Below are 43789 nucleotides of genomic sequence, written 5' to 3'. Positions count from 1 at the left end.
GAGTTTCGTCGTGAATAGTGGACGAAGCATAGTCAGTGTGCACCGGTTCCAGTCGGCTCCAGCCGACGACCGAGCACGATGTGGCGCCGCGGCGCCGCCGGTGTGGGCTCGGCGGGGGCCGGGCGCGAGCCGGTTCGGATGATCCGCAGTGGCCGCTTGTGATCGATCGGGGTAATGCGGTGGCGGTCCAGGTCCGCGACGACTTTGCCCGCGCTGTCGTAGGGCACTCCGGCCCAGATCATCGCGCGGGGGCCGGTGCCGCGCTCGATGAGCGTCTGCGCCAACTGTTCACATTTCGCGAAGACCGGGCAGCTCTCGCAGATTCGCATCGCCGCACGCCAGGAGTCCGGAGTGCCGACGTCCAGGTCCCAGTCGTCGGGCCCGTCCGCACAGGGTGGCCGATGGGCCGACCCGCTGGGAAGCGTCGAAACCTTTGCTGTCACAACGGTTTCGATGACAAGGGAAGAATGCGTAATGCTCATAGCCGTCTCCGGGGATGCCGAGGGCACGCCAACTCCGTTGTGCGGGCCCATTGGTCGGGCGGTCATCAGGGCTGCTCAACAGTCCCCGGAAGCCCAGCGATGATTGCTGGTCTACGCACGTTAACCCACCGTTGGCCAACTCGGCAATCGCTTCTGCCGCTACTTAACGGCACGTTGACCTATATGTTATTCTGACGTATCGTTGGTTAACGGTACACTTATTCGCGGGCCATCCGCTAAAGGGCGAATTGTGGTTTCCTATGGATATGGCTGTTGAGTCCGAGTACACGATCGACGAACTGGCGCGGGCGGCCGATACCACCGTGCGAAGCGTCCGCGTGTACCACGAACGAGGACTCCTCCCCTCCCCCGACGTCCGGGGGCGCATCGGTTATTACGGGTCGGATCACCTCAACAGACTGCAGACGATCAGCCGTCTGCTCAGTCGGGGCATGAAGTTGAACGGGATTCGGGAACTGCTCGAGGCCTGGGATCGTGGCGACGGATTGGCGGAGGTGCTCGGTGTCAACGACCAGCCCGTCTCCGAGCCGACGACGGTCGCCGCGCCCGGCTCCCCCCGCACACAGCGCAGGCACGCACCCCCGGAACTCCCGGAGTACGTGCAGCAGGCGCTCGCCGCCAGCGGCGATCCGCACGATGCCTACCGAGTGACCAATCCGCGCTGCGCCGATCTGACCACCCGACTCGTCGATGCGGGCATCTCGGCGCGCGACGCCTTCGAGCTGGTCGAGCGGCTCAGAGCCGATTGCAATCAGATCGCCGATCAGCATGCGACACAGCTGTTCTATTTCCTGGCGGGTCAGGCCTACGAACAGTCCGGGCGCACACGGAGGAACCGCGCCATACTCGAATCGGAGTTGGCCATCGCCCGGCTGATCGCAACGCGTGCGACATCGGAACTGATCGATCAGGCCTTCGCCAGGTATTCCGAACTGCCGCCGAGCTGATATCGAATTCTGCCCAAAGAATTCGATGTGTTGCCGGTAACAGCCGCGCGGATTGCCATAAGAATTCTATGCGAATCATCCTGAGCTCAACGAGTTTTCGGTGTCCGGCCACCAATTATGTAGCCGAACATACCGAGCTGTACTGCGCACGTTGTCACCCCGCGATTCGTGCGCGGTACGGAACAAGGCGGGTGAGGCCGCAGCCTCTCGCTGTTACCAGCGCGCGGCACGCAGTCCACGATTACTACAAAAAGCCGTGCTGGACAGGAGGGGTTCCGGTCCAGCACGGCCTTTTATCGACGCTGTTCTCAGCCGACCTCGAACAACTGTGCCGCCATGCGACGACTGGGCTTTCCATTCGACAATTGGGGTAGTCGACTCACGAGGCGGAGCTGGCCCGGAATCTGGTGCTCGGCCAAATGCGCGTGGCAGTGGCGCATGATGTCGCGTTTGGTGGTCTGCGAACCTTCGCGCAAATGGACGACAGCCGCGACGTCATCGCCGAGATGCGGATGGGGCACGCGTGTCGCGAGCGAGGAGATGACGTCCGGATGTTCGTCCAGCGCGGCCTCCACATCGACCGGTGCCACCGCAGTGTCGCCGCGGTGCGCGATTTCGCTGAGCCGCCCCAGGATTCGCAGGCGTCCATCCTTTTCCCGGCGCGCCACGTCACGGGTGCGCAGCCAGCCGTCCGCGGTGAAGGCCGCCGCGGTGCCCGAGGGATTGCCGACATACCTGCTGAACAGCGCCGTGCCACGGACCTCGAGTTCGCGGCCGCCAGCGATTTCGTCACCGGCCAGACGGAATTCGACACCCGTCGGGGTGCCGACGGTGCCGGGCACCCGCTCCCACGACGGCGGATCGGCGGCCGCCTGGTGACTGGTTTCGGCGAGCTCCAAAGCTTCCACGACCGGACAGCCGAGCAGCCGTTCCGCGCGCTCGGCCGCCAGACGGGACAGCGGGGCCGAGGCGGTGCGCAGAAAACGCATGCCGTGCGCCCGCGTTCGCGATGCCACCAGTCCCGCGGTGATTCCGGCCAACTGCATCGGCATCACGGTGAGCCAGGTCGGCGCGGCGGCATCCAGCAGTCGGTGTGTTCGGCGCGCCTCGCCTGCAGCGGGCAGCACCATGGTGCACTGGCTGCGCAGTGTCGCCATCAGGTTCGCGAACAGCCCGTGGCTCTGCGCCCATGGCAGCAGTGCGACGGTGCGGTCATCGGGTGTGAGTGCGAAATGGTCTGCGACAGCGGCGATTCCGGCCGCGATATTGGCCTCGGACAGTGCCACCGCCTTCGGCGCTCCGGTGGAGCCGGAGGTGAACAGGATCAGCCGGTCGCTCTCGTCTACCGCGGGTGCGGGCACTGTGGGTACCCAGCCACCGCTGCGCACGGGCGGGGCCGGAATCCATTCGAGCTGGGCCGGAGCCTCGAACGGATTGCGCCACAATAGCGTTGGCGAATCAATCGACGCGACCGTCGGTGCGACGACCACGCGCGGCCCGGCCAGTCCGAAAATCTGGTGTTTCTCCCGCGCGCTCAGCCGCGGATCCACCGGCGCGAATACCGCACCGATATTCCAGACAGCCGACATTACGACCGCGAAGGCAGGAGAATTCGGCAGTTCGGCGACCACCACGTCACCCGCGCCGACGCCATTCTTCGTCAAACACCGAGCAACGGTCTCGGCCCACGCGTCGAGCTGACCGAATGACAAGAGCGGATCCGCGTCGGCGGAAACAAGAAACGGCCGATCGCGGGCATCCATCAAATTGTCCTTCCGATGGCGCGGATGGTGTCCCACTCTCGATTGCGGAATTCGAGATTCCGCAATCGAGAGTGAGGTCACGAACGGCACCCATCGCAGGTCGCGGCAGTTATCCCCGACACCTCCCGGCAAGGGGAAACAAGAGGTGAGCAATGGAACCCGAAGGGCCGCGCGACCAACGCCTTTCCGCATCGTGACATCCAGCACCACATCGAGGTCCAATTCTCAGTGGTGCCAGGTGCAGAACAATACCGCCACAACACGGCCGCTCGCACAATCCGCGTTCCCATTTTTGGGAAAGCGACTTCCGGTACGCTGTCGGGGATCAACCGGAGGATGTATGTCTGAGCAGTACGATCCCGTCGGCGGCAAGAGGGATGCGACCGCGACGCAGCTCGCGATATTAGTGGCCGCACAACAACTGTTCGCCGAACGCGGTTTTAGATGGTGTCGAAATCCCTGCCGGTGAACCAGTATTCGTCAATACCTAGGCCGCCAATCGGGACGAGACCGTCTTCGATGCTCCGAGGAGCTGGAGCAGACCCGAGAACGCAACCCGCACATGGCCTTCGGACACGGCACACATCACTGCCTCCGCGCCCCCACTGGCCAGGGTGGAACTGCACGTGGCGCTCGGATCGCTGCTGCGACGCTTCCCCACCCTGTACCTCGCCGAATCCGTCGACGAGGTGCCGTAGAAGACCGGTCTGCTGGTGCTCGGACCGAAAGCCTTGCCGGTGGCCTGGAAGCTCGCGTTACCGGAGGGCGACCGCGACTTCGTGGCACGACTCCCGCAGGATGTCGAAGTAGTCGTCGAGATCCGGGACGATATCGGGATCGCATCCCACCGATACGGTGAAGGTGTCGCCCGCGCCGATAAACGAATGCGCCAATCCGATTTCCGGATACATTGGCGGCAGCCCGCCCGTGAAACGAAATGGCTTGCCCGACAGTGACCATTCGACGGTCGGGTCACATCGGACGCTGGTGAGGATGGTGTGACCGTACGCCGGGGCGTCCGGGTCGGCGGGCGCGAGCGTGCCGAATCGCGTCCGATAGGTGCGGCTGGGCAGCAAGTCGATGAGTGTGAGTCGATTGAGTTCCCGGCGGGCCGACGGCGAATGGCGGTTTACCCGCAGTGTGGCGTCGACCGTCCGCGCCCGAGCGGCGAGGTCGGGTTCCGTGGCAGCCAGCGCGACCGCGGCGCCACCCACGAAATTAACGCCCAGCATCGGAGAGGCGGGTAGCGCGACAGTCACCAGTGCCGCGAGATCCTCGGGACACGACCCGTCCCGCGTTTCGAGATAGCGCTGCATGGCGCGGGAAATCGCCGTCAGTCCGACGGCCGTCACCGAGACTCCCGACGCGCGGACAACGCTCAGTTCCAACGGAATCGTCCGTATAACGCGTCCCGGCCCGATTCGGCGATTGAGCCGGGTTGCGGTGACCGGTGGCATATTCGGCCCGCCGTTGTCGTTTTCGCGGGCGATCCGGCGCATCTCACGCCGGACACGGACGTTGAAACGCAGCGCCTGCAACGGCCAGCGCAGCACACCGGCCACGGCGGCGAGCGCGGGATGCGGGCGCTGGGTGGCGGGACCTTGCCCCTCGATCCGCAACGGCATCGCGGCGAACAACGCCTCCGACAGCGATGTCATGGCCGGACCCGCCATCAGGGCATGGCTGAGATGCATCAGCACTACGGTGCCGAATCCGCTCGGCGTCGGGATACCGGCGACGTTCGGAAATACGTGCAATTGCCAGGCACTGACCCGAGCGTCCAGCGGCTGCGCCAGAATGTGCCCGATCTCGTCCTGGCACTGCGCCCAATCCAGTTGCGCCGCAGCATGAGTGACGAGGTGGGTGTCGATCGGACGGTCGTCGACCACCCAGAACGGGTGTCCGAGCCCGCCGGGCACCTCCTGGACTCGACGCCGCAGTGGTTCGAGCAGTTCGGCCCGTGCACCGAAGTGGTCGGCGACGTCGGCCGCGGTCAGCGGTGTGTCGCCATTGTCGAACACCCACCACACCGGCCAATCGGTAACCCGGCCCGAGCGGGCCAAGTAGTAATAGGCGGCGTCATTGGCCACCATCTGTGCTTCAAACATCGTGCTGCTCTCGTAGATCCGATTGCTGCACTATGCCATCCGTCACGGGCCATCACACGGCAATCCACATCGGGTGTCGGCCGCGACCGATCCGATCCCACCCCCGGGTCCCCGGCCGCATCCCGGGGACCCATCGCTTCCTCAGCCGCGCGACACCTTCGGCAGCAGGGAACGCCAACCGCGGGCACCACCCGATGCGGGGGTGCTCACCGCGGACAGGGCTGCGAATTCGTCGTCGGTGAGCGTGATGGTGGCGGCGGCGGTGTTCTCCTCGAGATGCGCCACGCTGGAGGTGCCGGGAATGGGCAGGATGACCGGCGAACGGCGCAGCAGCCAGGCCAGCGCGAGCTGGGACGGGCTGGCGTCCTCGCGCACGAGTGCGTCCAGCGGACCACCCGGACGGGCGAGATCGCCGGTGGCCATGGGGAACCACGGGATGAAGGCGATATTGTTCGCCTCGGCGTATTCGAGTACATCCTCGGCACTGCGGTTGGCGAGGTTGTACTGGTTCTGGACCGAGACGATATCGGCGATCTTGCGGGCCTTGTCCAGCTGCGCGACGCTCACCTCGGACAGGCCGATATGGCGGATCTTGCCCTCCTGCTGCAGGGCCACGAGCTCCCCGAGTTGGTCGGCGAGTGGCACCTGCGGGTCGATCCGGTGCAGCTGAAACAGGTCGATGCGCTCGACGCCCAGATGGCGCAGGCTCAATTCCAGCTGCTGGCGCAGATATTCGGGGCGGCCGATAGGAATCCACTCACCCGCGCGGGGCCGGGCCAGCCCGGCTTTGGTCGCGATGACCAGGTCGTCCGGATACGGGTGCAGGGCCCGGCGGATGAGGGTTTCGCTGACGAACGGACCATAGGAATCCGCGGTATCGATGAGGTTGATACCGAGTTCGACGGCGCGACGCAGCACCCGCACGGCCTCGTCCGGATCCTTCGGATCACCCCACACCCCGGCACCGGTCAGCTGCATCGCGCCATAGCCAAGGCGCCGGACCGGTAAGTCACCACCGAGGGCGAAGGTGCCCGAGGCGGCGGCGGGAGGGGACTGGGCGTCGGCGGTCATACTTTCCTCTCTACAGTTGGATATCGCTCGGGGCGGGGAAGAAACCCGCATCGATGAAGGATCTCACATAGGCGTCCAATGCCTCGGCGTCGATCGGCGGGCAGTGGATTCCGTACCGTGCCAACTCGATTCGGGTATCGGAGTCCTCGACGGCGGCCGCGGCCCCGCCATAGTTGCCGCTGACCAGGGCGGCGCGCACCAGAGAATCGTCGCCGGTCGCATCGCGCGCCGCCGCTTCCTCGGCCAGTTTGGTCGCGATCTGCTCGATCGAGGCGATCTCGACCGGAATCCCGTGCCTGCGCAGGGCTTCGAAGATATCGGCGATCGCCACCGGCGTGGTGTTCACCAGGTGATACGCCGCACCGACCGGCGGCTGATCCGCCAGCGCGACGATGGCGCCCACCACGTAATTCACCGGCACCAGCGACATGGTGGCATCGCCGACCTCCGGGGCGAGTCCGAGGATGGCGGCCGCTCGGATCATGTTCCAGAACGAGTCGTCGACGCTGTTCACCCCGACACGCGGATCACCGCATACCGTTCCGGGCCGGTAGATACTCACCGGCACACCACGGGCACCGGCCTGGCGGATCAGTTGTTCGGCCACCCACTTACTTGCCACATAACCATTCGCGGATACCTCGTCGACACGCAGTTGCCCATCCTCGCGGCCGACGAAATCCGGTGCGGGCGCATTCGGAATCACGGCATTGACCGTGGAGACGAAGTGCACTGGTTTGATCCGACCGGTGGTCGCCAGCCGCAGCACCTCACGGGTGCCCGACACATTGGCGGCACGCAACCGCGCGTAGGGCTCGATGTGATTGACCCGAGCTCCGTTGTGATAGATCGTGTCGACCTGCTCGGCGAGCCGGGCATAGTCGGACCGGTCGAGTCCGAGTCCGGGTGCGGCCAGATCACCCGCGACCGCGACGATCCGACCCTGATAAGCGTCGTCCCAGATCCGGTACAGCTGCATGGCGTCGCGAATCCGCTTGTAGGCGCGCTCGTTGTCGTCACCACGCACCAGGCACCAGACCGTTGCCTCGGTAGTGGACAGCAGTTCCCGGAGCAGATGCACGCCGACGAATCCGGTTGCGCCGGTGAGTAGTACGTCACGCGGGGCCTCGGCGTGGGCCGGTGTGAGACCGGCACCATCGATCTCCGGTTCGAGTACGGCATCGGTGGTGATCGTCGCGATGTCGGTACCGGGGACCGCGGCCACGGGTTCGTCCGGATTGTCGAGGCGGGTGGCCAGGCCGCGCACGGTGGGCGCGGTGAACAGTGCCGCCATCGGCACATCGATACCGAGCCGGGCGGCCAGGGCGCGCTGCAAGGTGAACGCGAGCAGCGAGGTACCGCCGAGATCGAAGAAATCGTCCTCGGCTCCGGCCCGGGCGACACCGAGTACTTCGGCGAACACCTCGGCGACGGCGTGCTCGGTATCGGTCACCGGTGCCACGAACTCACGGGCGCGCAGGATCGGCCGCGGCAGCGCCTTGCGATCCAGCTTGCCGCTGCTGTTCACCGGGAAGGCTTCGAGCACCATGATGGCCGCGGGCACCATATAGCCCGGCAGCACGTGTGACAGCGATTCGCGCAGGGTATCTGCCGCGAGCTCGGTTACCGGCACCACGTAGGCGACCAGCTGATCGCCGGTCTCCGATTTCGCCACCACGACGACGGCTTGGGCCACGGACGGATCCGCGAGCAGCGCGGCCTCGATCTCGCCCAGCTCGACCCGGTGACCACGGATCTTCGCCTGGAAGTCCGTGCGCCCCAGGTATTCCAGTACCCCATCGGCGCGGCGGCGCACCAGGTCACCGGTGCGGTACATCCGGGCACCGGGCGGGCCGTACGGGTCGGCGACGAACCGATCCGAGGTCAGATCGGGACGGCCGAGGTAACCGCGCGCCAATTGGGTTCCCGCCAAATACAATTCGCCGACAACACCGGCGGGCACCAGATGCAGCCGGGAATCCAGCACGTAGGTGCGGGTATTCCACAGCGCAACACCGATCGGCACCGTCAACCGGTCGTCGATGGTCGCGGGGCGATAGGTCACCGACACCGCCGCTTCGGTGGGGCCGTACAGGTTGTGCAGCCCGGCATCCGACAGCGCGGCGAAATCGGCGACGGTGGTGGGCGGCAAGGCCTCACCGATGACGAAAACCGTACGCAGCGAGGCCAATTGCGAGGCCTGGGCGGCGGCCAGGAAGACCTGGAGTACCGACGGAACGAAGTCGGTGACCGTCACCTGGTGGCCGGCGATCAGCTCGGCGATATAGCCCGGATCGCGCTGTCCGTGCGGTGCGGCGAGCACCAGCCGCGCGCCGACCCACAGCGGGGCGAAGTAACCCCACAGCGATACGTCGAAGGTCGTCGCCGTCTTCTGCAGATAGACATCCTCGGGACCGAATCCGTACTCCGCCACCATCCATTCGATCTGGTTGGTGATCGCGCCGTGCGAGACCATGACGCCCTTGGGGCGACCGGTCGAGCCAGAGGTGAACAGCACATACGCCGGATGATCGGCGTGCAGCGGAGCACGCAGCTCACCGAATTCGACCGGCTCGCCGGAGTATTCCGACAGCTCGAGGGTATCGATATCGATGACGGGAACGCCGGTGACGGGTACCGAATCGCCACTGACCGTCAGCACGCAGGCCGGCTCGGCCGTCGCCACCATGTACCCGATCCGGTCGGCCGGATGGTCGAGATCCAGCGGCAGATACGCGCCGCCCGCGGTCAGCACCGCGTACATCGCGGCGACCAGCTGCGGTGAACGCGGTATCCCCAGCGCCACCACGGATTCGGGACCAACGCCCTGCGCGATCAGATACCTGGCGAGTCGGTTGACGCGTTCATCGAATTCCCGATAGGTCCAGGCGATCTCGTCGTGGACGACGGCCACCGCATCCGGTGTCGTCGCCACGGCACGGCGGTAGCCGGTCAGCAGGTAATCCGCCGAAACCGGGTGTGCGGTAGTGGCGGCATCCGACAGCAGCTCGGCGCGCTCGGTCGGATCGGTCAGCTCGATCTCGCCGAGCACCACATCGGGATCGGCGGCGATGGCGGTGAGCAGGCGCGCGAACCGGTCCACGAAAACCTGCACGGTGGCGGGCTCGAACATATCGGCGGCGTAGGTGACCATACCGCCGATACCCAACGGCGTGCCCGACTCGTCGTAGGCGTCGCCGATATACCAATGCAGGTCGAACTGCGATACCTCGATGCCGATATCCAGGCTCGCGACGGTCAGCCCGGGCAGTTCCAGTGCGACGCGGTCCAGATTCTGATACGACAGCCCAACCTGGTACAGCGGGTGCCGCGAGGGCGAGCGCACCGGGTTCAGCACAGTGACCAAACGCTCGAATGGCACATCCGAGTTCGCGAACGCCTGCAGATCGGTTTCGCGCTGTCGAGCGAGCAGCTCGGTGAAACGCGCACCGCCGTCGTATCGGGTCCGGAACACCAGGGTGTTGATGAACATGCCGATCAGGTCGTCGAGTGCGGCGTCGCCACGCCCGGCGGTCGGCGTACCGATGGCGATATCGCTGGTCCCGGACAACCGCGCCAGCAGCACAGCGAGTGCGGTGTGTACGACCATGAACACCGTCGCCCCTTGGGCGCGCGCCAATTCGGCCAGCGCACTGTGGGTTTCGGCATCGATCCGCACCGACACCTGGCCACCGGCAAAGGACCTCTGCAGCGGCCGCGGCCGATCCGAGGGCAGGTCCAGTTGCTCGGGCAATCCGGCCAATACCTGCTGCCAATAGCCGATTTGCTTGGCCACCAGGGATTCCGGATCGTCCTCCGAACCGAGCAGTTGGCGCTGCCAGATGCTGTAGTCAGCGTATTGCACCGGCAGCGGCGCCCAATTCGGCGCCTGGCCGGCACAGCGTGCCACATACGCTGTCATCAGATCGCGGGCCAGCGGGCCGACCGATGAACCGTCGCCCGCGATGTGGTGCACGACCAGCGCCAGCACGTATTCGCGCCCGCTCGCGCCCTCGCCGAGGTCGAACAGGCTCACCCGGACCGGCACCTCGATGGTGAGGTCGAAGACGGTCTTGGCCAACGCGGCCAACGCATCCACGAGTTCGGCCGGGTCGATGGTCTGCACCGGCATCGGCGCAATCGCCTGTGCCGCGGGCAGGATCACCTGTACCGGACCGTCATCGACGAGCGGGTAGACCGTGCGCAGGATCTCGTGGCGGGTCACCACATCCCCGATCGCCGCCCGCAGTGCCTGCGCATCGATAGCACCGCTCAAGCGCACGGCCATCGGTACGTTGTAGGCCACTGAGGCGGAATCCAGGCGGTTGAGCAACCACATGGCCTGCTGTGCCGCCGACAGCGGAATCCGCTCCGGCCGCGGACCGGCGATCAGCTCGGGGCGGTCGGTTCCGGCCTCATGCTCACCCAGCTTGGCGGCGAGCGCGGATACCGTCGACGCCTCGAACAGCAGGCGCACCGGCACTCGGATGTCGGATGCGGCACCCAGCCGCGCCATGAGCCGAGCCGCGATCAGCGAGTTGCCGCCCAATTCGAAGAAATCGTCGTCGGCGCCGACCGGTGCCGCGGGCGCGAGCAATTCGGTGAATACGCTCGCGACCAACTCCTCCCAGCGCCCGGACGGCGCGCGGTAGGCCTTGGTGTGCAGCACCGGCGCGGGCAGGGCGGCCCGGTCGAGTTTGCCGACCGGGGTCAGCGGAATCTGGTCGAGCACCATGACGGTGGTCGGCACCATGTGCGCGGGCAGACGCTGCGCGGCGAATGCGGTGAGCTCGCCGGAATCGGCGACCGCACCGGCGGCGGCATGCACATAGGAGGCGAGAATGGTTGCACCGCTGGCGATTTCATGTCCAACGGTAACCGCGAAGTCGACCGTGTCGTGCGCCGCGAGGACGGCGTCGATTTCGCCGAGTTCGATGCGGAAGCCACGCACCTTGACCTGGAAGTCGTTGCGGCCCAGATATTCCAGCGCGCCCTCGTAGGTCCGGCGGACCAGGTCGCCGGTCCGGTACAGCCTGCCGCCGCGATCGAACGGATTCGCTACGAACCGGGCGGCGGTCAGCGCGGGGCGCTCATGATAGCCGCGGGCCAGCTGCGCGCCGGTGATGTAGAGCTCGCCGACGGCGCGGTCGGGCACCGGTGACAGCCGATCGTCCAGTACATACTCGGTGACGGCGCGAATCGGCCCGCCGATGGTGACAGTCTCCCCCGGCACCAGCGGCGCGCTGACATTGGTCATGACCGTGGCTTCGGTCGGCCCGTACGCGTTGTAGAACTCGCGGCTACGTCGCCCGGCGATCGGAATCATCCAGCGCCGCACCAGCTCCGGTGAGCAGGCCTCACCGCCGGCGATGACGACGCGGAGTTTGTCCAGCCCAACCGGGTCCACCGAAGCCAGCACCGCCGGCGTGATGAGCGCATGCGTCACCCGCTCCCGGAGCAGCAAGGCGGCCAGATCCTCGCCGCCGTAGACCGACGGTGCGGCCACCACCATGGTCGCGGCGCCACCGATGGCCAACAGCAGTTCCAGCACCGACGCGTCGAATGACGGCGATGCGAAATGCAGGGTGCGCGAACTGCTGGTCACCCGATAACGCTCGCGCTGTTCATCGCAGAAACTCGACAGACCGGAATGCGTGACGACCACGCCCTTGGGCGTACCGGTTGATCCGGAGGTGTAGATGACATAGGCCGGATGCGCGGCGCGCAACGGCCGCGACCGATCAGCATCCGTGACCGGATCGGGGCGGTAGTCGTCGAGTCGCCGATCGATATCGTCTGCATCGATGCTCAGCCACGGCACCTCGTCGGGCAGTTCGGCACCGACCTCGGCCACCGTAAGTCCCAGTACCGCATGCGAATCCACGATCATGTGCCGGACCCGTTCGGCGGGATAGTTGGGATCCACCGGGACGAAACCGGCACCGGTCTTGGCGATCGCCCACACCGCGAGCACGGACTCCGGCGAGCGCGGAATTCCGATCGCGACCAGATCCTCCGGGCCGATGCCCCGGTCGATCAGCAGTCGGGCGAGTCTGCTCGAGCGCTCGTCGAGGTCGACATATTCCCATTCGGCCAGCTGCTCGGTGGCATCGGCGAAGACCACCGCGACACCGTCGGGATTGTTGTCCACCGCATCGGCCATCAGCTGCGGCAGCAGCGTGACCTGTTCGGTCGGGCTCGGTTCGGCGATCCGTGCGGGTGCGGCCAGTGCCCGGTCCCGTTCGGCCTCGTCGAGGATGTCGATGGCACCGAGGGTTACCTCGGCATCGGCAGCGACCGCGGCGAGGATCCGCTCGAATCGACGCCCGAGGCCCGCGATGGTGGCTTCCTCGAAAACGTCCGTCGCATAGGCGAAGCCGATGACCAGCTCGTCTGGCGTGCCATCCGCGCGCAGGCGCGGCTCGACGATCACCTGCAGGTCGAATTTCGCGACGATTTCACCGGTATCGACGGCCGAGACCGTTAGGCCGGGCAGCTCCAGTGTCGGCTGCTCGATGTTCTGGAACGACAATATCACCTGGAACAGCGGATTGGCCGAGACGGCACGGGCGGGCAACACCTCCTCGACCACCCGCTCGAACGGTATTTCCGCATTGGCGAAGGCGGACAGATCGGTTTCGCGAACCTGTTCGACGAATGCCGCGAACGACGCGCCGCGATCGACATCGGTGCGCAGGGTCAGGGTATTGACGAACATGCCGACCAGATCGTCGAGTTCGGCCGAACCGCGACCCGCGACCGGTGTGCCGATCGCGATATCCGAGCCGCCGGACAGCCGCGCGAGCAGCGCCGCCAGTGCGGCGTGCACGACCATGAACAGCGATGAATTGTGCTGACGCGCGAGGTCGGCCAGGGCCGCGTGCACCTGCGCGGGCACAGCGATGTCGAGCGAGCCACCGCGCAGCGATGGCTGCGCCGGACGCGGTCGGTCCAGCGGCAGCCGCGCGGTTTCGCTCACATCGGCCAGCTGTCGCCGCCAATACGCCAATTGCTGTGCGGCAATGGAGTTCTCGTCGTCCTCGGTACCGATGACCGCGCGCTGCCAGAGCGCGAAGTCGGCGTACTGCACCGGTAACGGTGCCCAACCCGGGACGGACCCGGCGCTGCGCGCGAGATAGGCGGTCGCCAGATCCCGGGCCAGCGGTGCCAGCGAGACGCCGTCCGCCGAAATGTGATGGGTGACCAGGACAAGCAGATGCTCGTCGCGGGCCGGATCGGAGAACAACCGGATGCGCACGGGCGGGTGTTCGGTGACATCGAATCCGGTGGACAAGAGCGCGGCAACCCGCTCCCGATCGGCGGTCGTCTCGACCTCGAGGCCGTTCGGCAGCGTTTCGGCCACGGACAAGATCTCCTGGCGCGGCATCGCATCCGGGCCGCCGACCGGGAACCTCGTGCGCAGCGCCTCGTGCCGCTGCAGCACATCGGTGACAGCGGCACGCAGTGCGGGCACGTCCAAGGTGCCCGCGAGCCGGATGGCGAACGGCAGGTTATAGGACGGAGATTCGGTATCGACCTGGTTGAGCACCCACATCCGATGCTGTGCCAGCGACAGCGGGATGAACTCCGGTCGCACGGCCCGCGTCAATGGCGGCCGATCCGGGTGCGCGGCATCCGGCACGATACGCAGCGCCAGCTCGGCGACCACCGGTGCGTCGAACAGCGTGCGCACCGGCACCCGGGCGCCCAATGCCGCTCCCAGCCGGGCCACGACCTGGGTGGCGACCAGTGAGTTGCCGCCCAGCACGAAGAAGTCGTCGTCGGCACCCACCCGGTCCACACCGAGCACCTCGGCGAATACGCCGGCCACGATCTCCTCGAACGGGGTGGACGGCGCGCGGAATTCCCGCCCGGCCAGGGTCGGTCGCGGCAGGGCCTTGCGGTCCAGCTTGCCGGCGGTGCTGAGCGGGAATTCGGCCAGCTCCACGATCGCGGCCGGCACCATGTACGCGGGCAGCGTGCCCGCCAGCGCGGCACGCAGCGACTCCACCTCGAGCTGCGCGCCGGGCACCGGGACGGCGTAGGCCACCAGCTGGTCGCCGAGCTCGGTGGGCACCACCAGGACAGCCGCCTGGCTCACCGCCGGCTGCGCCAGCAGCGCCGCCTCGATATCGCCGAGTTCGATGCGCTGTCCGCGAAGTTTCACCTGGAAGTCGGTGCGGCCCAGGTATTTCAGGACACTCGGCGCGCTCCAGGCCACCAGGTCACCGGTCCGGTACATCCGTTCGCCCGTGCCGAATGGGTTGGCCACGAACCGTTCGGCGGTCAGATCCGCGCGCCCCAGATAGCTGCGGGCCAGCTGATCACCGGCGAGGTAGAGCTCACCGGTGACTCCGGCCGGTACCGGCCGCAGGCGCGCGTCCAGCACGTACAGGCGGCTGTTCCAGATCGGCGAGCCGATCGGCAGACCGCCCTGCTCGTCGCCGGTCGCGAGCCAGGTGGTGACGGCGACCGCGGTCTCGGTCGGCCCGTACACGTTGAGCACGGACGCGTCGCAGACCGCGCGCACCGCAGCCACCGTCTCCGCGGGCAACAGCTCGCCGCCGACGATGATGTGCCGCAGCGTCGCGATAGCACCGGGGGGCGTATGGGCGGCGAATACCGCGAGCATCGACGGCACGAAGTCGGTGACGGTGACCTGCTGCGCCGCAATGGTTTCCGCGATGTAGGCGGCGTCGCGATGGCCGTCAGGGGTGGCCATCAGCAGCTTGGCGCCGAGCCGCAGCGGAATGAAGTAGCCCCACATCGAGGCGTCGAAGGTGAAGGCGGCCTTCTGCAGGTACACGTCGTCGGCATACAGCGGGTACCGAGACTGTATCCAGGCCAGATGATTGCCGATGGCCCGGTGCGAGACCGCGACACCCTTGGGCCGTCCGGTGGAGCCGGAGGTGAACAGCACATACGCCAGGCTCTCCGAGCGCACCGGCCGCAGCAGCTCTCCCGCCGCCAGCGGGGCAGCGGCGAATCCGTCCAGATCCGCGGTGTCGATGTGCAGCAACGGAATTCCGTCCGGCACCGGCACGGCGTCCGCGGTCGTGGTGAGCACGCAGACCGGCCGCGCCGCGGTCAGCACGTGCTCGACGCGATCGGCCGGATGATCCGGGTCAACGGGCACGTACGCACCGCCCGCGGTGAGGATCGCGTACATGCCGACCACCAGATCCAGCGACCGCCGGATCGCGAGGCCGACCAGCGATTCGGCGCCGACACCCTGCGAGATCAGCAGGCGGGCAAGGCGATTCACCCGGTCGTCGAGTTCCCCGTAGGTGAGCTCGGCGCCCTCGTAGGCCACCGCGACCCGATCCGGATGCGCCGCGACCGCGCGGCGATAGCCGTCCAGCAGCAGCTCGGGTTCGACCGCATGACCGGTCTCGTTCCACTCCAGCAGGACGCGATCGCGCTCGGCGTCGGCCAGCATGATGTCGATATCGCCGACCGGCACGGCGGCATCGCCGAGTAGTGCCTCCAGCACCCGGTTCAGCCGTGCGGCAAAGGATTCCACCTCATCGGCGCGGAACCGTTCGCCCTGATACTTGTACGTCAGCTCGATCGTCGAGGTCGCGGTCACCAGCACCGTCAACGGGTAGTGCGTATCATCGCTGGTGCCGACACCGGTTACCGACATGCCGTCGATGGCACTGGCCGCGGTGATCGCGTCCCGGTCGATCGGGTACGACTCGAAAACCAGCAGGGTGTCGAATTGTGCTCCGGCACCGGCGATCCGCTGGATATCGGTGAGACCCAGATAGTGGTGGTCGAGCAGCTCGGCCTGCTCACGCTGCAGCGACTGCAAGAACTCGCCCACCGCCAGCCCGCCGTCGATCCGCACACGCACCGGCAGCGTATTGATGAACAAGCCCACCATCGACTCGACACCCGGCAGCTCGGCCGGACGGCCGGACACGGTGGTGCCGAACACCACATCATCGCGACCGGTGAGCCGCCCGAGCAGGATGCCGAGGGCCGCCTGCACCAGGGTGTTCACGGTGACGCCGAATTCAGCGGCCCGCTCGGTGATCCGGCGGGTGCGATCGGCGTCGATCTCGGTGACCACCTTGCCGATCTCGTGACGTTCGACCGTGCGCGGTTGGGGCGCGAACTGGGTCGGCTCGTCCACACCGGACAACGCCTGCGCCCATGCCCGCTCCGAATCCGCCCGATCCCGGCCCGCCAGCCAGCTCAGGAAGGTGCGGTAGGAGGGCACCCGCGCCAGTGCGGACCGATCGCCCCGAGTCGCGTAGAGCACCAGCACATCTCGCATCAGCAGCGGCATCGACCAGCCGTCGAGCAGGATGTGGTGGGAGGTGACCACCAGATGCCACTGCTGTCGCTCGGTGCGGTACAGGGTAAATCGAATCAGCGGCGCCACCGACATGTCGAAGCGGGTTTCGCGCTCCAACGCGACCTGCCGTTTCAATTCCGTCAACCGCTCGGGCTCGGACAGCTCCGTCAGATCCACCGAACGCCATGGCATTTCGGCCCGGTCCAGGACAACCTGCACGGCGCGGCCGTCGGCGCTGGCGACGAACGCGGTCCGCAAGTTCGGGTAGCGGTCCAGAATGGCCTGCGCCGCTGCTCGCAGTCGCTCGACCTCCACATCGCCGGTCAGGTCCACCACAGTTTGGGTGGTGTAGACATCGACGCTCGACTCGGTGAGCAACGCGTGGAACAGCAGCCCGGACTGCAATGGCGCGAGCGGCCACACATCCGACAGCGCCGGGTAATTCCGTTCCCACACCTCGATATCCGACTGGGTGGCCGTGACCAGCGGCAGATCCGACGGCGTCAGCCCACCGGCATCCGGGCGCCGAGCGTGCTCGGCCAGTGCGCGCAGCGCCCCGACCCACAGATCGGCGAACTCCTGCGCCCGCTCCCGCGACAACAACCCGCGCGTGAAGGCGAACGACGCACCCAGCTGCGGTCCGTCGGCACCGTCGGTGACGATCGCATTGATGTCGATCACGCCGTTGGCGGGCATATCCGGATCCAGCTCGGCATCCAGCTGTCCCAGATCCCCGACCGGCACCCACCCCACCGCACCGAGCTGCGCGGGAATCTCCCCCGTCGACATCCGGCCCAGGTAGTTGAAGCTGATCTGGCAGGCACCGCCCGATTCCGCGGCGGTGCTCAGCTGTCCGGCGGTCTCGGGATTCAGGTACCGCAGCAGACCATAGCCGAGGCCCTTGTCGGGGACCGCGAGCAACTGCTCCTTCACTGATTTCACGATGTCGCCCAGGGCTTTTCCGCCCGCGAAGGCATCGGCGAGATCGGCGCCCGCGAGATCGAGCCGGAGCGGGAACGCACTGGTGAACCAGCCGACGGTCCTGGACAGATCCGCGCCGGGGACGAGCCCCTCTTCGCGGCCATGGCCTTCCAGCTTGACCAGCGCGGCGCCGCCCGTGCTCTCGCCGCGCCACTTGCTCACGGCCAGCGCCAAAGCCGACAGCAGGCCGTCGTTGACACCACCGCGATACCGGCCCGGGATCGCGGTCAGCAGCGCATCGGTCACCTCGGCGGACACCGTCACCTCGACGCGATCGACGGTGGCGAAGGTATCCACCGCCGGATCGAACGCACGAGTACCGAGCAGCGGGTCGTCGGTACTCGAAACCTGTTGCCAGAAAGGCAGTTCCGCGATCCGCACCGGATCGTGCGCCGCGTCGCGCAGCGCGTGCGCCCAGCGCCGCATCGAGGTTCCGTTGGCGGGCAATGCCACCGACTGCCCCGCGGCGAGTTGCGACCAGGCCATCGCCAGATCCGGAATCAGAATCCGCCAGGACACCCCGTCGACCACGATGTGGTGCGCGACGACCAGCAGGACATCGCGGCGGCGGCCCCCCTGCGGGAAAGCGAACCAGACGCACTGCACCATGACCGCATTCGCCGGATCGAGTCGGCCGAGCGCCGCGTCGTACTCCACGCTGGCCCGCCGCGACAACTCCGCATCGTCGATATCGACGGGCAGCTCGACCCGATGCACCAGCGCGTCGACATCCACCGCGCCGGGCGCCAACGTCTCGAAGATCCGGGCGGTGTCCGAGGTGGCTTCGCGCAACCGAGCGCGCAGCATGTCATGGTGGTCGAGGACCGCGCCGATGGTCGCGACCAGCGTCTCCCGATCGATGCCGTCGGGCACTCGCAGCGCCATCGACTGCGAGAACCGCTGATACGACGAGTCACTCGGCAGCATCGCCGACATGATCGGCAGCAAGGGCAGCTCGCCGACGCCACCACCGGGCAGTTCCGCGAGTTGTTCCACCTGGACCGCGTCGGCCGACGTGGCGATCTCGGCCAATGCCGCGACCGTGCGATGTTCGAATACCGCCGCGGCGGTGAAGACGACACCGCGCGCTTTGGCCCGCGAGACCAGCTGGATCGACAGGATCGAATCGCCGCCCAATGCGAAGAACGAATCGTCGCGACCGATGCGCTCGACACCGAGCAATTCGGCGAATACCTCGGCGATGGCCTCCTCGACCGGTGTCTGCGCCGCGCGGAACTCGCGCGCAGCGAAGACCGGCTCGGGCAGTGCCGCGCGGTCGAGCTTGCCGACCGGGGTCAGCGGGATCTCATCCAGCACCACGAAGGCGGCCGGAATCATGTACGCGGGCAGCGACTCTCCGAGGAATTCGGCGAGCGCCTCGGTGTTCACTCGGGCCCCGGTCTTGGGCAGCAAATAGGCCACCAGCGCGGTCGCACCCGAGGGCAGGGTCTTGCCAAGGGTCGCCGCGAAGTCGATATCCGGGTGGCCGGTGAGCGCGTTATCGATCTCGCCGAGCTCGATACGGAAGCCGCGAATCTTCACTTGGAAGTCCGACCGACCCAGGTATTCGATGACGCCGCCCTCCGGGGCGCCGGATTCGGTGCGCCGCACCAGATCCCCGGTGCGGTATAGTCGCGCGCCCGGATTGCCGATATCGGCGCCGAACGGGCTGGCCACGAACCGCTCCGCGGACAGGCCCGGCCGCCCGAGATAGCCCTGTGCCAGCGCGGGACCCGACAGGTACAGCTCGCCGATCACCCCGGCGGGCACCGGACGCAATCGCGAATCCAAGACGAACGCACCGATACCGGCAATGGCCGTACCGATCGTGATCGGCTCACCCGGCACCAGCGGCGGTGTACCGGTGGCCAGAATCGTCGCCTCGGTGGGGCCGTAACCGTTGTGGAACGCCCGCTCGCCTGCCCAGCGGCCGACCAGTTCCGGCCCGAACTTGTCACCGGCCACGACGACGACCCGTAGCTCGTCCAGGCCGTCCGGTTCCACCGATTCCAGGGCGGCCGGGGTGATGAGCATGTGGGTCACGCGCTCACGCCGCAGCAGATCCGCGAGTTCGGCCCCGCCGAAGACCGTCGGCGGCGCGATCACCAGTGTCGCACCGGCCGAAAACGCCAGCAGGAGCTCGAGCACCGAAACGTCGAAGTTGGGCGAGCAGACGTGCAGGACCCGTGACTCCCCCGTCACCCCGTACTGCTCGCGCTGCGCGGCGACCAATCCGGCCAGGCCGCCGTGCGTGACCACGACGCCCTTGGGCCGTCCAGTCGATCCCGAGGTGTAGATGACGTAGGCGGGGTGCCGCTCGTCCAGCCGACGGACCCGGTCGGCGTAGGAGATCGGATGGGCCGGGCGTTCGGCGATGCGCCCGGCGTGCGCCGGGTCGTCGAGTTCGATCCAGTCCGCCGTCGTGCCGAGCACGGACCGGTGCGCGGTGGTGGTCAACCCGAGTACGGCACCGGAGTCGGCGAGGATGTGCGCGATACGGTCGGCCGGGTATGCGGGATCCACGGGTACATATGCGGCGCCGGTCTTCGCGATCGCCCATACGGCGAGCACGGACTCGATACTGCGCGCGATACCGATCGCCACCACATCACCCGCGCCGACTCCGTGTTCGATGAGTTCGCGCGCCAACCGCGACGACAATTCGTCGAGTTCGCGGTAGGTCAGCTGCCTGGCATCGGACGGATCGCTCGAGGCGTTGAACCGGATGGCGACGGCGTCGGCGGCGGACTCCACAGCGGCCGCGAGCAAATTCCCGAAGAGTAGACCCACTCGGCGACGACTACCCCGTGCGGAACGACGATCCCTTGCCATTTCCGGTACTACACCTCTCACCTATTGCGTGCCTAAACGCCGCACCCGCATAATGGAACGCACGTACTTCACTAACGGACCGCTATGCCGCCGCGAGCCAAGCGTTCGAGTTTACAAGAGCGAACTTGTCTCATATCCCCAAGAGCGGGAATCTGTTACGACATTCGCTCGAAGAGACGCGATCGGCTTCACAACACGGCCTGTGACAGCCTAGGTGAAGGTGCGCCGTGACGGTCCCGTCCCCGGCCACCACCCTCGAATCGGTACGATTTCGCTATCACGGCCATGGGACACGACCCCTCGAGCCTCCCTCGCGCAAACGGAATCGCCGCTGTCGATCAGTACCCGCCGACAACCGTGTTCGCACCATCGGCGCAGATAACCGGCCGATGACCGGCGACGCCATTCGTCGAGTAGTCCGACCTACGACCGGACCGTTCGTCACCGGTAAACGTGATTTCCGCAGCATTTCGGTGGAGGCCGGTCCGCCGCCGCAAGTCGACGTGACTGTTGTCACAGCGATCAGCCGAAGTGGTAGAGCTCGAAACCGACGGCGCGCGCGGCGGGAAAACCGGGCCTCTGGGCGGTCGCCATGTCGACGATCGCGCGCACCTGGTCGGCAACCGGCTCGGGGCTGAGCGCCTCGAGATAGCGGCGGTGCTCGGCCAGCGAGGCGGCGGCCAACTCGATGGTATCGGTGACATCGACGGCGTGGGTGGCGTTCGGACCGACCAGCGCGCCCAGCCGGGGCGACCACGGGGGCTCGGTGAGATCCGGAAAAATCCACTCGTTGCCCGCGTCGGAGATCGCATCGAGGGCGGCGCGGCCGACCGCGCGATGGTCGGCGCTATTGGTGTAGCCGGGCGCCCAGGTGTCGCCGAAATTGAACAGCACCACGAATTCCGGACGATGGCGGCGAATAGCGGCGGCCAGGTCACGACGTAGCGCCAGGGTTTGTTCGACGCGGCCGTCCGGATAGCCCAGGAATTCCACCTCGCGCACCCCGACCACCCCGGCGGCGGCGATCTCCTCGGCCTCGCGCAGCGGTCCGGCCTCGGCGGGCGCCATGCCCGCGATCCCGGCCTCGCCCGAGGTCACCAGGACATACCGAATGTCCTTACCCTGCCCCGTCCACCGGGCCACCGCGGCGGCCGCACCGTATTCGATATCGTCCGGATGCGCCACGATGACGAGACCACGCTGCCAATCCTCGGGAACATGTTCCACACGAGTCATTCAAGCAGAACCGCGAACACGGGTGGGCTGTGCGCTGTCCGCTACGGGCGGCGCACAGCCCACCTCTGGCATCCGCGGCTCCCGAAGTCCCGGCGGGCCCGCGCAGGAGGCTACAGCTTGCTCACGGTGGAGTTGTCCGAACCCGCGACCGCCTTGTACAGCAGGTAGAGCCCGAACACGACAGCGCTGATCACCAAAATCGGGAACAGCCCCTTGATCAACGCACCGATGATGGCGAGCGCGATCCAGACGACCGCGACGATACCGATGATTTTCCACAACATGCCAGCCTCCAGAAGGACTCGGGCGAACCGTCATCCGACGATCCGACACCTCAATGCTGGCAGCCCGATAGCGATAAATCACCAGATCAGCACCGATATCCGGGTGAAGATCAGGGTTCACCCTGACATCGGATCCGCACCCGTACCTCGGCCCGCTTTCCGAATTATCAAGTGCGACACCGGAAAACATCCATGTTGTCCGGGCTGGCGCACCTGCGACACTGAAGGCTGTCCGATCGTATGTTCTCCGAACCTTAAGGGGTCACCCATGACCAGGTACGCACACTATGTCGGCAGTCTTCCTGCGGATCTGAGTCGGGCGACGACGCTGTCCTGCAGTGGTTTTCCGACCGCACCGCGGGCTGGCCGGTCACTGCCCTCCCCTGCGATCTCGACCCCGACTGGATCATGGACTATCTGCTGACCCGCAAACAGCATTCCGATGTCTTCGAGATCGTCCAGACGGGCGGATACGCCGATTACAGCGACTTCCCCAGTTATGGCCTGCGATCCGGCCAGAAGCTCGAAGTACGGCACGTGTCGATGGACCGTGTCGAGCGCATCGGCGAGGTGGTGGCCGCGTTCGAATCATTGCAGCGCGAGCGGCCGGAGTTGACCGATACGAAAGTGCAGATAAGCCTGCCGAATCCACTGGATCTGGCCATGTTCGTCTTCGCGGGCGCGGCCGTATCCGGCGGACTGCCGGTCGGAAAGGCGTTGCGGCACTTCGATCTCACGGTCGCCGCGTTGCGGCAGCTGCCGGTATTCACCGAAGCGGTGGTGCAGGAAGTATCGCAAGTGCTCGCTCGGCACGGCGACCGTATCGTCTGGCAGCTGGAGTCCCCCTTCGCGCTGTTGAGCATGGTCAAAGCGACACAACTGGGTTCACGATGGGCGTTGGCCCCACTGGTGGCGCGACAGCTCGCCGGCGTTCTCGGGCGACTGCACGAGATCGGCGCCGAAACCATCGTGCACCTGTGCTACGGCGACTATCGGCACGAGAGCCTGCTGGCCCCGCGCAGTGTGGCGCCCGCCGTGTCCCTGCTCAATCACGCTGGGCGACTATTGGATCGGCAGGGGGCGCCACTGCCCCCGGTGCATATTCCGTGTGCGTACGGCTCCGAGCCCGCGCCGTTGGAACCCCGCTTCTACGCTCCCTTGCGATCACTCGCACCCGACCGGCGAGTGATCGCGGGTGTGGTGTCCACGGATTCGGTCGAGAACAGCGACCGAGCGCGCGCGCTTTTCGAGGCGGCGTTGGGTCGCAACGCCTTCGGCGTCGCCACCGCGTGCGGACTCGGACGATGCACCCCCGAAGTCGCCCGGTCTGGTTGCCCGACGACCAACCGGTCCTCATCAGCCTCACCGGCTGCAATAACGACCCCGCGATTCGCGGCGACGACGACGCCGACGGACGACGTCTCGGCAATCGCTCGCACCTGGCGTGGAGCGCCGGGCCGCACGCCTGCCCGGCCAAAGGCGTTGCCTACCTGACTGTTCAGTACGCTATCGATCAGCTCTTCGACGCCCTTCCCGATATCCAACTCGCGGTGCCCGAGCAGCAGCTGGTCTGGCGGCCGGGTCCTTTCCACCGTGCGATGGCGGCCTTCCCGGTCGTTTTCACACCGACCGCGCCGATGAAAATCATGTAGATGCCGGCCACCTGGCGCAGGGGCGAGATCGACGGTCTCGGCCCTGCGCTCGGTGGTTCACAAATCTCAGGGAAGCGGAAACTCCGGGAACGGAGCGGACTTCGGGAAGGCCACCGGCAGTGCGGTCAGCGCGCGGTGGAACGGTCCGGTGCGCCAGCCGAGTTCGGCGGCCGGACCGGCCAATTCGAGCTCGGGCAGGGCATCGAGAAGCTGATCTATCGCCTCCTGGGCAATCAGATAGGAGGCGTCCTGCGCCGGGCACATGTGCGGTCCGGCACTGAAGGCCAGGTGTGACCGATTGCCATCGCGCTCGACGCCGTCGACGGCATTGACGGTCGGATCGCTGTTGCATGCCGCCATGCTGATGACGACCGGCTGGTGGGCGGGCAGCCACACGCTATTGAGCAGGATCGGTTGGCGGGGATAGGAAATGCAGTAATTCGCCAGCGGCGGGTCGGTGAACAGCACCTCATCCAGCGCGTCGCGGGTCGACAGACTACCGCTGTGCATGCCGGCGGCGAACCGATCGTCGGTCAACATCAGCCGCAAGGCATTGCCGATGAGGTGGACCAGCGGCTCGACCCCGATCGCGTAATACGTCACCAGCTGCTGGATCACCTCTTCATCGGTCAGACCGCTCGGGTGACGCATCAATCGAGTCGTGATGTCGTCACCGGGCACCTCCCGCTTGCGATCGATGTGCATGCGCAGCGCCTCGTACAGCAGGCGATCGCCCGCACCGATCTCGGCCCCGGCATCGAACATGTCGTCCAGCGCCGCCGCGATCCGCGCGCCGATATCGGAATCGATGCCCAGCATGGTGTTCACCGCGGTGAACACCAGGGGAAATACATAGCGCTGCAACACATCCGCGTGCCCGTCGGCACAGAATGTGTTGATCAGCGGGATCGCGATCTGCTCGATCACCGCGTGCATGCCGAGCAGATTGACGTCACTGATCGCCGCGCTGGTGGACTCGCGATAGCGCTTATGTTCCGGCCCGTCGGTGCGCAGGGCATTCTCTCGGCGCTTCATCATGCCGAGTACCGGACAGTCGGCCGGGATCTTCCGCTCCCAGGACCGAGGATCCGCCGGAAAGTGGTCCGGATCGGTCAGAATGCGGACGGCGGTGTAGTAGCCGATTACCAATGTGGCGGGTACGCCCGGGGCGAGATCCACCGGCACCAGCGAACCGAACTGCTTGCGCATCCGCGCGTAGGCCTGGTGCGGGTCGGCGGCGAACTCCGGGGTGTACATCATGATGCGCGGCCCGGCCCCGAAGCCTGGTGAGCCGCCAACCGAGGAGCGTGATTCGGGGGGATGTGTGTGCGTTGCCACAGTTGAACTCCGAACTTTTGAAAGCTAAAGAACCTTGACAATCGAGCAGACCCGGCACTGGCCTCGGTTACGTCACAGCAGCGAGCTTCGGCAGGTTGATGACAACGGATTACGAACAAACTCCCTCGCACGACTTCAGTCGTGCCGATCTACCCCACTTGGGCAGCATGTGTGGTGCGGGTCGTGAGCTTCCCGCCGGTTCTGCTCACGATCCAAATCCGTTGCCCCAGACCAGTTCTTGCGTGTCCGCGATTATGATAGCGACCACTCATGAGACGCGCAGCCCAACACCCTTTCGAGCAGGCATTCGCCCGGGTTCAGCCGATCAGAACTGCGCCGGTGATGGTCATTCGGCTCCTGTCGGGCCTCACAGCAACATGTAGGGGTCAGCGTGCCGGCCGCCGGGTCGATCGAGTAGCAGGTGATCACAGTGGATTCCCGCGAACACGACACAGTCGGATCCGATGCCATTCGAGTATCGGTTGATTTCCAAACAGTGTTGGACCGGCATCGTGCGCCGGACCTAATCTCCAGAGAAATCAGCGATTTCCGTTGCCAGGAGGACATCCGTGTCGCAGCTATCCGCCGAGGAATTGGGACCCGCGCTCGGGCGCGGATTGCTCTCCTTCCCGGTCACCCATTTCGACGCCGAACTGAACTTCGACGAGCAGGCCTATCGGGAGCACATCAGCTGGCTGTCCCGATACGAAGTCGCGGGCCTGTTCGCCGCCGGTGGCACGGGCGAAGGCTTCGCCCTGACCGGTGCGGAGATCGATCGCGTGGTGCGCGCCGCGGTGGCCGAGACCGCCGGGCGAGTTCCGGTCGTCGCACCCGCGACGGCGGGCACCAGAATGGCGCTGGAACAGGCGCGGGCCGCCGAGGCCGCGGGAGCGGACGGAATCCTGCTGTTGCCGCCGTACCTCGTAGAGGCATCGCCGGATGGCCTGGTCGAACACGTGGCCCAGGTGTGCGCGGCGACCTCGCTCGGCGTGATCTTCTACAGCCGCGCCAACGCCACCTGCGACGATGTGACCGTGGCGCGGATGGCCGAGCGCAGCCCGAACCTCATCGGCTTCAAGGACGGCGTCGGAAATATCGAGTCGATGACGCGGATTTACGCCCGCATGGGTGACCGGTTGACCTACATCGGCGGCCTGCCCACCGCGGAAACGTTCGCACTCCCCTACACCGAGATGGGGGTGAGCACCTATTCCTCGGCGATCTTCAATTTCGCCCCCGAATTCGCGCTCGATTTCTATCGCGCGGTCCGCGCCCGCGATCACGCGACCGTCTATGCGCACCTGCGCAATTTCGTCATTCCCTACCTTGACATCCGCGACCGCCGACCCGGGTACGCGGTATCGATCATCAAGGCCGGTCTCACCGCGGTCGGCAGACCATTCAGCCGGGTCCGCCCGCCGCTCACCGACCTCACCGAGGCCGAGCTGACCGAGTTGACCACCCTCGTGAAGACGATCGCCTGACCTGAAAGACCCCCACCATGGACTCCCCCATTCGCGACCGAATCACCGGCGTCAAGATCTCCTCGGTCACCGTGCCCCTGCCCACCGGCATCAGCGATGCCAAGGTGCTGACCGGTCGGCAGAAACCCATGACCGAAGTGGCCGTGCTCGTCGCCGAGATCACCACCGAGGCCGGACTCGAAGGCATCGGCATCAGCTACTCCAAGCGCGCGGGCGGGCCCGGCCAGTTCGCACATGCCCGCGAGATAGCGCCCGTGCTGCTGGGTGCGGACCCCAGCGATATCGCCAAGATCTGGGACAAACTCATGTGGGCGGGCGCGTCGGTCGGCCGCAGTGGGCTGTCGGTGCAGGCGATCGCCGCCTTCGATGTCGCCCTGTGGGATCTGAAGGCCAAGCGTGCCGGGTTGCCGCTGGCGAAACTACTCGGCGCCCACCGCGATTCGGTGCGCTGCTACAACACGTCCGGCGGGTTCCTGCACGCCTCGATCGAAGAGGTCGTCGACCGTGCCACGGCATCGCTGGAACACGGCATCGGCGGCATCAAAATCAAGGTCGGACACCCCGACAACGCCGTCGACCTCGCCCGTCTCACCGCCGTGCGCGAAAAGCTCGGCGACCGTGTGCCGTTGATGGTCGATGCCAACCAGCAGTGGGACCGCCCCACCGCCCGCCGTATGTGCCGGGCCTTCGAACCATTCGGGTTGGTGTGGATCGAAGAACCCCTCGACGCTTACGACTTCGACGGCCACGCCCAACTCAGCGCCACGTTCGACACCGCCATCGCCACCGGTGAAATGCTCACCAGCGTCGCCGAACACACCCAACTCATCGCTGCCCACGGCGCCGACATCGTGCAGCCGGACGCACCACGGGTCGGCGGCATCACCCAATTCCTGAAGGTGATGGCCCTGGCCGACAGCCAAAACCTACAAATGGCACCACATTTCGCGATGGAAATCCATATCCACCTCGCCGCCGCCTATCCCAGACAACCCTGGGTCGAACACTTCGAATGGTTCGACCCCCTCTTCAACGAACGCCTCGACATCAGCGACGGCCGCATGCACCTCTCCGGACGCCCCGGCCTAGGCATCACCCTCAGCGACCAGGCCCGCGCCTGGACCATCGCCGAACACACCATCCACTCCTGACCCACCGCACGCCACTGAGAAGGTGCTGGTCAAATGCTCACCTGGTATCTGTGGCGGCAATCGGCCCGAGAGACCTGCGCCACCAATACATGGTGAGCGTCTGTCCGATTTTGGGCCCCGGGGCTCGGGGCGTCAGTTCCAGTTGTCGATCTTGACGTCGTGCGGGTCCGGCGCACCTTTTCCGGTCTCCACCAGCGACTTCAGGCTCAGCAGGAAGACCGCCCACTTGGTGCTGCAATGGTGCATGAATTCCACCGGCTCCTTCCAGCCTTCGTGGTTGAAGAGCACGACGGTATAGTCGTCTACCTGTTGCAGGCTCCAATCCACGTGGGTGCCGACCCATTCTTCAGGACCCTCGACCACTTCCCACAGCACGTGCCGGTCCGCGTCGAGTTCGAGGACCTTGATATCGAATCCACCGGCAACGAAACGGAATTCGAGCACGTCGCCGACGTCGCTGCCTTTGCCCGTAGTGTTGGTCGCCCACCAACCGGCCAGCCCGTCGACGGTGGTCAGGGCTGAATAGACCTGGGCCGTCGGCGCTTTGACCGCGATCCTGTGCAAGATATCCACCATTTTCGAATCCTCTTTCCAGTGTCGGTTTTTCACTGCTGCTGATCTTTTGTGCGCTGAATCGCCTCGGCGATCCGCTTGATGCGCCGGAGCCTGGCATCCCACGCCGCCCCGACCGAGGACAACTGCGCGACCGCGCGGGCCAGCTGTGCCTCATCCACCCGGTACCTGCGCTCCCGCCCGGCGGGCGTGGCATGCACCAGACCGACGCGGTCGAGCACACCCAGATGTTTCGCGATGGCCTGCCGTGTCACCGGCAGCTGCTCACTGAGGCTGGTGGCCGTACCATCGCCGGCCGCCAGGAGCAGGTCGAGCATCCGCCGACGGGTCGGATCTCCGACCGCGGACCACAGGTCGTCGTCGACGGTAGTGGTCACCGGGTCGACACCAACCGCGCGATGTACTGCCCGAGTTGCGGAACGAACCTGTCCCAACCAGCGGCGTGATCGCTGTAGACCTCCGCCAACTTCGCTGCCTCCCAACCCATCTCGCGGAACCCGGTCTCAGTGAGCCGAATCCTGGTACCCGCGCCCGACGGAGTGAGCTCGAAGGTGACCAGTAGCGAGTCGGCGAGGTCGGCCGAGCCTTCTGGATAGCACCAGCGGAACGAGAACAGTCGGGGCCGCTCGACGGTCACGACCGTGATCGGAGCGACATGTTCCCGATCGCCGAAGACGAGCTCACCGACCGCGCCGGGAGTCGCATCGAAATCGGCCGCGTCGGACCACCATTCGGAAATGTGTTCCGGGCTGCTGACTACCTCGAAGACCACCTCGGGTGAGGCGTCGACATGGATCTCGCGTTCGATGCTGCCGTACTCCATATTCTCCCCTTCATATGCAACGATTGGTTGCACATCACGCTAGTCGACCATCCGCAGTAATGCAACCATCGGTTGCGCATCGGCTGATCGGGGCCCGGGCGGCGGAACCCCGGCAAGACCATCACGCATGGTCAGCCGGGTTTGGGCGGTGGCTCAGACGTTCAGCCCGGGTTTGGTGACATAGCCGTATTGGAAGGCGAACAGGCCATCGAGGGCGACGAGCCACCGCAAGGTACTCACCAGTGGCACCGGGAGTGTGTACGCGTGCACGACCCGCACCGCGACGCCCCGCCAGAGTCGAAGATCGTCACCTTCGCCGGTCAAATCCCCTGTGTGGGAGGCGAAGTGGGCATGTGCCGGTCGGCTACCTCGGTGAGGGCCTGTGCCCACCCGTCGAGGCGATCCGCCGCGTCCCGCAGATCGGCGACAATGGTGTCGAAATTGTGCCGCAGTACCGCACTTTCGGGAACCGCGAGAATCCGTGCCGCCGCGGCGACCACCTGTTCGTATTCGGCGACGCCGCTATCGAGGCGGCCGAGCGCGAATTGCATATTCTCGGTAAGCCCGACGGCGGCAGCGGATTTCGAGCGGCCCATGGCACCGAATGCCTGCTCCATCGCGGTGATATCGGCGGCCAGCGCATGCAATGCGGCTGCGCCCGAGCCCGCGGTTTCGATCATGTCGGCGATTTCGTCTTCGGGGAGCCGATTCGAGCGGGCGATCTGCGTGCCGAGGCCGTGTAAGGCCTTTTCCGCACGAACCAGACGAGAAATCGGTCCACGCGCACAGGACCACGGCGGTGGTTGTTTGCGCGGAACGAAGGCGGCAAGCGGCAGCGGCGCGCTTCGCATTTGAAGGTAGCGGCGGGCGCTCAATGCGGTGCCGGTAACCAGCGCCACCGCTCCCCCGGCGACCACGACCACGGCCCATACCGGTGCCGAAATCACCATCAGCCCAACGGTTCCCGCAGTGGTGAGACCGCCGACCGCGCCCAGTTGGAAACTACGCCGACGGGCCCGGCGACGCTTGCGTAACTCCCGCTCGCGCGGATCCGCCCAGCGCCGTACGGCCACCAGCGCATGCTCGCCGACCTCGCGCAGGTTGTCGGGCAAGCTCCCCGGCTGTGGTGCCAGAACCGCCTGTGCGCGCACCAGCGCCACACCGCGACGACGACCACCCTTACCTTGTTCGCGAGGTCCCTGCGGGCTCATCGCTCTCCTTCAGGGCACGCGTTCGGCGTCGCGACCAGCGGTGGACGGACAGGCAGGGCCCGAGCATGACCGACGGCCGACCCACCAGGTACCCGTGCCATCACTTCCACCGAACCAGTCCTCGCAGAACAGTATCTACTTCGAACGACGGCGCTACTGCTGCGCGGTCTGGCCCTTGTGCATCTGTGGCTGCGGCTGCGCCGGATTCGCCTGCGCCGCACCCGGACCGATCGCCGGCGCGGTCGCGCCACCGGCGGGCAGCGCATCGCCGCGCATCGAGGCACGGATCTGCTCCAGCTTGCTGTGTCCGGCCATCTGGATGCTGGCCTGCTGCACCTCGAGCATCCGCCCCTGCACCGAATTGCCCGCGAGTTCGGCGGCGCCCAGCGCATTCGCGTAGCGACGCTCGATCTTCTCGCGCACGGCATCCAGGCTCGGCGTGGTGCCGGGCGCGGACAGCGTCGAATCCATCTGCTGCAGCGATGCGGAGACCTGCTCCTGCATCTTGGCCTGCTCCAGCTGGCTGAGCAGCTTGGTGCGCTCGGCGACCTTCTGCTGCAACAACATCGCGTTCTGCTCGACCGCCTTCTTGGCCTGCGCCGCCGCCTGCAGCGACTGGTCGTGCAGCACCTTGAGATCCTCGACGGCCTGCTCGGCGGTGACCAACTGCGCCGCGAATGCCTCGGCGGCGTTGGTGTACTGAATCGCCTTCTCGGTATCACCGGCCGCGGCGGCCTGATCGGCCAGCATGACGGCCTGGCGCGCGTTGGCATTGAGCTTCTCGACATCGTCGAGCTGACGGTTCAGCTTCATCTCCAGCTGCCGCTGGTTACCGATGACCGATGCGGCCTGCTGCGAGAGGGCCTGATGCTGACGCTGAGCTTCCTCGATAGCCTGCTGGATCTGGACCTTCGGATCCGCATGCTCCTCGATCTTCGAATCGAAGAGGGCCATCAGATATTTCCAGGCCTTGACGAACGGATTAGCCATCGATTGATCCCGCCTCCATAAGATGCGCCGCGCTTTACCGCGACTCTAGTGCGCGACCGTCACGCACGCGATATGTGCCTATCCTCCACCATGTGGCACCTGGGCCGGGCGAACCCGGCCCAACCGACGCCTAGTACAGAATCTATCCGTTTTCGGCACCGATTCGCAGCGTCGGCCGCGGACGCCATCTCTGCTCCGTCGATCAGTTGCTTTTCACCAGGACCAGCATGTCGGCCTTGGGCGCCGGAATGACGATCCGGGTGTCCTCGGCGATTTGCGGGCGGGCACCGGCCACCGACATCGTCGCGGTCGCGGGCTCCGGCGTGGCCTCGGCGGACTCGGCCGCGGCGGTCCGCTCCGCCTCGGGCGCATCGACGGTCTGGGCGGGCGCCTCGGCGGGCAGGCCATCGGCACCGGCCATGATCGTGCTCACATCCCAGAGCACCCGCGACAGCGGCACATCCAGAGCCGCGCAGATGGCGGCGAGCAGTTCGCTGGATGCCTCTTTGCGGCCACGCTCGACCTCCGACAGATATCCCAGGCTCACGCGCGCCGAGGTGGAGACCTCACGCAGGGTCCGGCTCTGGGCGAGACGAGCACGCCGCAAACTGTCCCCGATCGCCTCTCGCAGCAGCGTCATGTCGTTCTCCTTAGCTCCCAGTAACCGGTCCGCAGGGCGCCTGCCAGCGCTGCGCACGCCGTCCTTTCTGGCACAACGACGAACAGAGGCCGGTAGGTTCCCGCGGTGCCGAACCAGGTACCGAAGCACCCGGCCCAACTGACCCATTCGACCGACCTGCAAGCAGTCGCTAGCGGTCGCCTCCCACGATACGACGCAATTCCCGTACCGCGCTGTGAGTAGCGCCGATTCGGATCGCCCACCGGTCACCGTCCAGTTTCAGCCGCATGACCTCGGTATGCCCGGGCCCGGCCAGTCCCAGGAATACCGTGCCGACCGCATGTCCACCCTGGGATTCGGGTCCGGCAACGCCGGTCAATCCGATTCCCCAATCCGCACCGCAGCGCAGTCGCGCACCGACGGCCAACTCTGCTGCGGTGCTCGCGGCGACCGGTCCCTCGGTCGCTAGTACTTCGTTACTGACACCGGCGAGGCGATGTTTGAGTTCGGTCGCGTAGACGACCAAACCGCCGCGTAGCACCGCGCTGGCACCGGGCACTCCGGCGATGGTCGCCGCGAGCAGTCCCGCAGTCAGTGATTCCGCGGTCGCCACGGTCTGTCGCGCGGCACCTAGTTCGCGCACCAATTCGACGACGGGCGCTCCGGTTGTCAGCGGATCGGTCATGCGCCGCGCGTCCGGCCCGGACCTCCCGCGAGCCATACCCGCGCCGCCTGCCCCACGTAGTCGAGGCCGGTGATGACCGTCAGCGCGACGGCCACGTACATCAATGTCATGCCTGCGGTGGCGAATCCGCCGTGCAGCGGCAACAGCAGGACGGCGATCGCGACAGACTGCACCAGCGTCTTCAACTTGCCGCCTCGTCCGGCCGGAATCACCCCACGCCGCGCCACGATCAGCCGCAGCAGCGTGATTCCGATCTCACGACCGCAGATGACCAGGGTGATCCACCACGCCAGATCGCCGAGCATCGAAAGTCCGATCACCGCCGAACCGATCAGCGCCTTATCCGCGATCGGATCGGCGAGTTTGCCGAAATCGGTGACCAGACCGTATTTGCGTGCCAATTGCCCGTCGAACCGATCGGTGATCGCGGCGACGCCGAACAGTGCGGCGGCCGCGATCCGCCAGCCGGTCTGCTGGCCGCCGCCGGCGAACAGCGCCAACACGAATAGCGGAACCAGCGCGATGCGCAGCATGGTCAGCACATTCGCGATATTCATCAGCGGGACGACGGGATCGGACTGAGCGGGCTCGAGTCCGGTGCGGACCGCGGGTTCGGCCCAACGCCGACCGATCTCTTCGGGCTGCACGCTCACGCCTCCGCCTCGCTGGCGCTCGGCTCCGGCGCGCGCGTGCACGGCAGTGACATGGTTCGCTCGCTACGCTCCCGCAGAGCCTCCGCCCCGCCGACACTCGGCCCCGCCGCGCGCGTGCACGGCAGTGACATGGTTCGCTCGCTACGCTCCCGCAGAGCCTCCGCCCCGCCGACACTCGGCCCCGCCGCGCGCGTGCACGGCAGTGACATGGCTCGCTCACTACGCTCCCGCAGAGCCTCCGCCCCGCCGACACTCGGCCCCGGCGCGCAGGCCGCGACATGCGCCGCCACGAGGCTCGAACGCATGCCTAGGCGATGCGGTGAGCGGAGCGGGTGGATGTGCGGCACACGTTCAGAGTATCGGTAACCGGGCCGACTACTGTGCACCCCATGACCTCTCGGGGACCACTTGGTGGTTCGACTAGTGACGCGTATCCGGACGCGGCGGCCGCCGCTCACGAATCCCTACCCCTCGTGCGACGCGCCCGAACCTCCGATGTGCCCCAGATCAAGGCCCTCGTCGATGTCTACGCCGGTCGGATTCTGTTGGAGAAGAACCTGGTCACGCTCTACGAGGCGGTGCAGGAATTCTGGGTGGCCGAACTCGACGGCCGGGTGGTCGGCTGCGGTGCCCTGCACGTGCTGTGGGCCGATCTCGGCGAGGTGCGCACAGTCGCGGTCCATCCCGATGTCAAGGGGCATGGTGTCGGGCGGCTGATCGTGGAACGGCTGGTCGCGGTGGCCAGGGAACTCGAGCTCGGACGGCTGTTCGTCCTCACCTTCGAGGTGGACTTCTTCGGCAGGCACGGGTTCGTCGAAATCGACGGCACACCGGTGACCGCCGAGGTGTACGCGGAGATGTGCCGGACCTTCGATCCGGGCGTCGCCGAATTCCTCGACCTCAGCTATGTGAAACCGAACACCCTCGGCAATACTCGGATGTTGTTGAACCTCTGACCGGAACGGATCGATCGTGCCCATCTTCGCCGTGCATTACACCTACTCCGACGACGCCACCGTCGAGGGGCGTAACACCTTCCGCCCCGAACACCGGGCCTGGCTCAGCGGCCTGATCGATGCGGGTTCGCTGCTGAGCAGTGGCCGCTACCGGGACGGTTCCGGCGCACTGCTGCTGTTCCAGGTCGCGGACGAGGCCACCATCAAGGAACTGCTGCTACAGGATCCGTTCGCCCGCGAGAACCTCATCGCGGAGGTTCGCGCCGTGGAGTGGCTGCCGGCGACGGGCCCATTCGCTTCCTGACCGATCGGGTTGCCCGCCGGGTGTCATCGCTCGGCGGTCAGCGAACTTACGGCGACACGCCGCAGCAGGTGCGGGCGAATCCGAGCCGACCGACGCAGACTCCCCCGTATGCGCATATCCGTCGCGATTTTCGCGTCGATGTCGGTCGCAGCCATCGCACTCGCCACCTGCTCGACGGCGACCGATTTCGACAGTACGGCAAACTTGACGGTCGGGGATCGTCCATTGCTGCGACCGGGCCTGGTCGACCAGTCGAAATACCGCGGTGCCGACGGCTACTACTTCCGAACAGCGGATGGCGGCCTCGTGTGCGGCTTCCTCGACGAGCCGTTCGGACAGCCGAAACGGCCGGTGGGCTGCCAGGGCACGACCCAGCCCACGCCGCCGGCGATGCAGGCCTGCTGGAGCATCGACCCGAGCGCGGCCGCACTCGCGGTAGGCGAGAGCGCCGGATATCTCTGCGTAAACCGGGGCTTGTTCGTCGGCCCCACATCCGGTCCGAATGCGGACCAGCCGGTGCTGCCGGTCGGGTCGAGCCTGAGCGTGTACGGCTTCACATGCCAGGCCCAGCCCGTCGGAGTGACCTGCCGCAATGACGCGACCGGGCGTGGCTTCGAGATCGCACCCGAATACAACCGGGTGTTCTAATCGCCGACCCGGCTCTCTGCGGGCCGAGCCGCACCACGAGTCTCGAGCAGGCTCGCCACGGTCGCGATAAGCAGAATCCCGACAATCATACTCAGCGAGACCGGTGTGGAAATCTCCGGTACCTTGACGTGCTGACCACCGTTGACGAATGGCAGGGTGTTCTCGTGCAGTGCGTGCAGCACCAGTTTGACGCCGATGAACGCGAGAATCGCCGAAAGGCCGTAGGACAGGTAGATCAGGCGATCCAGCAGGCCGCCGATGAGGAAGTACAGCTGCCGTAAACCCATGAGCGCGAAGGCATTCGCGGTGAACACGAGGTAGGGCTGCTCGGTCAGACCATAGATGGCGGGGATGGAGTCCAGCGCGAACAGTAGATCCGCGAATCCGATCGCCAACAGCGCCAACAACAGTGGGGTGACCGCGCGCCGACCGTCGATCCGGGTCAGCAGTTTGTCGCCGTCGTATTCGTCGGTGGTCGGGAGCATCCGCTTGGTCAGCGCCACGATCCGGCTGTCGCGCTTGTCCTCCTGCTCGACCTCGTGTCCGCTCTCGCGCAACAGTTTCACGGCCGTATAGACCAGGAATCCGCCGAACAGATAGAACACCCAGCTGAACGTGCTGATCGCGGCCGCGCCGACGGCGATGAACACACCGCGCATGACCAGCGCCAGCACGATCCCGATCAGCAGCACCTTCTGCTGATAGATCCGCGGAATCGCGAAGCTCGACATGATGATGACGAAGATGAACAGATTGTCCACCGAGAGCGCCTTCTCGGTGACGAAGCCCGCGTAGTACTCGCCGGCGAAGGTCGAGCCCCACTTCCAGGCGACGAATCCGCCGAATACCACGGCCAGGCCGATATAGATCGCCGACCAGATGCCGGATTCCTTGAAGGTCGGATCGTGTGGTGTGCGGACATGGGCGAAGAAGTCGAAGACGAACAGACCCAGGATCACGGCGATCGTCAGGGTCCACTCGAGTGCGGTTACGTGCATGCGGGCTCCGGGTCGGCAATGCGTTCCATGACAGCAATCATGCCCGATTTGCCCGTTCTGTCCAGCTAGCGGAATAGTTGCGACCATGATCACCTGCGGGTCCGGCGACCGCCGTGTCACCTTCACGAGCATGCCCGACCACTACCGCGTCCCGAAAGAGGCGAACTGGGACGAGCGCCCGCCCGCACATATGGCGAGTGGCGGCCGAGCGAGCATCCGCAACGCCTTCCACTGCAGGCACGCCGACAACTCGCCGATAGGGCATAAATGGATTCGTCATCGCATCTGTCGGTGTTAGCGTTATCCAGAACGTAATCGGACCGGTAGTCGGAACCACGAAAGGTAAAGGCAATGACCAGCACCAAGGATGAGGGACTACGCTTCCTCGCCGGTGCCTGGCAATTGCGTTCGGGCACCCGACGGTCGATGTCGCGGCCGCGCCAGGCGAGCACCCGGAGCCGCCCCTGAGGTCTCGATTCGAGAAGGCCTGAAAAGGGGCCGCTCCAGGCGAAATATCCGCCACGGAGCGGCCCCTTTTGTTGTCCAGCGGATGTAGCTCAACTGGCAGAGCGACGATCTCCAAAGTCGTGAGCTGGGGGTTCGAGTCCCTCGATCCGTGCGCATAACTGCACAGTGAATTCGCGGCAGTACGTATTTCGAATTACTGGATTCGAATAATCCCGCTACCTACCGGTTTTGAACCCGTGTAGCTCAAAGGACAGAGCGGCATCCTCCGACGGCGCAGGTCGGTGGTTCGATCCCGCCCACAGGTACCAAAACCATTCCCTCGTAGCCCAATTGGCAGAGGCACCGGACTTAGAATCCGGTTGATGCGAGTTCGAATCTCGCCGAGGGAACCAGTCGCGCGCGGTTTGCGTGGACCAGGGCTCATCAGCGCAACAGACGGAGCACCTGACTCGAGGACTGCGGCTATGTATCTGCCGCCGGTGACACCAGAGCATCGCCGTCCCAGCCTGCTCATGCGGCTGTCCACCTCCTCCATCTCGATGCCGAACACCAGCCGGTCGTCCTCGATAGCCGCGACCCGGCACCGTGCGACACTCCGATTCCGCAGATCACCACGCGTGCACTGACGCCACCGCCCCCGCCGACGGCGAGAATTGCTGCCGCCGTATCGTTTTCACTCCCCTGAGTTATCCGGCTCCGCGTCCCCGCCGCCGCGGATCGTCCACAGCAGCCCGTCGAGCTCATCGGGCTTGATGAGTACATCGCGCGCCTTCGACCCCTCGCTGGGGCCGACGACGCCGCGGGTTTCCATCAGATCCATCAGACGACCCGCCTTGGCGAAGCCGACGCGCAGTTTGCGCTGCAGCATGGAGGTCGAGCCGAATTGCGAAGTGACGACCAGTTCCACGGCCTGAAGGAAGACATCCAGATCGTCGCCGATATCGGGATCGACGTCCTTCTTCTCGCCGGCCTTGGCGGCGGTGACGCCCTCCTGATATTCGGGTTCGGCCTGGTTCTTGGCGAAGTCGACGACCGCGTGGATCTCCTCATCGGAGATGAAAGCACCCTGCAACCGGGTCGGCTTGTTCGCACCCATCGGCAGGAACAGTCCGTCACCCATGCCGATCAGTTTCTCCGCGCCGGGCTGATCCAGGATGACTCGCGAATCCGTCAATGACGAAGTGGCGAAGGCCAATCGGGACGGCACATTGGTCTTGATCAGTCCGGTGACCACGTCCACCGAGGGCCGCTGCGTCGCGAGTACCAGGTGAATACCCGCGGCGCGCGCCTTCTGGGTGATGCGCACGATCGCGTCCTCGACATCGCGCGGAGCGGTCATCATGAGATCGGCGAGCTCGTCGACGATGGCGAGAATGTAGGGATAGGGTCGGTAGACCCGCTCGCTGCCCAGCGGGGCGGTAATGGCACCCGCCTTGACCTTCTTGTTGAAGTCATCGATGTGGCGCACCTTATTGGCCTGCATGTCCTGGTAGCGCTGTTCCATCTCCTCCACCAGCCAGGCCAGCGCGGCGGCGGCCTTCTTCGGCTGGGTGATGATGGGCGTAATAAGGTGCGGAATGCCCTCGTACGGTGTGAGTTCCACCATCTTGGGGTCTATGAGGATCATCCGGACCTCGTCCGGGGTCGAGCGCGCCAGCAGCGATACCAGCATCGAATTCACGAAGCTCGACTTACCCGAACCGGTCGAACCCGCGACCAGCAGATGCGGCATTTTCGCGAGATTCGCCGAGACGAATTCGCCCTCGATATTTTTGCCGAGGCCGATCACCAACGGGTGGTGGTCATTTCGGGTCGCGGGTGCCTTGAGCACATCGGCCAGACGCACCAGTTCGCGATCGGAGTTGGGCACCTCGATACCGACCGCCGACTTACCCGGAATAGGGGCAAGCAGCCGAACATTCTCGGTGGCAACGGCATAGGCGATGTTGCGGGCCAGCGCGGTGATCTTCTCGACCTTCACGCCCGGACCGAGCTCCACCTCGTAGCGGGTGACCGTCGGGCCGCGCACAAATCCGGTGACCGCCGCGTCGATCTTGAACTGCACCAGCACCTCGGTGATCGCCTCGATCATCGATTCATTGGCGGCACTGCGCTTCTTGGGCGGCTCGCCGTCGGTGAGCAGTGTCAGCGGTGGGAGGGTGTAATCACCCTCGACCTCGCGATCGGTGATGAATTCCAGCTGCTTCGGCGGCGGTGGGGTCTGGTCCTCGACCTTGATCGGGGCGCGCTTTTTCGGTTTGGGCTTGTCTTCGGGCTCCACTGTCGCCATCGGTTTCGCATCGCGCAGCGGCGGTTCGCCGATGACCTCGGTAGCCGCATCGGAGCCGCCGAACTCGTCGGGCGGGTAGTTCTCCTCGGGCGTGCGACCGCGCCGCTGCGACTTGGTCTTGCGATGCACCGGGAATCCGTCGGCATCGTAGTTGGCCGGATCGAAATCGGATTCGCCGTCGCAGTCACCGTATTCGTCGCCACCACTGCCGGTGCCGAAGTACTCGCGCAAACGCTGCGGCACCTCGCGCACCGTGGTTCCGGTCACCAGCAGCACGCCGAAAATGATCGCCAGCAACAGCATCGGCACCGAAAGCCAGGCGGTGAGGCCGTTGGTGAGCGGTCCGCCGACCACGAATCCGACGAAACCCGCCGCGCGCGAACGCCCGTGCGCATCGGTCGGCGCTCCCGCAGCGATATGCCACAGACCGAGGACCGGCAATCCGATCAGCAATCCGCCCAATACCAGCCGCGGCCGGATCTCCGGCCGCGCTTCGGTCCGCATCAGAACTATGGCGATTCCGGTGGCCACGAACGGCAGACCGGCCGAAGCCGACCCGGAGACCGCGCGAATCGCATCCTCGACCCAGTGCCCGATCGGTCCCCCCGCCGAAAGCCATACCGCGGCCGCTATCACCGCACTCACGGCGATGAGGGCGAGCGCGATGCCGTCGCGACGATGACCGTGCTCGATTTCCCCGGCCCGGCTCACGGCACGGGTGGTGGCGCCGAGCCCGCGGGCGAGCATATTCCAGCCGCTGCCGATGCCGCGGCTGATCACCGCGAGCGGGGCGGTATTCGACTTGCGGCGAACCGGGCGACGTACCGGTGTGGTGCGGCTACGCGGTGCGGGCGAGCGACGTTGACCGGTGGTGCGAGCCTGGCCCGAACGAGATGTCGCCGTGGTCCGCCCCCGGGCCGATCCCGCCCGCGCACGAGTGGTCGTGGAGCTGCGGGACTTACCTGCCATGGACTCAGGCTACAGCGTGGATCCCTACGGACGAGGTAGGAAAGCACCGACCTTCTCGGACGTCCGCAACTCGGTCGGCCCCGCCGTAGTCGAATGAATTTCAGCTCACCCCAGCGTGGTTATATTGATCGATCGAGGCTCAGGACAGTCCGGACGGCGTCGGGATCACCCGCGGTTTCGATCCTGACCTCATCGCGGCCGAAGGCGTGCAGCAGCAGTTCCGAGGGCTTGCCGGTCAGCCTCACCTGCGCGGTTGCGGACTGCGTGTGCACCACCGCGCGCCGGCCGTCGGGGGTGGCGAGTTCGACGGTGACCGGCGCTTTGCGATAGGCCAGCCGCCCCATGCGACGCAGCGCCGACCACAGTTTGTCCTCGTCGGCGGCCGGCAGCTCGCGTGGCTCCCAGCCGGGTGCGCCGCGCCGCACATCCTCATGATGGACGAACATTTCGGTCAGATTGACGACGGCATCGACCGGTTTGAGCGGCGACCACCACGGCGGGCCGGAGCTCACATCGGCCAGCAATTCCGAAAAAGGCCGCAGCGTCGCTTTGGCTTGGACCGACTCCAGATATCCGGCGAGCGGTTTCAGCATGATGCCAGGGGACGCGTCCGGGCGACGCTCTCGAATTACCAAGTGCGCGGCCAGATCTCGCACGCGCCAAGTGCCGCACAGGGTGGGCGCGTCCGGCCCCACCGCCGACATCGTGTCCACCAGTGCCCGACGTTCCCGTTGCGCCATGCTCATGTGCCGAACATATCGGATGCGGTGCCAGCGCGAGCGTCGGAATCCGTTGGACGCGCCGGGTGCCGCCCCGGAAATCGGGCCGATGTCCCCAGAAACTCACGGTTGGCCGGCCGTGGCCGCACCGCCCTGCTCGTCACCGCGTGCAGCTCCGATGACAAATCGTCGAGCTCGGCTTCGCGTGCGGCATCCTCGAATCCGCCGAACCGTACTGGGCGACCTGCCGACAGCAGCACGCGAAACCGCCGGATAGCAACGGCTTCCGGCGGTTTCGAGCAGGTGTCAGACGCCGATGACCGTCGGCACGATCATCGGGCGGCGGCGGTAGGTTTCGGCCACCCAGCGACCGACGACTCGCCGGACACTCTGGGCGATGCGGTGGATGTCGTTCACACCCTCACCGGCCAGTCGCAGCAGTTCGATCTCGACGAGTTCCGCGGCATCGACGAGCGCGGTCGGATCATCGGAGAATCCGCGCCCGCTCACCTCGGGTGTGCTGACCGCCTTACCCGTCGTCGAGTCGACCGCGAGGGTGATCGAGATGAATCCGCCCTCGCCGAGCACCAGCCGATCCGAGAGCGTCGACTCACCGACATCACCGACCGAGAGTCCGTCGACGTAGACATGTCCGACCGGCACGCGACCCACGATCGAGGCGATCCCGTCGACTAGATCCACCACGACGCCGTCCTCGGCGAGCACCACCCGATCCTCTGGCACACCGGTCGCCACGGCCAGTGCGGCATTGGCACGCAGATGCCGCCATTCGCCGTGTACCGGCATGGCATTGGTCGGGCGCACCGCGTTGTACAAATACAGCAATTCACCTGCGGACGCGTGTCCGGAGACGTGCACCTTGGCGTTCTGCTGGGTGATCACCGTGGCGCCGAGCCGCGCCAGACCGTTCACCACGGCGAATACCGAATTCTCATTGCCGGGAATCAGCGAGGAGGCCAGCACCACGAGGTCGTCGGCGCGGATATTGATCTGGCGGTGTTCACCACGCGCCATCCGCGACAGCGCCGAGAGCGGCTCGCCCTGCGAGCCGGTCGAGATGAGCACCAGCCGATCGCCGGGCAGGGTGGCGGCGACATCGAGATCGACGACCACACCATCGGGCACCGTCAGATAGCCCAATTCCTGCGCGATCTCCATATTGCGCACCATCGATCGACCGACGAAACACACTCGCCGCCCGTACTTCTGGGCGACATCGACCACCTGCTGGATGCGATGCACATGGCTGGCGAACGAGGCGACGATCACCCGATGTTTGGCCTTGCCGATCACCGTATCCAGGACACCGCCGATTTCGCGCTCCGGCGTAACGAAACCCGGCACCTCGGCATTGGTGGAGTCCACCAGGAACAGATCCACGCCCTCGTCGCCGAGACGGGAGAAGCCGGCCAGGTCGGTGAGGCGACCATCCAGCGGCAACTGATCGAGTTTGATATCGCCGGTGTGCAGCGCGACGCCGGCGGGCGTCCGGATCGCGACGGCAATGGCGTCGGGAATCGAATGGTTGACCGCGAAGTATTCGCAGCCGAACGGGCCGTGCGTGGTGTGCTGGCCCTCGATGACCTCGACGAGCTTGGGACGCTGCCGGTGCTCGCGGCATTTCGCGGCCACCAGCGCGAGAGTGAATTTCGAACCGACGACCGGGATATCCTGACGCAGCCGCAGCAGGAACGGCACCGCGCCGATGTGATCCTCGTGGCCGTGGGTGAGCACGATGGCTTCGACATCGTCCATCCGGTCCTCGATGGGCCGGAAGTCGGGCAGGATCAGATCGACGCCGGGCTGCTGGTCCTCCGGGAACAGCACACCGCAGTCGACGATGAGCAGTTTGCCGCCGTACTCGAAAACGGTCATATTGCGGCCGATTTCGCCGATACCGCCGAGAGCGAAGACTCGCAGACCGTTCTTGGGCAGCTTCGGCGGGGCACCGAGCCGCTCGACCGGGGCCGACACGGGTTGTTCAGCGCGTCCGCGACCGCCCTGCTGACGGCCACGCCCCTGTCTGCGGGGCTGCTCGGCCGGGGCCTTCGCGGCGGCCTTTTTCGCGGCGACCCGCTCCCGCGCGGGCTGTCTGGACCCGATATCCGACTGCGATAGGTCACCGACGTCGGATTGCGCTGCCTGATCGGACTTTTCGGTACCGGCCGGACGCTGCGCGGCTGGTTCGGGTGCGCCCGCGGCCCTGGTCGCGGCCCGGCGGGGGCGACGGCCTGCTGCTTCAGTCATGACTGCACCTCGCTATTCGTCGGTTCGATCATGTCTGACAAAGCGGTGATTCCGATTCGCTTACTCCTCATGAAAGCACCCCTGCCAGCCGGAGGTCGGCGGCGAGGGCATCGAACTGTTCGGTGGTCGGCATCAATTGCGGCAGGCGCGGTTCGCCGACATCCACACCGAGCAGTCGCAGTCCGCCCTTACTCATCGCGACACCACCCAGTCGCGCCATCGCGGCGTTCAACGGCAGCAGGCCCGCATTGATCTCGCGGGCACGCACCACGTCACCGGCGGTGTAGGCGTCGAGCAGGGCGCATAGCCGCTCGGGCACGAGATGTCCGATGACACTGATGAATCCGGTCGCGCCGACCGACAGCCACGGCAGGTTCAGCGCATCGTCCCCGGAGTAGAAGGCCAGATCGGTATTCGCGATGAGATCGGCACCCGCGTTCAGATCGCCCTTGGCATCCTTCACCGCGACGATGCGCGGGTGTTCGGCGAGTTTGCGGATGGTGTCGCTGGCAATGGGAACGACCGAGCGCGGCGGAATGTCGTACAGGGTGACCGGCAGGTCGGTGGCGTCGGCGATGGCGGTGAAATGCGCGATCAGGCCGTCCTGGGAGGGCCGGGAGTAGTAGGGGGTCACCACGAGCAGCCCGTGCGCGCCTGCGCGCTGGGCATTGCGAGCGAGTTCGATCGAATGCGCGGTGTCATAGGTGCCCGCGCCCGCGATGACGGTGGCGCGGTCGCCCACCGCATCGACGACGGCGCGCAACAGATCCGCCTTCTCCGATTCGGTGGTCGTCGGCGATTCCCCGGTGGTACCGGAAATCGCCAGCAAATCGACGCCGCGGTCGACCAGGCGGGCTGCGAGCGTGACCCCGGCATCGACATTGAGCTTGCCGTCGACACCGAAGGGGGTCACCATCGCGACACCTACTGCGCCGGACGCGCGCAGCTCCGTAGGCGTCGAT

At 66.1% G+C, this 43789-nt stretch carries 29 protein-coding genes, 2 tRNA genes and 1 pseudogene (1 of these 32 running past the window's edge); 9 read left to right on the top strand and 23 right to left on the bottom strand.

Features of this window, described 5'->3' with window-relative positions; genetic code table 11:
- Positions 1–32: 32 nt before the first annotated feature.
- The gene (locus tag ACW2Q0_RS14175; protein WP_457190047.1) at positions 33–482 is read right to left on the bottom strand and encodes a hypothetical protein; all 450 of its coding nucleotides are present in this window, start codon (positions 480–482) and stop codon (positions 33–35) included.
- Between the two features lie 266 nt (positions 483–748).
- On the opposite strand from ACW2Q0_RS14175, the gene ACW2Q0_RS14170 reads away from it, so the two are divergent.
- Entirely contained in the window at positions 749–1450 is a 702-nt protein-coding gene (locus ACW2Q0_RS14170) for a MerR family transcriptional regulator (RefSeq protein WP_457190045.1), read from the top strand.
- 308 nt (positions 1451–1758) lie between these two features.
- Here the strand turns inward: ACW2Q0_RS14170 and ACW2Q0_RS14165 are convergent, their stop codons facing one another.
- From ACW2Q0_RS14165 to ACW2Q0_RS14135, 7 genes are all read right to left on the bottom strand, one after another.
- A complete protein-coding gene (locus ACW2Q0_RS14165) occupies positions 1759–3213 on the bottom strand; it encodes a class I adenylate-forming enzyme family protein (protein WP_457190043.1) in 1455 nt (484 codons plus the stop codon).
- Positions 3214–3968: 755 nt separating this feature from the next.
- A complete protein-coding gene (locus tag ACW2Q0_RS14160; RefSeq protein WP_457190041.1) occupies positions 3969–5321 on the bottom strand; it encodes a wax ester/triacylglycerol synthase domain-containing protein in 1353 nt (450 codons plus the stop codon).
- Positions 5322–5462: 141 nt separating this feature from the next.
- A complete protein-coding gene (locus tag ACW2Q0_RS14155) occupies positions 5463–6392 on the bottom strand; it encodes an aldo/keto reductase (RefSeq protein WP_457190039.1) in 930 nt (309 codons plus the stop codon).
- 10 nt (positions 6393–6402) lie between these two features.
- A complete protein-coding gene (locus tag ACW2Q0_RS14150) occupies positions 6403–20466 on the bottom strand; it encodes an amino acid adenylation domain-containing protein (protein ID WP_457190037.1) in 14064 nt (4687 codons plus the stop codon).
- A gap of 564 nt (positions 20467–21030) precedes the next feature.
- The gene (locus ACW2Q0_RS14145) at positions 21031–21735 is read right to left on the bottom strand and encodes a PIG-L deacetylase family protein (protein ID WP_457190089.1); all 705 of its coding nucleotides are present in this window, start codon (positions 21733–21735) and stop codon (positions 21031–21033) included.
- Between the two features lie 119 nt (positions 21736–21854).
- Positions 21855–22028, bottom strand: coding sequence for a hypothetical protein (locus ACW2Q0_RS14140; RefSeq protein WP_457190035.1), 174 nt, complete (start codon positions 22026–22028; stop codon positions 21855–21857).
- A gap of 588 nt (positions 22029–22616) precedes the next feature.
- Positions 22617–22841, bottom strand: a complete 225-nt coding sequence (locus ACW2Q0_RS14135) for a hypothetical protein (RefSeq protein WP_457190033.1) — start codon at positions 22839–22841, stop codon at positions 22617–22619.
- 512 nt (positions 22842–23353) lie between these two features.
- Between ACW2Q0_RS14135 and ACW2Q0_RS14130 the strand changes: the two are divergent.
- A pseudogene (locus ACW2Q0_RS14130) lies at positions 23354–23680 on the top strand (cytochrome P450); the annotation flags it as partial.
- A 66-nt stretch (positions 23681–23746) separates the two neighbouring features.
- Here the strand turns inward: ACW2Q0_RS14130 and ACW2Q0_RS14125 are convergent.
- The gene (locus ACW2Q0_RS14125; RefSeq protein WP_457190031.1) at positions 23747–24940 is read right to left on the bottom strand and encodes a cytochrome P450; all 1194 of its coding nucleotides are present in this window, start codon (positions 24938–24940) and stop codon (positions 23747–23749) included.
- 647 nt (positions 24941–25587) lie between these two features.
- Here ACW2Q0_RS14125 and kdgD point away from each other — a divergent pair.
- Both kdgD and ACW2Q0_RS14115 read left to right on the top strand, forming a co-directional pair.
- On the top strand, positions 25588–26502 hold the full coding sequence (gene kdgD / locus ACW2Q0_RS14120) for a 5-dehydro-4-deoxyglucarate dehydratase (RefSeq protein ID WP_457190029.1): 915 nt from the start codon (positions 25588–25590) through the stop codon (positions 26500–26502).
- 17 nt (positions 26503–26519) lie between these two features.
- Positions 26520–27653, top strand: coding sequence for an L-talarate/galactarate dehydratase (locus tag ACW2Q0_RS14115; RefSeq protein WP_457190027.1), 1134 nt, complete (start codon positions 26520–26522; stop codon positions 27651–27653).
- A gap of 132 nt (positions 27654–27785) precedes the next feature.
- On the opposite strand, the gene ACW2Q0_RS14110 is transcribed toward ACW2Q0_RS14115, so the two are convergent.
- The 9 genes from ACW2Q0_RS14110 to pgsA form a co-directional block, all read right to left on the bottom strand.
- Positions 27786–28229 carry an SRPBCC family protein gene (locus ACW2Q0_RS14110; RefSeq protein ID WP_457190025.1) on the bottom strand — a complete coding sequence of 148 codons (444 nt, stop codon included), beginning with the start codon at positions 28227–28229 and terminating at the stop codon, positions 27786–27788.
- Positions 28230–28258: 29 nt separating this feature from the next.
- Positions 28259–28603, bottom strand: coding sequence for an ArsR/SmtB family transcription factor (locus ACW2Q0_RS14105; protein WP_457190023.1), 345 nt, complete (start codon positions 28601–28603; stop codon positions 28259–28261).
- Positions 28600–29049, bottom strand: a complete 450-nt coding sequence (locus ACW2Q0_RS14100) for an SRPBCC family protein (RefSeq protein WP_457190021.1) — start codon at positions 29047–29049, stop codon at positions 28600–28602. Before ACW2Q0_RS14100 ends, ACW2Q0_RS14105 begins: the two co-directional genes overlap by 4 nt.
- Positions 29050–29202: 153 nt before the next feature.
- Positions 29203–29373 carry a hypothetical protein gene (locus tag ACW2Q0_RS14095; RefSeq protein ID WP_457190019.1) on the bottom strand — a complete coding sequence of 57 codons (171 nt, stop codon included), beginning with the start codon at positions 29371–29373 and terminating at the stop codon, positions 29203–29205.
- Positions 29370–30260, bottom strand: coding sequence for a phage shock envelope stress response protein PspM (gene pspM / locus ACW2Q0_RS14090; RefSeq protein WP_457190017.1), 891 nt, complete (start codon positions 30258–30260; stop codon positions 29370–29372). The genes ACW2Q0_RS14095 and pspM overlap by 4 nt, the downstream gene beginning before the upstream one ends.
- Positions 30261–30413: 153 nt before the next feature.
- The gene (gene pspA, locus ACW2Q0_RS14085) at positions 30414–31250 is read right to left on the bottom strand and encodes a phage shock protein PspA (RefSeq protein ID WP_457190015.1); all 837 of its coding nucleotides are present in this window, start codon (positions 31248–31250) and stop codon (positions 30414–30416) included.
- A 202-nt stretch (positions 31251–31452) separates the two neighbouring features.
- Positions 31453–31890, bottom strand: a complete 438-nt coding sequence (locus ACW2Q0_RS14080; RefSeq protein WP_457190013.1) for a helix-turn-helix domain-containing protein — start codon at positions 31888–31890, stop codon at positions 31453–31455.
- Between the two features lie 169 nt (positions 31891–32059).
- Positions 32060–32554 (bottom strand): CinA family protein, encoded by a 495-nt coding sequence (locus ACW2Q0_RS14075; protein ID WP_457190011.1) that lies wholly within the window; start codon positions 32552–32554, stop codon positions 32060–32062.
- Positions 32551–33207, bottom strand: coding sequence for a CDP-diacylglycerol--glycerol-3-phosphate 3-phosphatidyltransferase (pgsA, locus tag ACW2Q0_RS14070; RefSeq protein ID WP_457190009.1), 657 nt, complete (start codon positions 33205–33207; stop codon positions 32551–32553). Before pgsA ends, ACW2Q0_RS14075 begins: the two co-directional genes overlap by 4 nt.
- Positions 33208–33596: 389 nt before the next feature.
- On the opposite strand from pgsA, the gene ACW2Q0_RS14065 reads away from it, so the two are divergent.
- The 3 genes from ACW2Q0_RS14065 to ACW2Q0_RS14055 all read left to right on the top strand — a co-directional run bounded on the left by ACW2Q0_RS14065 (position 33597) and on the right by ACW2Q0_RS14055 (position 35115).
- Positions 33597–34163: an amino-acid N-acetyltransferase gene (locus ACW2Q0_RS14065; protein ID WP_457190007.1), complete on the top strand. Its 567-nt coding sequence runs from the start codon at positions 33597–33599 to the stop codon at positions 34161–34163.
- Positions 34164–34179: 16 nt separating this feature from the next.
- A complete protein-coding gene (locus tag ACW2Q0_RS14060) occupies positions 34180–34467 on the top strand; it encodes a YciI family protein (RefSeq protein ID WP_457190004.1) in 288 nt (95 codons plus the stop codon).
- A gap of 108 nt (positions 34468–34575) precedes the next feature.
- Positions 34576–35115 carry a hypothetical protein gene (locus ACW2Q0_RS14055; RefSeq protein ID WP_457190002.1) on the top strand — a complete coding sequence of 180 codons (540 nt, stop codon included), beginning with the start codon at positions 34576–34578 and terminating at the stop codon, positions 35113–35115.
- Here ACW2Q0_RS14055 and ACW2Q0_RS14050 read toward each other — a convergent pair.
- Positions 35112–36113 carry a TerC family protein gene (locus tag ACW2Q0_RS14050; RefSeq protein ID WP_457190000.1) on the bottom strand — a complete coding sequence of 334 codons (1002 nt, stop codon included), beginning with the start codon at positions 36111–36113 and terminating at the stop codon, positions 35112–35114. The genes ACW2Q0_RS14055 and ACW2Q0_RS14050 overlap by 4 nt on opposite strands.
- Positions 36114–36659: 546 nt before the next feature.
- On the opposite strand from ACW2Q0_RS14050, the gene ACW2Q0_RS14045 reads away from it, so the two are divergent.
- Both ACW2Q0_RS14045 and ACW2Q0_RS14040 read left to right on the top strand, forming a co-directional pair.
- Positions 36660–36732, top strand: a tRNA-Trp gene (locus tag ACW2Q0_RS14045).
- A gap of 164 nt (positions 36733–36896) precedes the next feature.
- Positions 36897–36973: transfer RNA gene (locus ACW2Q0_RS14040), tRNA-Leu, on the top strand.
- 281 nt (positions 36974–37254) lie between these two features.
- On the opposite strand, the gene ACW2Q0_RS14035 is transcribed toward ACW2Q0_RS14040, so the two are convergent.
- The 4 genes from ACW2Q0_RS14035 to dapA all read right to left on the bottom strand — a co-directional run.
- Positions 37255–39840 (bottom strand): DNA translocase FtsK, encoded by a 2586-nt coding sequence (locus ACW2Q0_RS14035; protein WP_457189998.1) that lies wholly within the window; start codon positions 39838–39840, stop codon positions 37255–37257.
- 119 nt (positions 39841–39959) lie between these two features.
- Entirely contained in the window at positions 39960–40586 is a 627-nt protein-coding gene (locus ACW2Q0_RS14030; protein WP_457189996.1) for a TIGR03085 family metal-binding protein, read from the bottom strand.
- 279 nt (positions 40587–40865) lie between these two features.
- Positions 40866–42827, bottom strand: a complete 1962-nt coding sequence (locus tag ACW2Q0_RS14025; protein ID WP_457189994.1) for a ribonuclease J — start codon at positions 42825–42827, stop codon at positions 40866–40868.
- A 67-nt stretch (positions 42828–42894) separates the two neighbouring features.
- Positions 42895–43789, bottom strand: partial view of a 4-hydroxy-tetrahydrodipicolinate synthase gene (gene dapA / locus ACW2Q0_RS14020; protein WP_457189992.1) — the 3' portion only. Its footprint extends 14 nt past the window's final position; 895 of the gene's 909 nt are visible here — the last part of the coding sequence; the start codon falls outside the window, past its right edge — the gene reads right to left on this strand; the stop codon is at positions 42895–42897.

The organism is Nocardia citri (assembly GCF_054065835.1).
The sequence above is the reverse complement of the archived record's forward strand: the minus strand, read 5'-3'. Positions and strand labels throughout refer to the sequence as shown.

What these genes read in the sequence shown, in the direction of transcription:
- ACW2Q0_RS14175 (WP_457190047.1), bottom strand. Translation starts at nt 482, where the DNA reads ATGAGCATTACGCATTCTTCCCTTGTCATCGAAACCGTTGTGACAGCA.
- ACW2Q0_RS14170 (WP_457190045.1), top strand. Translation starts at nt 749, where the DNA reads ATGGCTGTTGAGTCCGAGTACACGATCGACGAACTGGCGCGGGCGGCC.
- ACW2Q0_RS14165 (WP_457190043.1), bottom strand. Translation starts at nt 3,213, where the DNA reads ATGGATGCCCGCGATCGGCCGTTTCTTGTTTCCGCCGACGCGGATCCG.
- ACW2Q0_RS14160 (WP_457190041.1), bottom strand. Translation starts at nt 5,321, where the DNA reads ATGTTTGAAGCACAGATGGTGGCCAATGACGCCGCCTATTACTACTTG.
- ACW2Q0_RS14155 (WP_457190039.1), bottom strand. Translation starts at nt 6,392, where the DNA reads ATGACCGCCGACGCCCAGTCCCCTCCCGCCGCCGCCTCGGGCACCTTC.
- ACW2Q0_RS14140 (WP_457190035.1), bottom strand. Translation starts at nt 22,028, where the DNA reads ATGTTGTGGAAAATCATCGGTATCGTCGCGGTCGTCTGGATCGCGCTC.
- ACW2Q0_RS14125 (WP_457190031.1), bottom strand. Translation starts at nt 24,940, where the DNA reads ATGATGTACACCCCGGAGTTCGCCGCCGACCCGCACCAGGCCTACGCG.
- ACW2Q0_RS14115 (WP_457190027.1), top strand. Translation starts at nt 26,520, where the DNA reads ATGGACTCCCCCATTCGCGACCGAATCACCGGCGTCAAGATCTCCTCG.
- ACW2Q0_RS14110 (WP_457190025.1), bottom strand. Translation starts at nt 28,229, where the DNA reads ATGGTGGATATCTTGCACAGGATCGCGGTCAAAGCGCCGACGGCCCAG.
- ACW2Q0_RS14100 (WP_457190021.1), bottom strand. Translation starts at nt 29,049, where the DNA reads ATGGAGTACGGCAGCATCGAACGCGAGATCCATGTCGACGCCTCACCC.
- pspM (WP_457190017.1), bottom strand. Translation starts at nt 30,260, where the DNA reads ATGAGCCCGCAGGGACCTCGCGAACAAGGTAAGGGTGGTCGTCGTCGC.
- pspA (WP_457190015.1), bottom strand. Translation starts at nt 31,250, where the DNA reads ATGGCTAATCCGTTCGTCAAGGCCTGGAAATATCTGATGGCCCTCTTC.
- ACW2Q0_RS14080 (WP_457190013.1), bottom strand. Translation starts at nt 31,890, where the DNA reads ATGACGCTGCTGCGAGAGGCGATCGGGGACAGTTTGCGGCGTGCTCGT.
- ACW2Q0_RS14075 (WP_457190011.1), bottom strand. Translation starts at nt 32,554, where the DNA reads ATGACCGATCCGCTGACAACCGGAGCGCCCGTCGTCGAATTGGTGCGC.
- ACW2Q0_RS14065 (WP_457190007.1), top strand. Translation starts at nt 33,597, where the DNA reads ATGACCTCTCGGGGACCACTTGGTGGTTCGACTAGTGACGCGTATCCG.
- ACW2Q0_RS14055 (WP_457190002.1), top strand. Translation starts at nt 34,576, where the DNA reads ATGCGCATATCCGTCGCGATTTTCGCGTCGATGTCGGTCGCAGCCATC.
- ACW2Q0_RS14050 (WP_457190000.1), bottom strand. Translation starts at nt 36,113, where the DNA reads ATGCACGTAACCGCACTCGAGTGGACCCTGACGATCGCCGTGATCCTG.
- ACW2Q0_RS14035 (WP_457189998.1), bottom strand. Translation starts at nt 39,840, where the DNA reads ATGGCAGGTAAGTCCCGCAGCTCCACGACCACTCGTGCGCGGGCGGGA.
- ACW2Q0_RS14030 (WP_457189996.1), bottom strand. Translation starts at nt 40,586, where the DNA reads ATGAGCATGGCGCAACGGGAACGTCGGGCACTGGTGGACACGATGTCG.
- ACW2Q0_RS14025 (WP_457189994.1), bottom strand. Translation starts at nt 42,827, where the DNA reads ATGACTGAAGCAGCAGGCCGTCGCCCCCGCCGGGCCGCGACCAGGGCC.